The sequence below is a fragment of the Pseudomonas sp. RA_15y_Pfl1_P11 genome (genome assembly GCF_963970975.1).
Lineage (GTDB): Bacteria > Pseudomonadota > Gammaproteobacteria > Pseudomonadales > Pseudomonadaceae > Aquipseudomonas > Aquipseudomonas tritici.
The window spans coordinates 113,976-170,880 of record NZ_CAXAOY010000007.1 but is presented as its reverse complement, the minus strand read 5'-3'; the positions used below and the strand labels follow the sequence as shown (position 1 = coordinate 170,880).

The 56,905-nt window shown below is 60.6% G+C and carries 51 protein-coding genes (2 of these 51 only partly in view); 27 read left to right on the top strand and 24 right to left on the bottom strand.

From position 1 onward, the window contains the following. Together betB and betI are read right to left on the bottom strand one after the other, a co-directional pair. On the bottom strand, positions 1-1,079 hold the 5' portion of the coding sequence (gene betB / locus AACY44_RS11505; protein ID WP_339415323.1) for a betaine-aldehyde dehydrogenase. 394 nt of this gene lie to the left of the window's left edge; the window shows 1,079 of its 1,473 coding nt (coding positions 1-1,079); the start codon lies at positions 1,077-1,079; its stop codon lies beyond the left edge, outside the window. A gap of 110 nt (positions 1,080-1,189) precedes the next feature. After that, positions 1,190-1,783 carry a transcriptional regulator BetI gene (gene betI / locus AACY44_RS11500; RefSeq protein WP_339415324.1) on the bottom strand — a complete coding sequence of 198 codons (594 nt, stop codon included), beginning with the start codon at positions 1,781-1,783 and terminating at the stop codon, positions 1,190-1,192. A 389-nt stretch (positions 1,784-2,172) separates the two neighbouring features. On the opposite strand from betI, the gene AACY44_RS11495 reads away from it, so the two are divergent. Further along, positions 2,173-4,107 (top strand): BCCT family transporter, encoded by a 1,935-nt coding sequence (locus tag AACY44_RS11495; protein ID WP_339415459.1) that lies wholly within the window; start codon positions 2,173-2,175, stop codon positions 4,105-4,107. 73 nt (positions 4,108-4,180) lie between these two features. Here AACY44_RS11495 and choV read toward each other — a convergent pair whose 3' ends face one another. The 3 genes from choV to AACY44_RS11480 all read right to left on the bottom strand — a co-directional run bounded on the left by choV (position 4,181) and on the right by AACY44_RS11480 (position 7,219). Continuing rightward, entirely contained in the window at positions 4,181-5,359 is a 1,179-nt protein-coding gene (gene choV / locus AACY44_RS11490; RefSeq protein ID WP_339415325.1) for a choline ABC transporter ATP-binding protein, read from the bottom strand. Beyond that, positions 5,356-6,201: a choline ABC transporter permease subunit gene (gene choW / locus AACY44_RS11485; RefSeq protein WP_339415326.1), complete on the bottom strand. Its 846-nt coding sequence runs from the start codon at positions 6,199-6,201 to the stop codon at positions 5,356-5,358. The genes choV and choW overlap by 4 nt, the downstream gene beginning before the upstream one ends. A gap of 70 nt (positions 6,202-6,271) precedes the next feature. Continuing rightward, positions 6,272-7,219 carry a choline ABC transporter substrate-binding protein gene (locus AACY44_RS11480; RefSeq protein ID WP_339530302.1) on the bottom strand — a complete coding sequence of 316 codons (948 nt, stop codon included), beginning with the start codon at positions 7,217-7,219 and terminating at the stop codon, positions 6,272-6,274. Between the two features lie 415 nt (positions 7,220-7,634). Here AACY44_RS11480 and AACY44_RS11475 point away from each other — a divergent pair, with 415 nt between their 5' ends. Together AACY44_RS11475 and AACY44_RS11470 are read left to right on the top strand one after the other, a co-directional pair. Beyond that, positions 7,635-9,011, top strand: a complete 1,377-nt coding sequence (locus AACY44_RS11475; protein ID WP_339530300.1) for an L-serine ammonia-lyase — start codon at positions 7,635-7,637, stop codon at positions 9,009-9,011. A gap of 515 nt (positions 9,012-9,526) precedes the next feature. Beyond that, positions 9,527-10,630 (top strand): GlxA family transcriptional regulator, encoded by a 1,104-nt coding sequence (locus AACY44_RS11470; RefSeq protein WP_339530298.1) that lies wholly within the window; start codon positions 9,527-9,529, stop codon positions 10,628-10,630. A 95-nt stretch (positions 10,631-10,725) separates the two neighbouring features. Here AACY44_RS11470 and AACY44_RS11465 read toward each other — a convergent pair whose 3' ends face one another. From AACY44_RS11465 to AACY44_RS11445, 5 genes are all read right to left on the bottom strand, one after another. Further along, on the bottom strand, positions 10,726-10,989 hold the full coding sequence (locus tag AACY44_RS11465; RefSeq protein WP_065871872.1) for a hypothetical protein: 264 nt from the start codon (positions 10,987-10,989) through the stop codon (positions 10,726-10,728). Between the two features lie 256 nt (positions 10,990-11,245). Continuing rightward, on the bottom strand, positions 11,246-11,722 hold the full coding sequence (locus AACY44_RS11460; RefSeq protein WP_339415330.1) for a thioesterase family protein: 477 nt from the start codon (positions 11,720-11,722) through the stop codon (positions 11,246-11,248). A gap of 39 nt (positions 11,723-11,761) precedes the next feature. Continuing rightward, positions 11,762-12,727 carry an L-carnitine dehydrogenase gene (locus AACY44_RS11455; protein WP_339415331.1) on the bottom strand — a complete coding sequence of 322 codons (966 nt, stop codon included), beginning with the start codon at positions 12,725-12,727 and terminating at the stop codon, positions 11,762-11,764. A 145-nt stretch (positions 12,728-12,872) separates the two neighbouring features. Then, the gene (locus tag AACY44_RS11450; RefSeq protein ID WP_339530296.1) at positions 12,873-13,760 is read right to left on the bottom strand and encodes a 3-keto-5-aminohexanoate cleavage protein; all 888 of its coding nucleotides are present in this window, start codon (positions 13,758-13,760) and stop codon (positions 12,873-12,875) included. Positions 13,761-13,833: 73 nt separating this feature from the next. Further along, on the bottom strand, positions 13,834-14,778 hold the full coding sequence (locus tag AACY44_RS11445; RefSeq protein ID WP_339427667.1) for a choline ABC transporter substrate-binding protein: 945 nt from the start codon (positions 14,776-14,778) through the stop codon (positions 13,834-13,836). Positions 14,779-14,987: 209 nt separating this feature from the next. On the opposite strand from AACY44_RS11445, the gene AACY44_RS11440 reads away from it, so the two are divergent. Both AACY44_RS11440 and AACY44_RS11435 read left to right on the top strand, forming a co-directional pair. Then, positions 14,988-15,932 carry a GlxA family transcriptional regulator gene (locus tag AACY44_RS11440; RefSeq protein WP_339415334.1) on the top strand — a complete coding sequence of 315 codons (945 nt, stop codon included), beginning with the start codon at positions 14,988-14,990 and terminating at the stop codon, positions 15,930-15,932. Between the two features lie 68 nt (positions 15,933-16,000). Next, complete coding sequence (locus AACY44_RS11435) at positions 16,001-17,179, top strand: hypothetical protein (RefSeq protein ID WP_339427668.1); 1,179 nt, start codon at positions 16,001-16,003, stop codon at positions 17,177-17,179. 62 nt (positions 17,180-17,241) lie between these two features. Here the strand turns inward: AACY44_RS11435 and AACY44_RS11430 are convergent, their stop codons facing one another. Next, positions 17,242-17,658, bottom strand: a complete 417-nt coding sequence (locus AACY44_RS11430) for a DUF3010 family protein (RefSeq protein ID WP_339415336.1) — start codon at positions 17,656-17,658, stop codon at positions 17,242-17,244. 41 nt (positions 17,659-17,699) lie between these two features. Beyond that, the gene (locus AACY44_RS11425; RefSeq protein WP_339415337.1) at positions 17,700-18,101 is read right to left on the bottom strand and encodes a lysozyme inhibitor LprI family protein; all 402 of its coding nucleotides are present in this window, start codon (positions 18,099-18,101) and stop codon (positions 17,700-17,702) included. A 219-nt stretch (positions 18,102-18,320) separates the two neighbouring features. Here AACY44_RS11425 and AACY44_RS11420 point away from each other — a divergent pair, with 219 nt between their 5' ends. From AACY44_RS11420 to AACY44_RS11390, 7 genes are all read left to right on the top strand, one after another. Beyond that, positions 18,321-19,298, top strand: coding sequence for a dipeptidase (locus AACY44_RS11420; protein ID WP_015886257.1), 978 nt, complete (start codon positions 18,321-18,323; stop codon positions 19,296-19,298). Between the two features lie 55 nt (positions 19,299-19,353). Next, on the top strand, positions 19,354-19,884 hold the full coding sequence (locus AACY44_RS11415; RefSeq protein WP_128874052.1) for a DUF5943 domain-containing protein: 531 nt from the start codon (positions 19,354-19,356) through the stop codon (positions 19,882-19,884). 15 nt (positions 19,885-19,899) lie between these two features. Beyond that, positions 19,900-21,960 (top strand): dimethylglycine demethylation protein DgcA, encoded by a 2,061-nt coding sequence (dgcA, locus tag AACY44_RS11410; RefSeq protein WP_339436931.1) that lies wholly within the window; start codon positions 19,900-19,902, stop codon positions 21,958-21,960. A 103-nt stretch (positions 21,961-22,063) separates the two neighbouring features. Then, positions 22,064-24,019, top strand: a complete 1,956-nt coding sequence (gene dgcB, locus AACY44_RS11405) for a dimethylglycine demethylation protein DgcB (protein WP_339415339.1) — start codon at positions 22,064-22,066, stop codon at positions 24,017-24,019. Next, on the top strand, positions 24,019-25,239 hold the full coding sequence (etfA, locus tag AACY44_RS11400; protein WP_339415340.1) for an electron transfer flavoprotein subunit alpha: 1,221 nt from the start codon (positions 24,019-24,021) through the stop codon (positions 25,237-25,239). Before dgcB ends, etfA begins: the two co-directional genes overlap by 1 nt. Before the next feature lie 10 nt (positions 25,240-25,249). Then, positions 25,250-26,020 carry an electron transfer flavoprotein subunit beta gene (gene etfB / locus AACY44_RS11395; protein WP_339415341.1) on the top strand — a complete coding sequence of 257 codons (771 nt, stop codon included), beginning with the start codon at positions 25,250-25,252 and terminating at the stop codon, positions 26,018-26,020. A gap of 151 nt (positions 26,021-26,171) precedes the next feature. Further along, positions 26,172-26,453, top strand: coding sequence for a hypothetical protein (locus tag AACY44_RS11390; RefSeq protein ID WP_339427671.1), 282 nt, complete (start codon positions 26,172-26,174; stop codon positions 26,451-26,453). Between the two features lie 373 nt (positions 26,454-26,826). On the opposite strand, the gene gbcA is transcribed toward AACY44_RS11390, so the two are convergent. Then, positions 26,827-28,122 (bottom strand): glycine-betaine demethylase subunit GbcA, encoded by a 1,296-nt coding sequence (gene gbcA, locus AACY44_RS11385; RefSeq protein WP_339415342.1) that lies wholly within the window; start codon positions 28,120-28,122, stop codon positions 26,827-26,829. A gap of 285 nt (positions 28,123-28,407) precedes the next feature. On the opposite strand from gbcA, the gene gbcB reads away from it, so the two are divergent. Continuing rightward, entirely contained in the window at positions 28,408-29,508 is a 1,101-nt protein-coding gene (gbcB, locus tag AACY44_RS11380; RefSeq protein WP_339415343.1) for a glycine-betaine demethylase subunit GbcB, read from the top strand. Here the strand turns inward: gbcB and AACY44_RS11375 are convergent. Both AACY44_RS11375 and AACY44_RS11370 read right to left on the bottom strand, forming a co-directional pair. After that, positions 29,454-30,326, bottom strand: coding sequence for a nitrilase family protein (locus AACY44_RS11375; protein ID WP_339530294.1), 873 nt, complete (start codon positions 30,324-30,326; stop codon positions 29,454-29,456). The two genes, gbcB and AACY44_RS11375, sit on opposite strands and share 55 nt — an antisense overlap. Beyond that, positions 30,323-31,762 carry a purine-cytosine permease family protein gene (locus AACY44_RS11370; protein WP_339415460.1) on the bottom strand — a complete coding sequence of 480 codons (1,440 nt, stop codon included), beginning with the start codon at positions 31,760-31,762 and terminating at the stop codon, positions 30,323-30,325. Before AACY44_RS11370 ends, AACY44_RS11375 begins: the two co-directional genes overlap by 4 nt. A gap of 283 nt (positions 31,763-32,045) precedes the next feature. On the opposite strand from AACY44_RS11370, the gene AACY44_RS11365 reads away from it, so the two are divergent. Then, positions 32,046-33,863, top strand: coding sequence for a flavin monoamine oxidase family protein (locus tag AACY44_RS11365; protein ID WP_339415345.1), 1,818 nt, complete (start codon positions 32,046-32,048; stop codon positions 33,861-33,863). 58 nt (positions 33,864-33,921) lie between these two features. On the opposite strand, the gene AACY44_RS11360 is transcribed toward AACY44_RS11365, so the two are convergent. Both AACY44_RS11360 and AACY44_RS11355 read right to left on the bottom strand, forming a co-directional pair. Then, a complete protein-coding gene (locus tag AACY44_RS11360) occupies positions 33,922-34,119 on the bottom strand; it encodes a hypothetical protein (RefSeq protein ID WP_339415346.1) in 198 nt (65 codons plus the stop codon). Positions 34,120-34,295: 176 nt separating this feature from the next. After that, entirely contained in the window at positions 34,296-35,336 is a 1,041-nt protein-coding gene (locus tag AACY44_RS11355; protein WP_339427672.1) for a threonine aldolase family protein, read from the bottom strand. Positions 35,337-35,426: 90 nt separating this feature from the next. On the opposite strand from AACY44_RS11355, the gene AACY44_RS11350 reads away from it, so the two are divergent. The 8 genes from AACY44_RS11350 to fdhA all read left to right on the top strand — a co-directional run bounded on the left by AACY44_RS11350 (position 35,427) and on the right by fdhA (position 45,216). Beyond that, positions 35,427-36,155 carry a TraX family protein gene (locus AACY44_RS11350; protein ID WP_339415348.1) on the top strand — a complete coding sequence of 243 codons (729 nt, stop codon included), beginning with the start codon at positions 35,427-35,429 and terminating at the stop codon, positions 36,153-36,155. Between the two features lie 265 nt (positions 36,156-36,420). After that, complete coding sequence (gene glyA, locus AACY44_RS11345) at positions 36,421-37,674, top strand: serine hydroxymethyltransferase (RefSeq protein WP_339415349.1); 1,254 nt, start codon at positions 36,421-36,423, stop codon at positions 37,672-37,674. Between the two features lie 22 nt (positions 37,675-37,696). Beyond that, positions 37,697-38,947, top strand: coding sequence for a sarcosine oxidase subunit beta (locus AACY44_RS11340; RefSeq protein WP_339415350.1), 1,251 nt, complete (start codon positions 37,697-37,699; stop codon positions 38,945-38,947). A gap of 15 nt (positions 38,948-38,962) precedes the next feature. Next, complete coding sequence (locus AACY44_RS11335) at positions 38,963-39,265, top strand: sarcosine oxidase subunit delta (RefSeq protein WP_015886243.1); 303 nt, start codon at positions 38,963-38,965, stop codon at positions 39,263-39,265. Beyond that, positions 39,262-42,279, top strand: a complete 3,018-nt coding sequence (locus tag AACY44_RS11330) for a sarcosine oxidase subunit alpha (RefSeq protein ID WP_339415351.1) — start codon at positions 39,262-39,264, stop codon at positions 42,277-42,279. Before AACY44_RS11335 ends, AACY44_RS11330 begins: the two co-directional genes overlap by 4 nt. A gap of 102 nt (positions 42,280-42,381) precedes the next feature. Beyond that, entirely contained in the window at positions 42,382-43,014 is a 633-nt protein-coding gene (locus AACY44_RS11325; protein WP_339438181.1) for a sarcosine oxidase subunit gamma, read from the top strand. Between the two features lie 10 nt (positions 43,015-43,024). After that, the gene (purU, locus tag AACY44_RS11320) at positions 43,025-43,882 is read left to right on the top strand and encodes a formyltetrahydrofolate deformylase (RefSeq protein ID WP_339415353.1); all 858 of its coding nucleotides are present in this window, start codon (positions 43,025-43,027) and stop codon (positions 43,880-43,882) included. Between the two features lie 134 nt (positions 43,883-44,016). Then, positions 44,017-45,216 carry a formaldehyde dehydrogenase, glutathione-independent gene (gene fdhA / locus AACY44_RS11315; RefSeq protein ID WP_339415354.1) on the top strand — a complete coding sequence of 400 codons (1,200 nt, stop codon included), beginning with the start codon at positions 44,017-44,019 and terminating at the stop codon, positions 45,214-45,216. 126 nt (positions 45,217-45,342) lie between these two features. On the opposite strand, the gene AACY44_RS11310 is transcribed toward fdhA, so the two are convergent. Continuing rightward, the gene (locus AACY44_RS11310; RefSeq protein ID WP_339415355.1) at positions 45,343-45,801 is read right to left on the bottom strand and encodes an anti-sigma factor domain-containing protein; all 459 of its coding nucleotides are present in this window, start codon (positions 45,799-45,801) and stop codon (positions 45,343-45,345) included. Positions 45,802-45,938: 137 nt separating this feature from the next. Between AACY44_RS11310 and AACY44_RS11305 the strand changes: the two genes are divergently transcribed. Beyond that, complete coding sequence (locus tag AACY44_RS11305) at positions 45,939-46,511, top strand: DUF2780 domain-containing protein (protein ID WP_339415356.1); 573 nt, start codon at positions 45,939-45,941, stop codon at positions 46,509-46,511. Here the strand turns inward: AACY44_RS11305 and AACY44_RS11300 are convergent. After that, positions 46,508-47,395 carry an acyltransferase gene (locus AACY44_RS11300; RefSeq protein ID WP_339415357.1) on the bottom strand — a complete coding sequence of 296 codons (888 nt, stop codon included), beginning with the start codon at positions 47,393-47,395 and terminating at the stop codon, positions 46,508-46,510. The genes AACY44_RS11305 and AACY44_RS11300 overlap by 4 nt on opposite strands. Positions 47,396-47,568: 173 nt before the next feature. On the opposite strand from AACY44_RS11300, the gene rloA2 reads away from it, so the two are divergent. From rloA2 to creD, 4 genes are read left to right on the top strand one after another with little or no spacing between them, the layout of a single operon-like run. After that, positions 47,569-48,069 (top strand): retropepsin-like aspartic peptidase RloA2, encoded by a 501-nt coding sequence (gene rloA2 / locus AACY44_RS11295; RefSeq protein ID WP_339415358.1) that lies wholly within the window; start codon positions 47,569-47,571, stop codon positions 48,067-48,069. Positions 48,070-48,078: 9 nt separating this feature from the next. Next, entirely contained in the window at positions 48,079-48,747 is a 669-nt protein-coding gene (gene creB, locus AACY44_RS11290) for a two-component system response regulator CreB (RefSeq protein ID WP_339415359.1), read from the top strand. Continuing rightward, positions 48,747-50,186, top strand: coding sequence for a two-component system sensor histidine kinase CreC (creC, locus tag AACY44_RS11285; protein ID WP_339415360.1), 1,440 nt, complete (start codon positions 48,747-48,749; stop codon positions 50,184-50,186). The genes creB and creC overlap by 1 nt, the downstream gene beginning before the upstream one ends. 51 nt (positions 50,187-50,237) lie before the next feature. Continuing rightward, on the top strand, positions 50,238-51,611 hold the full coding sequence (gene creD, locus AACY44_RS11280; protein ID WP_339415361.1) for a cell envelope integrity protein CreD: 1,374 nt from the start codon (positions 50,238-50,240) through the stop codon (positions 51,609-51,611). A 240-nt stretch (positions 51,612-51,851) separates the two neighbouring features. On the opposite strand, the gene AACY44_RS11275 is transcribed toward creD, so the two are convergent. The 5 genes from AACY44_RS11275 to AACY44_RS11255 form a co-directional block, all read right to left on the bottom strand. After that, entirely contained in the window at positions 51,852-52,481 is a 630-nt protein-coding gene (locus AACY44_RS11275) for a glutathione S-transferase (protein ID WP_339436928.1), read from the bottom strand. A 61-nt stretch (positions 52,482-52,542) separates the two neighbouring features. Continuing rightward, entirely contained in the window at positions 52,543-52,725 is a 183-nt protein-coding gene (locus AACY44_RS11270) for a hypothetical protein (protein ID WP_339415363.1), read from the bottom strand. Further along, positions 52,722-53,825, bottom strand: coding sequence for a PepSY-associated TM helix domain-containing protein (locus AACY44_RS11265; protein ID WP_339415364.1), 1,104 nt, complete (start codon positions 53,823-53,825; stop codon positions 52,722-52,724). Before AACY44_RS11265 ends, AACY44_RS11270 begins: the two co-directional genes overlap by 4 nt. Positions 53,826-53,887: 62 nt before the next feature. Then, positions 53,888-56,320, bottom strand: coding sequence for a TonB-dependent siderophore receptor (locus AACY44_RS11260; RefSeq protein WP_339438178.1), 2,433 nt, complete (start codon positions 56,318-56,320; stop codon positions 53,888-53,890). A 197-nt stretch (positions 56,321-56,517) separates the two neighbouring features. Next, positions 56,518-56,905, bottom strand: the final stretch of a protein-coding gene (locus AACY44_RS11255) for a FecR family protein (RefSeq protein ID WP_339415366.1). The gene runs 575 nt beyond the window's last position; 388 of the gene's 963 nt are visible here — the last part of the coding sequence; the start codon falls outside the window, past its right edge — the gene reads right to left on this strand; its stop codon occupies positions 56,518-56,520.

Genomic DNA, 56,905 nt, shown 5'->3' with positions numbered 1-56,905 from the left:
TCGGTCAGGCGGTCGCCGCCGCACAGCAGGCGGGCGCCTTGCTCTTTACCCTTGGCGATGTAGCCCAGCACGCTTTCCATGTGGGCAAAGCTGACCAGCGGGCCGAAGTTGGTGTTGTCGTCTTCCGGGTTGCCAACGCGGATGCGCGCAACACGTTCAACGATCTTGGCTTCGAACGCCGCTTGCAGGTGTTTGGGCACAAACACGCGAGTGCCGTTGGTGCAGACCTGACCGGAGCTGTAGAAGTTGGCCATCATCGCGATGTCGGCTGCACGATCCAGGTCGGCGTCTTCGAACACGATCAATGGCGACTTGCCGCCCAGTTCCATGGTCACTTCTTTGAGCGACGAGCTCGAAGCGCTGGCCATGACTTTCTTGCCGGTGTCGGTGCCGCCGGTGAACGAGACTTTCTCGATGCGCGGGTGCTCGGTCAGCCAGGTGCCGACTTCACGGCCGCTGCCGGTCAGTACGTTGAACACGCCAGCCGGAACGCCAGCTTCGGTGTAGATCTCGGCCAGTTTCAGGGTGGTCAACGAGGTGACTTCGCTTGGCTTGAAGATCATCGCGTTACCGGCGGCCAGGGCCGGTGCGGATTTCCACAGGGCGATCTGGATCGGGTAGTTCCATGCACCGATACCCGCGACCACGCCCAACGGCTCGCGGCGGGTGTAGACGAACGACGTGTCGCGCAGTGGGATCTGCTCGCCTTCGATGGCCGGCACCAGGCCTGCGTAGTACTCCAGTACATCAGCGCCGGTGACGATGTCGACGTACTTGGTTTCGGAGAAGGATTTGCCGGTGTCCAGGGTTTCCAGGGCGGCCAGTTCATCGTTGCGCTCGCGCAGGATGTCGACGGCACGGCGCAGGATGCGCGAACGCTCCATGGCGGTCATCGCCGCCCAGATTTTCTGGCCTTTCTCGGCGCTGACCACGGCACGCTCAACGTCTTCTTTCGTTGCGCGTTGCACTTGGGCGAGAACTTCACCGTTAGCCGGGTTGATGGCTTCGAAAGTGGCATCGCTGCCAGCGTCGCTGTAGCCGCCGTCAATGTAGAGTTTTTGCAGTTCGAAACGGGCCATAAAGTCCTCGCAAGTGCATAAGTGGTTGGCGTTAACCGCCGAAAAGTGAGCCATAAGGGTGTGGCAACACTGAGCGGCAACAGTTCAGGGGTTGAGCGGTTACGTATGCTCTAACTCACCTGCTTGGCCAATTGGAAATCCATGTATTCGTAAGCGATCCGTTGCGCCTGCTCCGTGTCGAAAGCGTCTCCCGACAGGGCGCCGCGCAACCACAAACCGTCGATCAGGGCTGCCAGGCCTCTGGCTGCTTTGCGTGCGTGCGGCAGCGGCAGCACTCGGCGGAACTGGCAGCACAGGTTGGAATACAGACGTTGATCGTTGATCCGCTGCAACCTGTGCAATGACGGGTGATGCATGCTGGTGGCCCAGAAGGCCAGCCAGGTTTTCATTGCCGGTCCGTTGACCTGGCTGGCGTCGAAGTTGCCCTCGATAATCACCCGAAGGTGCGCCCGTGGACTGTCGTCCTTCAGCGCAAGCCTGCGTTCGTGGACGTTCTCGATCAGCGCGTTCATCAAATAGCGCATCGTCGCTGCAATAAGGCCGTTCTTGTCCTTGAAGTAGTGACTGATGATGCCGTTCGAGACGCCGGCCAAACGGGCGATCAGCGCAATGCTGGCATCTCCCATTCCGACCTGATCGATCGCCGCCAGCGTGGCTTCGATCAACTGCTGGCGGCGTATGGGTTGCATACCGACCTTGGGCATGTAGAACCTCTCCTTAGGCCTGCGACGGGCGATGAACGTTCGTCGACTTGGTGGCCAGTCTATTTTGTTTTGATTGAACGTTCAATCAACAAAGAATAAGCTCTGCGACAAATGGTCGCTGCCTATAGGCATTCCCTACAAATGGGCGGCGACATCTGACACCTGCGAAAACCCCTGAAACGGGCCATATAGGGGCCTGGCACCGCCTCGGCGGGGCACAAGGATTTTCGGGGTGTCTTTATAACACCCGTCCGTCGACTGCCGAAAAATCGATGTTCCGGGATAACCGTTGCCTTGTGTTTCTCTCTCGCACTGCCCGGAGCATCTGCGCCATGAGTTCTGCCTCTCTTATAAAGACCCCGCCGGAAAAGGTCAGGGTCAACGGTTGGGTGTTCTACACCTCCACCGCGCTGATTCTGTTGTTGACTGCCATCCTGATCATCGCCCCGCAAGAGGCCGGGCGCATGCTTGGCATCGCCCAAGCCTGGCTGTCGAAAAGCTTCGGCTGGTATTACATGGTGGTCATCGCCGCCTACCTGGTGTTTGTGGTCGGCCTGGCGTTTTCGTCCTTTGGCAAGTTGAAACTGGGCAGCAAGGACGACACTCCGGACTTCAGCTACGGCGCCTGGGCCGGCATGTTGTTCTCGTCGGGTATCGGCATCTCGCTGCTGTATTTCGGCGCTTCGGAGCCGCTCGACCACTACTTCAACCCGCCTGAAGGCGCAGCAGCGAGCAATGGCGCCGCTCGCCAGGCGTTGCAATTGACCTTCTTGCATTGGGGCCTGCATGGCTGGGCAATCTATGCCCTGGTCGGCCTGGCCGTGGCGTACTTTGCCTACCGTCACAACCAGCCGCTGGCCTTGCGCTCGGCGCTGTACCCGCTGGTGGGCGAGCGTTGGGTGAAAGGCGCGGCCGGCCACGCGGTGGACGGTTTCGGTATGTTCGTGACCCTGCTCGGCCTGGTGACCAACCTGGGGATCGGCGCGATGCAGGTGTCGTCCGGGTTGGAAAACCTGTTCGGCATGCAGCACAGCAACACCAACTTGCTGATCGTGATCGTCGTGATGAGCACCGTGGCAACCATTGCTGCTGTGTCGGGTGTGGAGAACGGCATTCGCCGCCTGTCCAACCTCAACATCGTGCTGTTCAGCGGGTTGCTGATCTTCGTGCTGCTGTTCGGTCCGACCCTGCATTTGCTCAACGGCCTGGTGCAGAACACCGGTGATTATCTCAACGGCATCATCCTGAAAACCTTCGACCTCTACGTGTACCAAGGCGACGCCGACAAGACCGAGCGCTGGATGGGCCTGTGGACCCTGTTCTACTGGGCCTGGTGGATTTCCTGGGCGCCATTCGTGGGCATGTTCATCGCGCGTATTTCCCGTGGTCGCACGGTACGTGAACTGGTCGCCGGCGTGTTGCTGATCCCGCTGGGCTTCACCCTGGCGTGGCTGTCGATCTTCGGCAACTCGGCGCTGGACCTGGTGCTGAACCACGGTGCGGTAGAACTGGGCAAGACGGCGCTGGAACAGCCGTCGATGGCTATCTACCAACTGCTTGAGCATTACCCTGCGTCGAAAATCGTCATCGGAGTGTCGATCTTTGTGGGCTTTGTGCTGTTCCTGACCCCGGCGGATTCTGGCGCGGTGATGATGGCCAACCTTTCCTGCAAAGGCGGCAATGTGGACGAAGACGCGCCGCACTGGTTGCGGGTCTTCTGGTCGGCGGTGATCACCCTGGTGACCATCGGCCTGCTGTTTGCCGGCAACTTTGAAGCCATGCAGACCATGGTGGTGCTGGCGGGGCTGCCGTTCTCGGTGGTGCTGATCCTGTTTATGTTCGGTCTGCACAAAGCCATGCGCCAGGACGTGGCGATGGAACAGGAGCAGGCGCAATTGGCCGAGCGTGGCCGCCATGGTTTCAGCGCGCGTTTGACCGCGCTGGACCTGCAACCGAGCCAGGGCACCGTGCAACGTTTTATGGACAAGCGCGTCACGCCTGCGCTGGAAGAAGCGGCGCTTACGTTGCGTAACCAAGGGCTGCAAGTGCAGACCTTGCTTGGCAAGTCCAAACGCTGCATTGGTGTGCGTGTAGAGATGGAAGAAGACAACCCGTTTGTCTATGAGGTGAGCCTGGATGCTTACTCGTCGGCACCCAATGACCTGCCCGAGGAAGAGCGTACCCGTTACTACCGCGCCGAGGTTTACCTGTACAACGGGCCTCAGGAATACGACCTGATGGGCTTCGCCCCAGAACAGATTACCCGGGACGTGCTCGATCAGTTTAAAAGCCATCGGCAGCTCCTTGGCCGGGTCTATAGCTGATGATTGAGCAGGCGGCGCCCTCGATGGCGCCGCTTGGTTAATGCCTAAATACCTCCATTTGGTTACGCCGTGGTTAGCCCAGGTTCTTGCCTAGCAAGGCATGGTAAAGCTCGGTGTCTCCGAGTATTCCCACCACTTGGTTGTTGTCATGCAGCACCAATTTATTGCCGGTGTGATACCGAATGTGCAACGCATCGCGCATGCCGATATTGGAGTCCACCAGTGTCGGCAGCCGGCCCAGACCTTCCAATGTCTGCCCAGGTGCCCAGTTCTGCAGGTTCATCCCCACGCCATTCTGGCGCGCGCCCTTGATGGTGTTACCTTCGGCCAGGTCCAGCCACGAGTCGTCGCCTGGGTCGAGACACACCGATCCGTTCACGCGCGTGCAGTTGTCCAGGGTGCGCATCAGGCTGCGGCCGCACAGCACGTTGAGCGGGTTGGTATGCGCGACGAAGGTGCGCACGTAGTCATCGGCCGGGTTCAGCACGATCTCTTCCGGCACGCTGTACTGGACGATCTTGCCGTCTTTCATGATCGCGATCCGGCTGCCCAGTTTGAGCGCCTCATCGAGGTCGTGGCTCACGAACACAATGGTCTTGTTCAGTTTGCGTTGCAGCTCCAGCAATTCATCTTGCAGGCCTTGACGGATCAGCGGGTCGAGGGCGGAGAAGGGTTCGTCCATCAACAAAATGTCGGCGTCCATCGCCAGCGCGCGGGCCAGGCCGACGCGCTGCTGCATGCCGCCGGACAGCTCGTCGGGCTTCTTGTTGCGCCATTGGCTCAGGCCCACCAGCTCCAGTTTTTCATCCACCAGCTTGCGCCGGTCTTTTTCCGGGCGGCCCTGCATTTCAAGGCCAAAGCTGATGTTCTCGCGCACGGTCAGCCAGGGCATCAGGGCAAACTTCTGGAACACCATGGCGATGCGTTTGGTGCGCATCATCTTCAGTTCGGCGGGTGTGCAGGATGCGATGTCGATCTGGTGACCCTCATGCTCCACGAACAACTGGCCACGGCTCACGGTATTGAGGCCGTTGATGCAACGCAGCAAGCTCGACTTGCCGGAGCCTGACAGGCCCATCAGCACGCAGATTTCGCCTTTCTCTACATCCAGGCTGGCGTTCTCGACGCCAACAATTTGCCCGGTCTTTTTCAGGATCTCGTTACGGCTCATGCCCTGGTCCAGCAGCTTGAGCGCTTCGCGTGGGTCTTTGGAGAAAATCACGTCGACATTGTCGAATCGGATAATGCTCATGCATCACCCCCTACTTTAGCGTCGGGTTGTTTGCAGATACGGTCGAGCATGATCGCCAGCAATACGATTGCCAGGCCGGCTTCAAAGCCCAGGGCAATGTCCGCGGTGTTGAGTGCGTTGACCACCGGTTTGCCGAGGCCGTCGGCGCCCACCAGGGCCGCGATCACCACCATCGACAACGACAGCATGATGCATTGGGTAATGCCGGCGGCAATGCTCGGCATGGCATGGGGCAGTTCAATGCGCGAGAGCAACTGACGGCGCGAGCAGCCAAAGGCCTTGCCGGCGTCCATCAACTCTTGCGGTACGTCTCGGATACCCAGGTAGGTCAGGCGGATCGGCGCGGCAATCGCGAACACCACCGTGGAAATAAGCCCAGGCACCACACCCAGCCCGAAGAGGGTCAGGGTAGGGATGAGGTAGACGAAGGTCGGTACGGTCTGCATCAGATCGAGCACCGGCCGCATCAGGGTGTAGAACAGCGGTTTGTGCGCGGCAACAATGCCCAGCGGCACACCGATGACCACGCAGACCAGGGTGGCGAACAGCACTTGCGCCAGGGTCTCCATGGTTTCCTGCCAGTACCCGAGGTTCAGGATCAGCAGGAAGGAGGCAATGACAAATACCGTCAGGCCCCATTTGCGTTGAATAAAGTGAGCGAGTAGCGCAACCAGACCGATCAATGCCAGCGGATTGAACCAGGTCAGCGCAAACGTCACGCCTTGGATCATCGTTTCCAGGGTCGATGCGATTGCGTCGAAGTAGTTGGCACCGTGTTGGGTCAACCAATCGACGAAGGCAGCGATGTACTGGCCTAGTGGGATTTTATGTTCAGTCAGCATGGTAGTGAATGTCCACATGCGAAGAGGGAAAACATCCCGGGGCAGCGCACCGCCCCGGGGTCAGCGGTTGCTATTTGGCGAGGTAGGCTTTCACGGCGTCGAGCCCAGGTTTGCCATCAACGGTGGTGACACCGGCGAGCCAGGTGTCGAGTACTTGAGGGTTTTTCTTCAGCCAGGCTTTCGCGGCGGCGTCGGGTTTCATCTTGTCGTCCAGGACATTACCCATCAGGGTGCTTTCCATGTTCAGGGTGAACGACAGGTTTTTCAGCAACTGGCCAACGTTGCTGCATTCCTGCGTGTAACCCTTGCGCACGTTGGTGTAGATGGTGGCCTGGCCGTAGTTGGGGCCGAACGAATCGTCACCGCCAGTCAGGTACTTCATCTTGAAGCGGGTGTTCATCGGGTGCGGTTCCCAGCCAAGGAACACGATGGCCTGGTTCCGCCTGGTGGCGCGTTCCACTTGCGAGAGCATCCCGGCTTCACTGGACTCAACCACTTTGAAACCGGCGGTTTTCAGGCCGAAGGCGTCTTTGTCGATCAGCGTCTTGATGGTGCGGTTACCGTCGTTGCCCGGCTCGATACCGTAGATCTTGCCGCCCAGTTCATCCTTGAATTTGACGATGTCGGCGAAGTCTTTAAGGCCCTTGTTGTACAGCGTTTCCGGGACCGCGAGGGTGTATTTGGCGTTCTCCAGGTTGGCGCGCACGGTTTCCACGGTGCCGGCATCACGGTACTGCTTGATGTCGTTTTCCATGGTCGGCATCCAGTTGCCGAGGAAGATGTCCATGTTCTTGCCGTCGGCCAGCGACTTGTAAGTCACCGGTACCGAAATCATCGTGGTGCGCGGCGTGTAGCCCAAGCCCTTGAGGATTTCGCTGGTGGTCGCGGTAGTGACGGTAATGTCGGTCCAGCCGACATCGGAGAAGTTAACGGTATGGCACTGTTCCGGTTCTGCAGCGTTCGCCAAGACTGGCAGACTCAGCATGGCGGCCAACAACAACGAGGGTGAACCTTTCATCGGGGTAGACTCCTGTGTCTTTTTTCTGGCGGCATTCGCCGCGCTTTATAAGTGTTGCGGTTGGGGCGTGCGATGAAGCGCAGGCACGGTGCCTTGCAAACGAGTCGGGACTGATCATGTACCAGTGAAAATCTGACGCCTACAGGGGGCGTCGTATCCAGTACAGGGATGGTCGCATCCAGTGTCGGTAACGTCGCTTACAGATTTTTCCAGTGGCAAAACCGCAGTTTTTACCGATCTGCACCGCTAAAAACGGCCAAAACGCCTGATCGCACGAGGGCGGCGTTGGTGAGCATGGTTACGTCGGTGTGAGACGCCGTGAGGGCGGATAAAAGCTTGATGATGCCGCCATCTGGGCGATCTGAGCGTAGCAGCTTGTTCATGCCTAGCCTGCTCACCGAGGAGTTTCACGGCAATGGCTATCAGCGTTTTCGACCTGTTCAAGATCGGCATCGGGCCTTCGAGTTCTCACACCGTCGGCCCCATGCGCGCCGCGGCGTTGTTCGTCCAAGCATTGCGTGAACGTGATCTGTTGGAACAAGTCAGGCGCGTCAAAGTTCAGTTGTATGGCTCATTGTCCGCCACTGGCATCGGCCACGGCAGCGATACCGCGACCATCATGGGCCTGATGGGCGAGTGGCCGGACGCAATTGACCCGTCGCAAATCGGTAGCCGTATTCACACCCTGCGCGAGACCGACACCCTGTTGCTGGACGGGCGTTTGCCGGTGCCGTTTGTATGGGCGCGGGACATGCGCCTGCTCGACGAAAACCTGCCGTTCCATCCCAACGCCATGACCCTGGTGGTGCACGGCGATAACGGCGAACTGCACCGTGATACCTACTATTCAGTAGGTGGCGGTTTTGTCGTGGATGAAGCCCAGGCGCACAGCGGCGTGGCCGATATGGATCGTACCGAGTTGCCTTACGAGTTTTCCAGCGCGGTGGAGCTGCTGCAGTTGTGCAAGACCCACAATCTGCGCGTCGCCGAGTTGATGCTGGCTAACGAAAAAGTCTGGCGCTCTGAAGAAGAAATCCGCAGCGGCCTGATGAAACTCTGGCGCGCCATGCAGGATTGCGTGGAGCAGGGCCTCAAGCACGAAGGCATCCTGCCTGGCGGCCTGAACGTGCGCCGACGTGCCGCCAAGTTGCATCGCAGCCTGCAAGAGTTGGGTAAGCCGAACGTTATCGGCTCGACCTTGAGCGCCATGGAGTGGGTGAACCTGTTCGCCCTGGCGGTGAACGAGGAGAACGCCGCTGGTGGGCGCATGGTCACCGCACCCACCAACGGCGCGGCGGGGATCATCCCGGCGGTGCTGCACTACTTTATGAAGTTCAGCGAGGCAGTCACCGAGGCCAACGTGGTCGACTACCTGCTCGGCGCGGCGGCGGTGGGGATCCTGTGCAAGAAGAACGCCTCGATTTCCGGTGCCGAAGTGGGCTGCCAGGGCGAAGTGGGCTCGGCCTGCGCGATGGCCGCCGCCGGGTTGGCCGAGATCCTCGGCGCCACGCCGGAGCAACTGTGCAATGCGGCCGAAATCGGCCTGGAACATAACCTCGGCCTCACCTGCGACCCGGTGGGCGGGCTGGTACAAGTGCCGTGCATCGAGCGCAATGCGATTGCCGCGGTGAAGGCGATCAACGCCGCGCAGATGGCTTTGCGCGGTGATGGGCAGCACTTTATCTCGCTGGACCGGGTGATCCGCACCATGCGCGACACCGGGGCGGATATGCATGACAAGTACAAAGAGACGTCGCGGGGTGGGTTGGCGGTGAGTGCTGTGGAATGTTGAGTCAGTGACACTGCTATCGCAGGCAAGCCAGCTCCCACCTTTGGAATGCGTTCCCCTGTGGGAGCCGGGCTTGCCCGCGATAGCGGTAGTTCAAGCAATACTGCGCATAAAGTGAACACCCCGAACCAAAAGCGCCACCTTTTAGCGCGTCGCAAACAGATAAGTGGCCGCCAAACGATTCCGCGCCTGACCACCCGTCACCCGTGCTTGTGGTGACAGACGTTTCCCACACCCGCAAAGCGCCTTCCCACAAGTGCTACCGAACTGCTCACAGCCCTTGAGCAGGCTCGCTCCTACGACTAATTCCGGCTATATCCGTACGTGCTGCGTGGGCTTATTTAGACACATCATGAGGTCGTTTTTAGGAGTTATTGGACGGTCATTCAATTTTAGGCATGGCATTTGCTCTATCTATTCAAAGCCTCTCGCTCCGTTTTTTACAGGCAGGGATGAAGAGCGCGATAACAAGAGCCTCGCCTGAGGCCATCACCCGCTTTGTGTGAGGAGATACCGCGATGACGTCGTTCAACTCAGGGGCCCAACCCCAGAACCGTGCGCCTCAATCCATCGGCTTTTTGCTGCTGGACAATTTCACGCTGATTTCCCTGGCGTCCGCAGTCGAACCCCTGCGCATGGCCAACCAGCTCTCCGGCCGCGAGCTGTATCGCTGGACGACCCTGAGTGTCGACGGAAACCAGGTGTGGGCCAGCGACGGTCTGCAAATCACGCCCGACGCCTCCATGCATAAAGCCCCGGCCCTGGACACGGTGATCGTGTGCGGCGGCGTGGGTATCCAGCGCACCGTTACCCGTGAACATGTGTCGTGGCTGCAAAGCCAGGCGCGCCAGTCCCGTCGCCTGGGCGCGGTGTGCACTGGCAGTTGGGCCCTGGCCTGCGCCGGTTTGCTCGACGGCTTTGATTGCAGCGTGCACTGGGAATGCCTGGCCTCGATGCAGGAAGCCTTCCCACGCGTGGGCATGAGCACACGCCTGTTCACCCTCGACCGCAACCGTTTCACCAGCTCCGGCGGCACCGCCCCGCTGGACATGATGCTGCACCTGATCAGCCGCGATCACGGCCGTGAACTGTCGGCCGCGATCTCTGAGATGTTTGTGTACGAACGCATCCGCAATGAGCAGGATCACCAGCGTGTGCCACTCAAGCACATGCTCGGCACCAACCAGCCGAAGCTGCAGGAAATTGTCGCGCTGATGGAAGCCAACCTGGAAGAGCCGATCGACCTGGATGAACTGGCGGTATACGTCGCCGTGTCCCGTCGCCAGTTGGAGCGGTTGTTCCAGAAGTACCTGCACTGCTCACCGTCGCGCTACTACCTCAAGCTGCGCCTGATCCGCGCACGGCAGTTGCTCAAGCAAACGCCGATGTCGATCATCGAAGTGGCGTCGGTGTGCGGGTTTGTGTCGACGCCGCACTTTTCCAAGTGCTACCGCGAATACTTCGGCATTCCGCCACGGGATGAGCGCGTTGGTTCCAACACCGCCCAACAGGTGGCGATGATGCCGATTCCGCAGGCGCTGGTGCTGTCACCGTTGTCGGGGACGATGTCGGCGTTGAGCCAGGCGCGTAACGAGTCGACTTTCGCCAGCGTAACGCTCTAGAACGCGTTGCCTCTATCGCAGGCAAGCCCGCTCCAACATTTTGATCTGTGAACAAGGTCAAATGTGGGAGCGGGCTTGCTCGCAAATGCGGGCTATCAGGTGCCCGAGTTCTGCTTGAACTGAACCAAAGCCGGCAACAACTGCTTGTCGATCGCCTGCCTCACCGCCGGCAAGATCGTCGCGCTACCGGTGTACATCTGCTCAACCATGCCCTTGAGTGCCTTGGCCCGCGCCGGGCTCAAGCCACGCACCGCGCACTCGCAGGCCTGCTCGGCGGTGGCACCGCTGGACACTTCAAAGCCCAATGAGCGCAGTTGGCCCAGCAGGTCATCCTGGTCAATCAAGTCCGCGTGCATCATGACGTTTATCCTGGTGTAGGGAGCGGGATCTGACGTGGATTCTGGTAGGCCATCAGCCGGTCGGCAAGGGCAGAATCAACGAATGCCTCAGATGGCTATGAACAGGTCGTTTTCGAGCCGTTTACCGACAGCAGTAATGGGTACATTGACTGCCAGGCAAGCGACTTGAAGGTTTGGTCACCCTCGGGATGTAAGGCCCACACAAAGCACTCTGCCCCGATCTTGTCACGGCTTGATCGGGGCTTTTTTTGGCTGTTCATTTTGGCGTGGGTAACCCTATGAGGCGGCCGAGGAGGGCGGGGCGGGCCAGGTCGGTCTGCTCGGCGTGGATGGCCGCAAGTTTCCCCCGCGTGGCCTCGGTGAATGGCGCCGAATGCGGGCCGGCGAGGTCCACGTGCAGCAGCATTTGCTCGTTGCCCGCCAGTTCCTTCGCATCACCCACCAAGTGCAGGCTGTGATAAAGATGCAGGCGCTTGGCGTCATGGGCGATCAGTTGGGTATGCACCTCGACCTCGGCCCCCAGTTTCACCTCGTGCAGGTAGTTCAGGTGCAACTCCAGGGTGAACAGTGAGTGACCGCTGGCTTCGCGGCTTTCACGGGTAAGGCCCAGTGTGTCCATCAGCGCGTCGGTGGCGTAGCTGAAGATCAGCAGGTAGAACGCGTCGCGCAGGTGGCCGTTGTAATCCACCCAGTCGGGGAGGATGTTTGTGGTGTAGGTGGTCAGGGCAGGCATCACATAAATTCCGAATTTGTACGCGGTCAAAATTGTGGTTTATTCAGTGAAGCTCATACCGTGCTTGGCCTTGGTGGTTTTCACGGCTTCCAGCACCGCCAGCAGGCAATCATCACGATAGCGCTCCAGCGCAGATATGCTGTGTTTTCCCAGCTGATCGCTGGTGCCGTCCACCACATCGTCAATCAGCTTGTCGGTCAGTTCCGGCGCCGGCAGGTAAGTCCACGGCAGTTGCAACGCCGGGCCGAACTGCGCCATGAAGTGCCGCATGCCGGCATCGCCACCCGCCAGGGTGTAGGTCAGGAAGGTACCCATGAACGACCATCGTAGCCCCGCGCCAAAGCGGATGGCGTCATCGATTTCGCCCGTGGTGGCCACGCCGTCATTGACCAGGTGCAGCGCCTCACGCCACAGCGCTTCCAGCAGACGGTCAGCGATAAACCCAGGCACTTCCTTGCGCACATGCAAGGGCCGCATGCCGAGGGATTCATACACCTTGATTGCCGCCTGAATGGCCTCTGGCGCAGTGTTCTTGCCGCCGACGACTTCCACCAGCGGCAACAGGTAAACCGGGTTGAACGGGTGGCCGACCACGCAACGCTCAGGGTGAGTCGAGCGCTCGTAGAACTCGCTTGGCAACAGGCCGGAGGTGCTTGAGCCAATCAGCGCATTTGGCTTGGCTGCCGCGCTGATCTTGCTGTGTAACTCCAGCTTCAGCGCCAGGCGTTCCGGGGCGCTTTCCTGGATGAAGTCGGCGTCTTTCACGCACGCTTCGATAGTGTCGACAAAGCGCAGGCGGTCCTGGGACGCGCCCGATGCCAGGCCTTGTTTCTCAAGGGCGTCCCAGGCGTTGGCGACGCGCTTGCGCAGGGCGGCTTCGGCACCGGGCGCCGGGTCCCAGGCGATTACATCCAGGCCGTGGGCCAGGGCGCGGGACACCCAGCCGCTGCCGATAACACCGCTGCCGAGGGCGGCGAAGGTTTTGATTTCGGTGATAAAGCGCATTGGCAAATTCCTGAAAAATTCGATGATCCCCTGTGGGAGCGGGCTTGCTCGCGAAGGCGGTGTGTCCGTTGATGCATTGGGTACTGACCCACCGCTTTCGCGAGCAAGCCCGCTCCCACATTTTTGATCCGGTTTCGGCAGGGAGTCAGCCGCGTTTGGTCAGGCCCATCTTGATTCGGCCTTCCGTCGGGGTCATGACCCGAGCACCCAACCGGCTGAGAATTTCACTCGCGCGCTCCACCAGTTGCCCGTTGGTGGCGAGCACGCCTTTGTCCAGCCACAGGTTGTCCTCCAGGCCTACCCTCACGTTGCCGCCCAGCAGCACCGCTTGCGCGGCCATTGGCATTTGCATGCGACCGATGCCGAAACCGGCCCATACCGCGTCGGCGGGCAGGTTGTCGACCATGGCTTTCATGGTGGTGGTGTCGGCCGGCGCGCCCCAGGGAATGCCCAGGCACAGTTGGAACAGCGGATTATCGAGCAGGCCTTCCTTGATCATCTGCTTGGCAAACCACAGGTGACCGGTGTCGAAAATTTCCAGTTCGGGCTTAACGCCCAGCGCTTGGATGCGCTTGGCACCAGCCCTTAGTTGCGCCGGGGTGGACACGTAAATGGTGTCGCCATCGCCGAAGTTCAGGGTGCCGCAGTCCAGGGTGCAGATCTCCGGCAGCAGCTCTTCCACATGGGCCAGGCGGGTCAGCGGGCCGACCAGGTCGGTGTTAGGGCCGAACGCCATCGGGTGCTCGCCGCCACCGATCTCCAGGTCGCCGCCCATGCCGGCGGTGAGGTTGACGATGATGTCGATGTCGGCCTCACGGATGCGTTCCATCAATTCGCGGTACAGGGCCACGTCACGGCTGAACTTGCCGGTCTCGGGGTCGCGCACGTGGCAGTGCACCACGGTGGCGCCGGCCTTGGCGGCTTCCACCGCTGCGGCGGCGATTTGCTTGGGGGTGACCGGCACGTGCGGGCTTCTGCTGGTCGTGTCGCCAGCACCGGTGAGTGCGCAGGTGATGATGACGTCGTGGTTCATGGGGCGGTTCCTTACAGGCGTAGTGATGCCGTTCGCAGCCGCTTGTGGCTGCGAAACGGTGATTGAAAAGGGGTTACTTGCTGGTCAATTGCAGGTTGGCCGCAGCCGGTTTGCCATCGAAGGTGGTCACACCTTCCAGCCAACGAGCCTGGTCTTGCGGGTGATCCTTGAGCCACTGTTTGGCGGACTCGAGGGCGTCCTTGTGATCCAGCAACGGCTGCATCATCCGGCTCTCGTCGGCGGCGGTGAAGGTCAGGTTGGTCAGCAGTTTGTGCACATTGGGGCACTGCTCGGCGTAGGTTGGCGCGGTCACGGTCCACACGGTCGCCATGCCTTCGTTCGGGCCCAGGGCGTCGTCGCTGCCGGTGAGGTAAGTCATGGCGACGTTGACGTTCATCGGGTGCGGCGCCCAGCCAAAGAACACCACCGCCTCCTTGCGGCGAACCGCCCGGTCCACGGCGGCGAGCATGCCGGCTTCACTCGATTCCACCAGTTGGAACTTGCCCAGGCCGAACTGGTTCTTGGCGATCATCGCCTTGATCTGCGTGTTGGCGCCCGAGCCGGGCTCGATGCCGTAGATCTTGCCGCCCAGTTCTTTTTCGAATGTGGCGATGTCGGCGAAGGTTTTCAGGCCCTTGTCCGCCAGGTAGGTCGGCACGGCGAGGGTGGCGCGCGCGTCTTCCAGGCTTGGTTTGTCGAGGACCTTGACTTGCTTGGCGTCGATGAATGGGGTGATGGTCTGGGTCATCAGTGGGTTCCAGTAGCCCAGGAACATATCCAGGCGTTGGTCGCGGATGCCGGCGAAGATGATTTGCTGCGATGCACTGGTCTGTTTGGTCTTGTAGCCGAGGCCGTCGAGCAACACTTGGGTCATGGCGCTGGTGGCGATTACATCGGTCCAGTTCACCACACCCATGCGCACGTTCTGGCAGGACGCCGCATCGGCGGCCATTACGTGGGTGCTCAAGATGGCGCTGGCGCTGACTGCGAGCACGCAGCGGCTGATCAGTCGGTTCATGGTGGATCCCTCGGCAGGTCGTTATTGTGGGGGCCGGCGTCTTTGTGCGCCGTGAGGCTGATGGTGCGGGTTTTACGTTACGTCGCTTTGGGGGCGACAAAACGCACGGCGGCGACCCGCTCTTGCACTGCAGCGACCTGCCCCCCTTGAATCCGCCCGTGAACGGGAGTATCACAGTGCCACGCTGCCCGTCCGACGAGAGCGCCACCATGTCCCAGGATTTCTACTTTCTGCTGATGCCGGGCTTTTCGGCCATTGGCTTTATCTCCGCGCTGGAGCCGCTGCGGGTGGCCAACCGCTTTCGTGGCGAGCTGTACCGCTGGCACGTGTTGAGTGCCGATGGCGGCGCGGTGCTGGCGAGCAATGGCATGTCGGTCAACGCCGACGCCGCGTTGGAACCGCTGAAAAAAGGCGCGACATTGTTGGTGGTGGCGGGCTTTGAACCCTTGCAGTTCGCCACTCCCGCGCTGGAACACTGGCTGCGCCGCCTCGACCATGACGGCGTGACCCTCGGCGCCATCGACACCGGCGCCTGCGTGCTGGCTGAAGCAGGCCTGCTCGATGGCCACCGGCTGACCCTGCACTGGGAAGCCATCGACGCTTTCAAGGAATCCTACCCGCAGCTCACAGTGACCCAGGAACTCTTCGAAATCGACCGCCGTCGCATCACCTGCGCGGGCGGCACCGCTTCCATCGACCTGATGCTCGACCTGATCGCCCAGGCTCATGGCTCGGAGCTGGCGATCCAGGTTTCCGAACAATTCGTGCTCGGCCGTATCCGCCCACGCAAAGACCACCAGCGCATGCAGATCGCCACGCGCTACGGCATCAACAACAAAAAACTGGTGCAAGTGATCGGCGAGATGGAGCAACACACCGAGCCGCCCCTGAGCACATTGGCGCTGGCCGACGCGATCAACGTAACGCGGCGTCAGCTGGAGCGCCTGTTTCGCCTGCATTTGAACGACACCCCGAGCAACTTCTACCTCGGCCTGCGCTTGGAAAAAGCCCGGCAATTACTGCGCCAGAGCGATCTGAGTGTGCTGGAAGTGAGCATCGCCTGCGGGTTTGAATCACCGTCGTATTTCACGCGGAGTTATCGGGCACGGTTTGCGAAATGCCCAAGGGAGGACCGGCGACGGGAGGTGGTTTGACGGCTGATTATAGTCAATTATACTCGTGACTATAATTTATAGTCCTTTCCATAATTGAGTATAAAAGCATGTCCAAGAACAGCGGCTTTGTGTTCCGCCGCCCCGACCTGGCAAGCAGCATTGCCGATGGCCTTGTGGGGGCCGGTATTCAGGATTTCACCTCCGGCCTGTTTCTCGCGGCGCCGCGTCGCACGGGCAAAAGCACTTTTTTACGTGAGGACCTTGTTCCTGAATGCCTGGCGCGTGGTTGGCTGGCGGTGTATGTCGACCTGTGGGCCGACAAGGAAAAAGACCCCGCCGACCTGATCTCCAGTGCCATCGCCGGTGCCCTGGTGCCCTTTGAAAAGGGCATCCGCAAACTGGCCAAAAATATCGGCATCGAAAAGCTCAGCTTCCTGCGCACCTTGTCCTGGGATTTCACCAAGCCGCAATTGCCTGCAGGCGCGACACTGACGCAAGCGCTGGAGTTGCTTCACAGCGCTGCCGAGAAAACCGTCGTGCTGGTGATCGACGAAGCCCAGCACGCGCTCACCACCGAAGCCGGTGTTAACGCGATGTTTGCCCTCAAGGCCGCCCGGGACCAGCTCAACCAAGGTCGTGAAGGCGAGGGCAGCGGGTTGCGCCTGGTGTTCACGGGGTCCAATCGCGACAAGCTTGCCCATCTGGTATTAGGTAAAAGCCAGCCGTTTTTCGGGTCCAGCATCACCCCATTTCCACTGCTGGGCAAAGCATTCACACAGGCCTACACCGTGTACCTCAACGGCCTTCTGGCCAAGACCAACCAGTTCAATGCTGCCGACATCGATGAAGCGTTTGAGCTAGTGGGCCGTCGCCCGGAAATGTTGCGCACCATCATTGGTGAAGTGGCATTGGAACTGGGGGAGGCGAGCAATCTCGGCCAACTGCTGCACAGTCGCGCCGAACTGCTGCGCGCCGGCGTTTGGACCGAATTCGAAAGTGCCTGGAACGCCCTCACCATTCCCCAGCGTGCGGTGCTGGACGTGATGGTGGAGCGCTCACAGAACAACGAACCGTTCGCGCCGTTTACCGACAGCACCCTCACGGCCGTCAGCAAGGCGTTGGAAGGCATGGGCAGCGACGTAGTGCCGGGCACCCAGACCATTCAGGCCTGTATCGATGCCTTGCGCGATAAAGAGCTGGTATGGAAGTCGAGCCGGGGCGGTTATGCGCTGGAAGACAAATCCTTCGGGGATTGGCTGCAGCACCGGCGCCGAGCTCTTAACTGAATCAAACGCTGATCACATGTGGGAGCAGGCAAGCCAGCTCCCACATTGATATAGGGTGTGGCTTATTTCTTGACCAGTGCCGAGCACGCCGCCTTGTACGCCTCATGCTGATACTTGTTCAGTGTCGCCGGCAGATCAAAGGTGTGCTTCTTGTTCTGCGCATTGAGGGTCTGCGGCGACAACAGCGTCACCTCAACACCCTCCAGCAACTGAAGCACCCCTTCAATCTTGAACGTGGTCGGGCCACCGGCGAATTCGCCTTTCTTGCTGCGCTTCTTGATCGCGATACGTTCGATAGCGTTTGCCTGCACAAACGCCTTCACCTGAGCGGCGAAGGCTTTGACGTTGGCCGCTTCATCGTCGTCTTCCAGGGCGATTTTTTTCGTGGCCAGGGCGACGTGAGTCAGCGCTTGGTTGTCCAGGGAGGCGACGGCGATGATGGCTTCGCTGCCTTTGATTTCGATGCCGCAAGTCTTCATGAATAGCCTTGTTTCAGAAGGAAAGTGACGGGGATTGTTGCTTATTCCTGCCCGATCGACTCCAGAAACTCCGACCGCTCATCACTCATCCGCGCCAGGCAGTCATTCTGTGCAATGGCGTACGCCTTCGTGCCGTTCACCGCCGGGAAGGTGTCCACGGCGCAATCGGCGTCGCGTAACTTTTCCCACTTCTGCTGGGCATCCTTCAGACGAGCGGTAATGTCCGCCAGCGTGGTCTTGTCGCTGCCATAGGTCGAAGCCATGCGTTCCAACAGGCTCTGATAGTTATCCTTGAGCAACTGAACGGCGGTGGTTTTATTGTACGTGGCGCATTCCAGGGTTTGCGTGTCGTTTTCGATGCCGTCGCACGGCGTGCTGTCGGTGTCTTCGGCCGCGTGGACGCCGGTTGCGATGAGTGCCAAAGCCAGGAAAATCGATTTCATTGCGCCGTCTCATATCAGGTGATGCGGGAATTCTGGCTCAAGCGTGAGACAAATAACAGCCGCCAGTCAGACCTCTCTTAACAGCCTTTGTCGCGGATTGACGCTTTCGGCAATTCCCCTGTCGTTTTTGCACCCAGCTCTGTCGGCCCCTGGGCATATGCTGGCCCAAAGCGCCGGCAGACGATTCGGCGCATGAATCGCCAAATAAGGGGACGCCTGATGAGCCCAGCCGAATTGCACGCCGACAGCATCGTTATCGACGGGCTTATTATTGCCAAGTGGAACCGCGACCTGTTCGAGGACATGCGCAAAGGTGGCCTCACCGCTGCCAACTGCACGGTGTCGGTATGGGAAGGCTTCCAGGCCACCATTAACAACATCGTGGCCAGCCAGACCCTGATCCGTGAGAACAGCGACCTGGTGATCCCGGTGAAAACCACCGCCGATATCCGCAAAGCCAAGGAGCAGGGCAAGACCGGCATCATTTTCGGCTTCCAGAACGCCCATGCCTTCGAAGACCAGCTTGGCTACGTCGAGATCTTCAAGCAGCTGGGCGTTGGGGTGGTGCAGATGTGCTACAACACCCAGAACCTCGTCGGCACCGGCTGCTACGAGCGTGATGGCGGCCTGTCGGGCTTTGGTCGTGAGGTCGTCGGTGAGATGAACCGCGTCGGCATCATGTGCGACCTGTCCCACGTGGGCTCCAAAACCTCCGAAGAAGTTATCCTCGAATCGAAAAAGCCGGTGTGCTACTCCCACTGCCTGCCGTCCGGCCTTAAAGAGCACCCGCGCAACAAGTCCGATGAAGAGCTCAAGTTCATCGCCGACCACGGCGGTTTTGTCGGCGTGACCATGTTCGCGCCGTTCCTGGCCAAGGGCATCGATTCGACCATCGACGACTACGCCGAAGCCATCGAATACACCATGAACATCGTCGGCGAAGACGCTATCGGCATCGGCACCGACTTCACCCAGGGCCATGGCCAGGATTTCTTCGAAATGCTGACCCATGACAAGGGCTACGCCCGCCGCCTGACCAGCTTCGGCAAGATCATCAACCCGCTGGGCATCCGCACCGTGGGCGAGTTCCCCAACCTCACCGAAACCCTGCTCAAGCGCGGTCACCCTGAGCGTGTGGTGCGCAAGATCATGGGTGAGAACTGGGTCAACGTCCTCAAGGACGTCTGGGGCGAATAAGCCACCGCACTGTCGCGGAACATCAACACAACGAATTTTCTGGAGTTAAGTTTCCATGGCCAAGATCGCCCCGCAATTGCCTATCGAAGTCGACAGCGAAACCGGTGTCTGGACCTCCGACGCCCTGCCGATGCTGTACGTGCCGCGCCATTTCTTCGTCAACAACCACATGGGTATCGAAGAAGTCCTCGGCGCTGACGCCTACGCCGACATCCTTTACAAAGCCGGCTACAAGTCCGCCTGGCACTGGTGTGAAAAAGAAGCCGAATGCCACGGCCTGGAAGGCGTCGCAGTGTTCGAACACTACATGAAGCGCCTGTCGCAGCGCGGCTGGGGCCTGTTCAAGATCCAGGACATCGACCTCGACAAAGGCACAGCCAGCGTCAAGCTTGAGCACTCGGCGTTTGTCTACGTGTACGGCAAGGTCGGACGCAAGGTCGACTACATGTTCACCGGCTGGTTTGCCGGTGCCATGGACCAGATTCTGCAGGCGCGTGGCAGCCAAATCCGCACCGTCGCCGAACAAGTCTACGGAGGCTCCGAAGAGGGCCACGATGACGGCCTGTTCACCGTCAAGCCGTTGTAAACCGAGGACCGTGCCATGGCTTTCGAAGCAATGTTTGCGCCGATCCAGATCGGCAAACTGACCATCCGCAACCGCGTGCTCAGTACCGCCCACGCCGAGGTGTATGCCACCGACGGCGGGATGACGACTGACCGCTATGTGAAGTATTACGAAGAGAAAGCCAAGGGCGGCATCGGCCTGGCGATCTGCGGCGGCTCCTCAGTGGTGGCCATCGACAGCCCGCAGGAGTGGTGGAGCTCGGTAAACCTGTCCACCGACCGCATCATCCCGCACTTCCAGAACCTGGCTGATGCCATGCACAAGCATGGCGCCAAGATCATGATCCAGATTACCCACATGGGCCGTCGCTCGCGTTGGGACGGCTTCAACTGGCCGACCCTGATGTCGCCGTCCGGCGTGCGGGAGCCGGTGCACCGCGCTACCTGCAAGACCATCGAACCGGAAGAAATCTGGCGCGTGATCGGCAACTACGCCCAGGCCGCGCGTCGTGCCAAGGCCGGTGGCCTAGACGGCGTGGAACTGTCCGCCGTGCACCAGCACATGATCGACCAGTTCTGGAGCCCACGGGTCAACAAACGTTCCGACGAATGGGGTGGCACCTTTGAAGGCCGCATGAAGTTCGGCCTGGAAGTCCTGAAAGCCGTGCGTGCCGAGGTCGGTGACGACTTCTGCGTGGGCATGCGCCTGTGCGGTGACGAATTCCACCCGGACGGCTTGTCCCATGAGGACATGAAGCAGATCGCCAAGTATTACGACGACACCGGCATGCTCGATTTCATCGGCGTGGTGGGGTCGGGGTGCGACACCCACAACACCCTGGCCAACGTTATCCCCAACATGAGTTATCCACCGGAGCCGTTCCTGCACTTGGCCGCCGGGATCAAGGAAGTGGTCAAGGTCCCGGTGCTGCACGCGCAGAACATCAAGGACCCGAACCAGGCCACGCGCATCCTCGAAGGCGGTTATGTGGACATGGTCGGCATGACCCGTGCGCACATCGCCGACCCGCACCTGATCGCCAAGATCAAGATGGGCCAGATCGACCAGATCAAGCAGTGCGTCGGCGCCAACTACTGCATCGACCGCCAGTACCAGGGCCTGGATGTACTGTGCATCCAGAACGCCGCGACCTCCCGTGAATACATGGGCGTGCCGCACATCATCGAGAAGTCCATCGGGCCCAAGCGCAAAGTCGTGGTAGTGGGTGCCGGCCCGGCGGGGATGGAAGCCGCGCGCGTTGCCGCTGAACGTGGCCACGACGTGACCCTGTTGGAAAAGAAAGAATTTATCGGCGGGCAGATCACCACCGCCTCGAAAGCGCCGCAACGTGACCAGATCGCTGGCATCACCCGCTGGTTCCAGCTGGAATTGGCACGTTTGAAAGTCGATTTGCGCCTGGGCGTGGCCGCTGATGCCGAGACCATCCTCGACCTGCGTCCGGACGTGGTGGTGCTGGCGGTGGGCGGGCATCCGTTTATCGAACAGAACGAACACTGGGGCGCGGCCGAAGGCCTGGTAGTGAGCAGCTGGGACGTGCTCGACGGCAAGGTGGCACCGGGCAAGAACGTGCTGGTGTACGACACCATCTGCGAATTCACCGGCATGTCGGTGGCCGATTTCCTGGCGGACAAAGGCTGCCAGGTCGAGATCGTCACTGACGACATCAAGCCCGGCGTGGCCATCGGCGGTACGTCATTCCCGACCTACTACCGCAGCATGTACCCCAAGGAAGTGATCATGACCGGCGACATGATGCTGGAAAAGGTCTACCGCGAAGGCGACAAGCTGGTAGCGGTGCTAGAGAACGAGTACACCGGCGCCAAAGAGGAACGGGTGGTGGACCAGGTGGTGGTGGAAAACGGCGTGCGTCCGGATGAAGCCCTTTACTACGGGCTCAAGGAAGGATCGCGTAACAAAGGCCAGATCGATGTTGAAGCCTTGTTCGCGATCCAGCCGCAGCCGTGCCTGAGCGAGGCGGGCGAGGGCTACTTGCTGTTCCGCATTGGTGATTGTGTGGCGCAGCGAAATACTCACGCTGCGATCTACGACGCCCTGCGCCTGTGCAAGGATTTTTAAGAACAGTCGCAAGCCATAAGCTTCAAGCAGCAAGAAAGAGCAGTGGTTGACCGGCTTTGACTTGCCGCTTGTAGCTTGAAACTTGCCGCTTGAGGTCACCTCAATGTTGAACACCTTGCTTCCTATTCTCTTGTTTGCCGCCCTGGGCCTTGCCGTCCTCGGCGCCCTGCGCCGGGTGAACATGTGGCGCCGTGGCCGCGCCTCCAAAGTCGACCTGCTCGGTGGCCTGCTGGCCATGCCCAAGCGCTACATGGTCGACCTGCACCACGTGGTTGCCCGCGACAAATACATCGCCAACACCCACGTCGCCACGGCGTTGGGCTTTGTGCTGTCAGCGCTGTTGGCGATTCTGGTGCACGGTTTCGGCCTGCATAACCGCATCCTCGGCTATGCCCTGCTGTTGGCCTCGGTGCTGATGTTTGTCGGCGCCACGTTTGTCTATCTGCGCCGCCGTAACCCGCCATCACGCCTGTCGAAAGGCCCGTGGATGCGCCTGCCGAAAAGCCTGATGGCGTTTTCGGTGAGCTTTTTCCTGGTGACGCTGCCGGTGGCCGGGATCCTGCCGGCCGACTTCGGCGGCTGGCTGTTGGCTGCGCTGCTCAGCGTGGGCGTGCTGTGGGGCGTGTCGGAAATGTTTTTCGGCATGACTTGGGGCGGCCCGATGAAGCACGCCTTCGCCGGTGCCCTGCACCTGGCCTGGCACCGCCGCGCCGAGCGCTTTGGCGGTGGCCGTTCCACCGGGTTGAAGCCGCTGGACCTCGGCGATAAAACCGCGCCTCTGGGCGTGGAAAAACCCAAGGATTTCACCTGGAACCAACTGCTCGGGTTTGACGCCTGCGTGCAGTGCGGCAAGTGCGAAGCCGCGTGCCCGGCCTTCGCCGCCGGCCAGCCGCTGAACCCGAAAAAGCTGATCCAGGACATGGTGGTCGGCCTGGCTGGCGGCACTGATGCCAAGTTCGCCGGCAGCCCCTATCCAGGCAAACCGGTAGGCGAGCACAGCGGCAACCCGCACCAGCCAATCGTCAACGGCCTGGTGGACGCCGAAACCCTGTGGTCCTGCACCACCTGCCGCGCCTGCGTGGAAGAGTGCCCGATGATGATCGAGCACGTGGATGCCATCGTCGACATGCGCCGCTACCTCACCCTGGAAAAAGGCGCGACCCCGAACAAGGGCGCCGAAGTCCTCGAGAACCTGATCGCCACCGACAACCCGGGCGGCTTTGCACCGGGCGGTCGACTGAACTGGGCGGCGGATCTGAACCTGCCGCTGCTCAGCGAAAAAAGCAGCGCCGACGTACTGTTCTGGGTTGGCGACGGCGCCTTCGACATGCGCAACCAGCGCACCCTGCGAGCGTTCGTCAAAGTACTCAAAGCGGCCAACGTCGACTTTGCCGTGCTTGGCCTGGAAGAACGCGACAGCGGCGACGTGGCGCGGCGCCTGGGTGATGAAGCGACCTTCCAACTGCTGGCCACGCGCAATATCCAGACCCTGGCCAAGTACAGCTTCAAGCGCATCGTTACCTGCGACCCGCACAGTTTCCATGTGCTGAAAAACGAGTACGGCGCCTTTAACGGCAACTACCTCGTGCAACACCACAGTACCTTCATGGCCGAGTTGATCGGCGAGGGCGCGTTGAACCTGGGCCAACACAAAGGCAACAGCGTGACCTACCACGACCCATGCTACCTGGGCCGCTACAACGGCGAGTATGAGGCGCCGCGCCAAGTGCTGCGGGCGTTGGGCATCGAGGTCAAAGAGATGCAACGTTCGGGCTTCCGTTCACGCTGCTGCGGCGGCGGCGGTGGTGCGCCGATCACCGACATACCCGGCAAGCAACGGATTCCGGACATGCGCATGGAAGACATCCGCGAAACCGGCGCCGAGCTGGTAGCTGTGGGCTGCCCGCAGTGCACGGCAATGCTCGAAGGTGTGGTCGAGCCGCGCCCATTGATCAAGGACATCGCCGAACTGGTGGCCGACGCTTTATTGGAAGACGCCGCGCCCGCCAGTTCGCCGACCAAACGCCCTGTCCAACAAAAGCCTGCGGAGGTGCATTGATGAGCGACATTATCCGCCGCGACCCACGAGCCGAATGGATCGCCCGCAACCGTCTGCACCCGCTGCATGCGGCGATGCAGCCGGTGCAACACAGCTGGATGGGGCCTAACGGCGTGATCCGCAAAAACGTGCATGGTGTTGGTTTTATTGGCCCTAACGGCGTCAAGCGTATCGACCGCAGCGGCGCCCAGCAGGGGGGGGCGGCCAAGCGTTCGGCAGCGGTGGAAGTGCAGTTGCCACTGCACCAGGTGCCGGCCCCGGCGTTTTACATCAACGTGGTGCCGGACATGGTCGGCGGTCGCCTGAGCAGCCACGACCGCGACCTGCTGGGCCTGGCGCGGCAACTCGCTGGCAGCGATGGCGCGGTGTTGGCGGTGGTGTTTGGCGAGCACAAGGAGCATGCGTTTGCCACGGCGGGCGTCGACCGTCTGCTGGTGCTGGAAGGCCACGCATTCGACGGTTATTCACCGGAGCAACGGGTGCAAGGTTTGCGCGCTGTGGATAACCAGTTCAACCCGCGCCACTGGTTGCTGCCGGACAGCCGCAGCGGTGGCGGCGAGCTGGGCCGACGCTTTGCCGCCAGCCTCAAGGAACGCCCGGCCACGCGGGTCTGGCAGATCAAGGGCGACGAGTGCATCGGCCGCGCCGGGGCTGGCCAGGAAGACTTGGCCCGGCCTTTGGCGCGCCTGATCCTGGCGGCCGTGGAGTGCGCTGAGCCGGTCAGCGAAACCCGGCATGAAGTGTTGCCCGTGGAGTTATCCACAGCCCTGGCGCGCAGCTTGCCGCGCATTGAAGATCTTGGCGCGGTGGCCGTCGACCCGGCGGCAATTCCCATGGCCGAGGCGGAATTCATTTTCTCCGGCGGCAATGGCGTGAAGGACTGGACGCTCTTCCACCAGACCGCCGCCGCACTGGGTGCCACCGAGGGCGCCTCGCGGGTGGCCGTGGACGACGGCTTTATGGCGCGTGATCGCCAGGTCGGCGCCAGCGGCACCTGGGTCACGGCGCGGGTGTATGTGGCCGTGGGTATTTCCGGTGCCATCCAGCACCTGCAGGGCATCGGTGCCTGCGACAAGGTGGTGGCGATCAACCTTGACCCTGGCTGCGACATGATCAAGCGTGCCGACCTCTCGGTCATCGGCGAAAGTAACGCGATACTGCAAGCCTTGATCGATGCGGTCGAGGCCTACCGCAGCGGCGCCAAGCGCGATGCGGCTTAAGGATATGGCCATGACCACGAATGTAATCAGTTTGGTTTCCATCGGCGCCCACCCTACCTCCGGGCGCCCGCGCCGTGCGGAGCAGGACGCCCGCGCTGTCGAACTGGGGTTGCAGATGGCTGGGGATAAGTTGCAGGTGCTGCATGCCGGCAACATCGCCGAACCGACCCTGCGCAGTTACCTGGGCATGGGCTTGCCAGCGTTACATGTACTGGAGCAACCGGCTGGCAGCGATGCGTTGCCGGTACTCAGTGAGTACTTGCGCGATGCCGGTGCCCAGGTGGTGCTCACCGGCAGCCAGGCCGAAACCGGTGAAGGCTCGGGCATGTTGCCGTTCTTGCTCGCCGAGCAATTGGGCTGGCCGCTGATTGTCGGGCTGGCGCAGGTTGAATCGATCGAGGCGGGCGTGGCCCATGTGCTGCAAGCCTTGCCACGCGGCCAGCGGCGCCGGTTGAAGGTGCGTTTGCCGTTTCTGGCGACCGTGGATAACGCCGCGCCCAAGCCTCGGCAAAGCGCCTACGGCCCGGCGCAGCGCGGTGAACTGGCGGCTCACGACGTTGAAGTCGAGCAGGACGAGTTATACACAGGGGCCGTGCTGCAACCGGCCAAGCCTCGACCCAAGCGGCTCAAGGTGATCAAGGCCAAGAGCGGCGCCGATCGTATGAAAGCCGCCACGGCCAAGGCCAGCGGCGGCGGTGGGCAAGTGCTCAAGGGCCTCAGCCCGGAAGCGGGTGCCGAGGCTATTCTCAAGCTGTTGGTTGAGGAGGGCGTCGTACGCTGATTCCCTGTGGGCGCTGGCGTATCTGTACCTGTAGTGAGCGGGGCAAGCCCGCTCACTACAAGGATGTGTAGATTCCAAGGGCTATAGCAGGAAGCCAGCGCCCACGTATTAACGTCCCTTGGGCTTACCCACAATCCCTGTTGATCCGTCTGTGGATAACCTGTTCGCGGTTGTCCACAGCCCCTGTGAATCAAGCCCTGCAGCCCTCTGTACGAAAAACAACCAAGCTAACTGGCGGTTTTTCCTTGGTTTTTTCCCTGCACTCAGCCATTTAACAAATCAGACTTGCCCCCATACTCTGTTGGCGCTTCTGTGGATAAGGTGTTCGCTCTCGGCCACAGCCCTTATGGTTAAAGGCTTTTATGTGATTGATCAAAATCTGATCGATTTGAGCTTTTACTTGATTAAAATCCCTGAAAACCGCGATTTATGAAGGTTTGAGACGGTTTTCCACAGCGCTGCCAAAGTTGCCCCCAAAGTCTGTTGGTGCTTCTGTGGATAAGGTGTTCGCGTACCGCTACAGGGCACGTGGTTCGTGGCTTTCAGTGAGTTGATCAATAAGTGATCAGATGCGGGTGAAAACCGCTGGCTTGAATAAGTCACGGATTTTCTTCATTTAATTTTAGGAGGGAGGCGTACTTGCCCACATTTGCTGTGGGTGGCTCTGTGGATAAGTTGTTGGGTAAAGGCTGGAGGGCTGGTATCTAGAGGCGTTAGAGAGGCTTGCTCAAATTTTGAACAGTTAAGGAGTTCAACCTGTGGGAGCGTCTCACCGCCGCTCCCACAGTTTGATCTGTGGGTGTCACTTACTCGTGGACGGCGACGCCTTTGAGGTAAGGCGCCGGCGCCGCGCCCAGGTTGCTCAACATGCGCTCGCTGTACCAGTCAACGAAGTTCACCACACCGAACTCGTAGGTTTTGGAGTACGGGCCGGGCTGGTAGGCGGTGGAGTTGATCCCGCGCTGGTTCTCTTCGGCCAGGCGACGGTCCTGGTCGTTGGTGGCGTCCCACACCTGGCGCATGCGGTCCACGTCGTAGTCCACACCTTCCACGGCGTCCTTGTGCACGATCCACTTGGTGGTGACCATGGTTTCCTGGGCGCTGATCGGCCACACGGTGAACACGATGATGTGGTCGCCCATGCAGTGGTTCCACGAATGCGGCAGGTGCAGGATGCGCATCGAGCCCAGGTCCGGGTTCTTGATGCGGCCCATGAGTTTCGCGCAGCCCTGTTTGCCATCCAGGGTCATCGATACGGTGCCCTTGAGCAGCGGCATGCGCACGATGCGGTTGCGCAGGCCAAAGCTGGCGTGGGCGTAAGGGATTTTCTCGGCATCCCAGGCGGCAGCGGAGGCGGCCACGTGGTCCTTGAAGGTCTGGTCGGCGCGCGGGTCGGTGACGTCGTCCCATTCCAGCAGGGTTTTCAGCAGTTCCGGGTGCGACGCGTTGCAGTGGTAGCACTCGCGGTTGTTTTCCAGCACCAGTTTCCAGTTGGCTTTTTCGAACAAGGTGGTCTGAATGGCCACCTTGGTGTTTTCCATGTCGTAGGGTTCCATGTAATGGCTCAGCGTCGACAGGAAGTCATCGATGGCCGGCGGGTTCTCGGCCAGGCTGATGAAGATGTAGCCGCCGGCGGTCTTTACGTTCACCGGCTTGAGGCCGTATTGCTTCATGTCGAAGTCGGCGCCCATCTCGGTGCCGGCGAACAGCAGGCGGCCGTCCAGTTCGTAGGTCCACTGGTGGTAATGACAGACGAGTTTGGCAACCTTGCCCTTGTCGCTGGTGCACAAGCGTGAGCCACGGTGGCGACACACGTTGTGGAACGCATGCACCACGCCGTTGGCGCCACGGATCACGATGATCGGGTTCTTGCCCACTTGCAGGGTCAGGTAGTTGCCCTTGGTGGGGATCTCGCAGGTCATGCCGGCAATCAACCACTCTTTCTGGAAGATCTCCTGCATGTCGATATCAAACAGCCGTTCATCAGAGTAGAACGGCTGTGGCAGCGAAAAGGTGCGCTCGCGCTCTTGCAGCATCTGCGCGGTGGCCTTGCGTGCGGGTTCCAGCGGATCGCCCAAGCTTAAAGTTGCGGTGACGTCCATCGTGTGTGTCCTCAGGGCCATTCTGTGTGGCCGGCGAATAGTGGCTACGGTTGGTACTTTGCAAGGCCTAAAGAAAGCGTCTTTGTTGGAAGCGAGTGTGGGCCCGGCAAAGGCCAGAACCTTGTCCATTAACGACATGGCCCACTCTGATCCCGACGCGCAACACCCATGGTATGGGGGCTGGTCGCGATAAGTATGTGAATGTCGCAGATAGGTAAATGGGTGGTTCTCGCGTTACGCAGAATCGCCACCATAAGGCCGACGTCGGCGGTGGAGAACAACAACATGTCCAGTAATTTCCTGAATCCGGTAACCACCCAGACCTGGGCCAATGGTCGGCACATCGTCCGTTGCGTCAAAGTCATCCAGGAAACCTGGGACGTGCGCACCTTCTGCTTCATGGCCGACCAGCCGATCCTGTTCTTTTTCAAGCCAGGGCAATTCGTCACCCTGGAGCTGGAAATCGACGGCCAGCCGATCATGCGCTCCTACACCATTTCCAGCTCACCGTCGGTGCCCTACAGCTTTTCGGTGACGATCAAGCGTGTGCCGGGCGGCAAGGTCTCCAACTGGCTGCACGACACGCTGCATGAAGGGCAGGAGTTGGCCGTGCACGGGCCGGTGGGGCTGTTTAATGCGATCGACTTCAGCAATACCAAAGTGCTTTACCTCAGTGGCGGTGTCGGCATCACGCCGGTCATGTCCATGGCGCGTTGGTATTACGATACCAACGCCAATGTCGACATGACGTTTATCCACAGCGCCCGCTCGCCCAAAGACATCATTTATCACCGCGAGCTGGAACACATGGCATCGCGGATCGACAACTTCAGCCTGCACCTGATCTGCGAGAAACATGGATTGGGTGAGCCTTGGGCGGGTTATCGCGGTTACCTGAACCACAAGATGCTCGAACTAATGGTGCCGGACTTCCTCGAGCGTGAAGTGTTCTGCTGCGGCCCCACGCCGTACATGAACGCGGTTAAGCGTCTGCTGGAGGTCGCCGGTTTTGACATGACGCGTTACCACGAGGAATCCTTCGGTGCAACGCCACCGGAAGCCCGTGCGGACGCGGTGGAACAAGCCGAACAAGCCGCCGACGCACCGGAAGTCGATCTGGCGGATCTGCACCAAGTGGAGTTCATCGCGTCGGGCAAGAGCATTCGCGTGGCACCGGGCGAAACCGTGCACGCGGCTGCGGCCAAGCTTGGGCTATTGATCCCGAAAGCCTGCGGCATGGGCATCTGCGGAACGTGCAAGGTGATGAAGCTGGGTGGCGAGGTCGAGATGGACCACAACGGCGGGATCACCGAAGAAGACGAAGCCGAAGGCTACATCCTGTCGTGCTGCAGTGTGCCGAAGGGGGATGTGCGCATCGAGTTCTGATGCTCATACAGCCTTGGCCGACGGTCCTGATGAACGTGATTGTGACCGCTGATTGATTTGTCCCGGGCCTGCGCCAGGGGCAGGTCAGCGACCAACTGTTGTTCCTCCGGGCGGGAGGCTGCGCCGGCCAGTGGGTAGCCGTCAGCGTCGACGATCACCGAACCGCCCACCCAGTTTACCCCACGCTCCTCGCCATAGCGGTCGCACGCGGCGATGAACATGCGGTTGACTGCCGCATTGGCCTGGACCCGCACGATCTCTGCCGGCCTTTCACCGGCGGGGCGTGGGCCGTCAGGCCAGTTCACCGGGACGCAGAGCAAGTCGGCTTGCGCCAGCGCAGGCAGGCGCACCCACTCGGGCAACTCCAGGTCGTAGCAGATCATTACGGCGATCCGCCCGACGGCGGTGTCGACCACCGGAGGTGGTGCATCACCGGGGGTAAAGATCAGTTTCTCGCGGTCCCACAGGTGTGCCTTGCGATACACCGTCAGGCGCCCGGTGGGTTCGACCAGCGCTGCACTGTTGGCGACGTGTGGCGCGTTCAGGCGCTCGCAGAACCCCGCTACGATGACGATTCCCAGCTCGTGCGCCAGGTTTTTCCACAGTCTCAAGGTCGGGCCGTCGAGCGTCTCCGAGACACGGTAGGCTTCGTCTTGGTCGAAGAACGCGTAGCCGCTCTGGATCAGCTCCGGCAGAACGACCACCTGGGCGTCGAGGCTGGCTGCACTGCGAATCGCGCGCTCGGTCAGTGCTCGGTTGTAGTCGGCATCGCCGATATGCGGCGCCAGTTGATGGCAAACGACGCGTAGCGGTTTCACGTCAAGTCTCCTTCCAATGCGCGCTCGCTGGCGTGCATAGCGCGCGATTCGGCGGCGTGGTCGAGTTGGCGGCTCATCACGCAGTAAACCACTGCCGAGACCGCCAGGCCGATGACGAACGCAATATCGGCACCGTCCAGCATCAGGCTGATCGGGCCTTGATAAAAACCCAGCGACATGAACGGAATCATAGCCGCCAGGCCGAGGAAATACGCGACCAACCCGGCCCTCGACCAGCGACCATAGATGCCAGCGGGATTGAAAATATCGCGGATGGCGTAGCGCCCTTTTCGTACGACATAGAAGTCTGCGAGGTTGACGGCCGTCCAGGGCACCAGGAAATACAGCATCAAGAGCACGAAGGTATTGAAGCTGCTCAGGTAGCTCTCAGGGATGCTCAAGGCAATCACGAAAATGATTGCGGCCACCAGGCTGATCCCGACGATGCGGCTCTTGATCCTGGGTTTGATCGGGACAAAACCGTCAATGGCGCTGATCCCGGTGAGCATCGCGCCATAACAGTTGACGGCCATGATGCCGACCAGCGCCGGTACGGCAATCAGCACGGTAAAGGTGCCAAACCCAGGCAGCAGTTGGTTGCCCACGGCCTGCACACTGCCAATGGCGTCGGGTGAGGGCAGCGCCGAGGCCAGGAATGCCCCCAACGACATCAACCACAGCGCCGAGCCGGCAGCCCCCAGGTAGGTCCAGAGGATGACACTGCGCGACGGCGTGTTGTGGGGCAGGTAGCGCGAGTAATCCGAGACATACACGGCGTAGCTGATCTGATAGCCCGCAGCGGCTGACAATTGGATCAGGAAGGCCGACCAGGAAAAATGTGCGTCGGCCACGGCTGAATCGGCCTGCAGGTGCAGCAAGGCTGCGACGGTCAGGACCGCGAAGACACTGATCATCACGTAGGTCAGCCAGCGTTGCACGGTGTGCAGGAGGTCGTGACCGATGACGGCGATCACCACCGCGAGGATGATCATCAAGGCATACCAGGGCGCGCGGTGGCCGGGCAGCACGGTATTGATGGCATCGGTCGCCAGAATCACATTGAACACGTTAAAGCCGATGTACACGAAGACCACCGCGATAAACGGCACGATGGCGCCACGCAGGCCGAATTGGGCGCGCGACTGGATCATCTGCGGCAAACCCATGCGCGGTCCCTGGTTGGCGTGGAACGCCATGGCGAACGTGCCCAGGCACACGCCGATCACGATCGCCAGGATCGCGTACACCAGGCTCAGTCCCAAGGCCGCCCCGGTAAACCCGGTGACCATGGTGGTCAGCACGAAGTTGCCGGTGAACCAGAACGGCGCCTGATGCCACACCTTGCCGTGGCGTTCATTGCGCGGCACGTAGTCGATGGAGCGGGTTTCGATTTTCAGCGTGCTGGAGGGGGGAGCGGCCGATCGGTCGGAGGGCATGTTCATAGGTATCACGGTCTGTTTTTTATTGAGTGAGTTGCGCAGCGTCTTGTAAGCAAAAAAACAATTGAATCGGCATTTTCAAATAATCACTTTATGAATGTCTGAACTGAGTGCGCAAAACCCTCTGGAATAAGGTTTGCATTACTGATCCACTTTTTATTTCCAACGGATATAGAGACATTTCCTACGAATCACTACGCTGAAGATCACACTCGTCGTAGTCGCCCTTCGCAGTGAAGCAGTAGGTGGACGTCCTGTTTGCACGCCAAGGATAATTGCCATGTCTGCTATTCCCTCCCGAAGTAAAGGCGCTGCGCGCTTGCTTGCCAACGATGTCACTGCACTGATTCCTGACTTTCCTTTTCATTACCGCCGGTTCCTTGATACCGCCGTCATTAACGGCACTCCGTTGGCGCAGGTTTCCAGCCTAGCGTATGGCAGCAAAGTGTTGATCGTCGGCGCAGGCGTTGCGGGAATGGTGACGGCCTATGAAGCCATGCGCATGGGTTTACACCCTGTGGTGGTAGAGGCCAGTGATCGTATCGGTGGCCGGCTGTATTCCTACGTGGCGGGTGATCCGCAAGATCCCGCTAACAGTGTGATCTGTGAAATGGGGGCGATGCGTTTTCCTGTTTCAGGCAAGGCGTTGATGCACTATTTCGAGAAGGTCGGCATGACGGCCAACTCGGCGGACTTTCCCAACCCTGGTTCGGCGGCAACCTCCAGTACGGTAGTTGACTACCAGCAAAAACAGACCTATTACGAAGGCAATAACCTGCCGCCGGAATACGCCGAAATTGAGCGGTTGTTGTTCGAGGTGTTCCTTGAGCAGGACCCGATCAAGTTCACCGAAATGGAAGCGGCAATGTCCGAGGACAGCATTGATCAGGCCAAGATAAAGACCTTGTGGAACGCAATCCTGGATGCGGGTTGGGACAACCTCAGTTTTTTTGCCGCGATGGTCGAGCAGGCGGGGTGGAGTCGCGAAGACATTGATCTGTTCGGCCAGATCGGCTTCGGCACCGGCGGTTGGAACACCGACTATCCCAATTGTTTCCTAGAGGTGCTGCGGGTGCTGTATACCGGGCTGGATACCAACCATAAGTTGATGTTCGACGGTTCCAGCGAGCTGCCAACGCGGTTATGGAGCCGCGCCCCGGAGACCTTTGGCGACGCCATGGCGCATTGGTCTGTGGGCACCACTGTCCAAGGCCTGACGACCCAAGTCATTGATCAGCCTTTAAAGCAGGAAGTGCGGCAGATCATGCGTCGCCCGGATGGCGAGTTCGACGTATGGGTGTATGACCATAATCTGGGAAACGACCGTCAATACACTTTTCCTGCCGTGGTCTACACCCCTCACAAGCGGATCCTCGACAAATTCCGCTACATGGATGGTGCCGCCCGCTTCAACCAAATGAATGACCTGTTATCCCCAAAGGAATGGGAAGCGGTGATGTACACACACTACATGCAATCCGCCAAAATCTTCGCGCAAACCCAGCGGCCTTTCTGGACCGATGTGGAAGCAGATTTTCAACACAAGATGAGCGTGACCCTGTCGGATCGCATCACCCGTGGCACCTACCTGCTGGACTACAGTCAAGGCCTCGGATCTTACAGGGGGAGCGGTATGTTTTTGTCTTATACCTGGAATGACGACAGCCTCAAATTCCTGGGGGATCGCAGTGCGCCGCAGCCGTCCCACGTGCAGGTGTGCACAAGCTTGCTGGACAGCGTGTACGCCCCTCATCAGTTGAACCTGGCGGCTGAGTTCGGCATGACCAACCCCTTTGTCGAAATCAACTGGGAGGAGCAGCCGTTTTTCCTGTGCGCGTTCAAAATGAATCTGCCGGGCCAGTACGAGTACCAGCGCTTGCTGTTTTCTCAGTTCATGAACGGTGTGCAGGGGCCGAAACCCGATGGATTCATTCTGGCGGGTGACGACGTTTCGTTCACGGGAGGCTGGGCAGAAGGAGCGGTGACGACGGCCTTGAATGCCGTGAATAAGCTGGCGTTGAAATTCAACGGTGGGACCTTTCTCACAAACCGCGGCCCTATTGATGATTGGCAAGCGCTTCAACCGAAGGCCTTGTGAGCGAAATCACATCAGTCCCGCGTCGCAGGTCATGAGTCTGCGGCGCGGGCCTTAGTGGTTAGCGGACGAAAAGGTTGATGAGGTATCCGCCGGATGCTGTCATTTCGAACTCTTTTCCAGTCACGGTAAAGGTTTTGGACGGCTCGATGATGGTGTCGCCGACGTTGGCCAGCTTCCTGAGGTCGTCCAGGCTGACGAGTGTGGCGTCGACGTCGGCGCGCAGCTGAGAGTCAGTGGTGTAGCATTGAATTTCCATGATGTTGCCCTCTATAGGATTTCCATTTCCAGCCGAGTGTTCGGCAGGCAGTCAGCCCCGGAAAAACGCGTCCGTCTGTTCGGGGTGACAAGATCCTACTCAAGGCAGGGGGTAGATAGATACTGTCAGAAATACGTACAAACAGTCTCTGAAACGCTGCTCAAAGCCCCGTGGTTTCAGGCCTCCATCACTTTCCGAATATCCGCCGCCAATTCTCTTACACGTTCTTCCTCGGTATCCCACGCACACATGAAGCGTGCACCGCCTTTGCCGATAAAGGTGTAGAAGCGCCAGCCCTTTGCGGTCAATGCGGCAATCGCCGGTTCCGAGAGTTGCAGGAACACACCATTGGCCTGCACCGGGAACATCAGCTCAACGCCAGGAATATCCGCCACCAGGCGGCTCAGCAGTTGTGCGCAGTGGTTGGCGTGACGGGCGTGTTTGAGCCAGGCGTCGTTTTCCAGCAGGCCTACCCAAGGGGCGGAGAGGAAGCGCATTTTCGAGGCCAACTGGCCCGCTTGTTTGCAGCGATAGTCGAAGTCTTCCGCCAGTTTGTGGTTGAAGAACAGGATCGCTTCGCCTACCGCCATGCCGTTTTTGGTACCGCCAAAGCACAGCACATCCACGCCAGCCTTCCAGGTCAGGTCCGCTGGCGAGCAGCCGAGGAAGGCGCAGGCGTTGGAGAAGCGCGCGCCGTCCATGTGCAGGTTCAGCCCCAGTTCCTTGCAGGTCACACTGATAGCGCGAATTTCTTCCGGGGTGTACACGCTGCCGACTTCAGTGGCCTGGGTAAGGGTGACCACGCGCGGCTTGGGGTAGTGGATGTCCTGGCGCTTGAGGGCGATCTCGCGGATCGACTCCGGGGTCAGCTTGCCGTTTTCGGTGCGTGCGGTGAGCAGCTTGGAGCCGTTGGAGAAAAACTCCGGCGCGCCGCATTCGTCGGTCTCGACGTGGGCCGTTTCCGAGCAAATCACGCTATGGTAGCTCTGGCACAGCGAGGACAGCGCCAGGGAGTTGGCCGCTGTACCGTTGAAGGCGAAGAACACTTCGCAGTCGGTTTCGAATAAGTTGCGGAAACCGTCGGCGGCGCGATGGGTCCATTCATCATCGCCGTAGGCGCGCTGATGGCCTTGGTTGGCTTGTTCCATGGCGGCCCAGGCTTCCGGGCAGATGCCGGAATAGTTGTCACTGGCGAATTGTTGGCTCTTGTCGGTCATGGCCCATTCCTGTGGTCGATGTTGGGGCGCACTGTAACCAAGATTGTCGCGGGTGCGCACGTACTGTAAATGCAAAGTCACTGGGGAATTATGCACGGTACTGAAACGATTTCTGTCGGACCCGTCCGTGATGGCGCTTTGGATTTGCTCAAGTGGCTGGCGCTGTTGAGCATGGTGCTGGACCACCTGCGTTATGTCGGTTTGAGCCTGGATGGCCTGTATGTGCCGGGACGCCTGGCATTCCCGTGGTTTTGCCTGGCGATTGCGGCGAACCTGCATCGGGCGAGAAACGCACCGGTCATAAGCCAGTGGCGGTATTTGGGATGGTTGTTGCTGTTCAGTGTGATCAGTGAGGTGCCGTATCGGATGTTCATCGACGATGCCGATACGTTGAATGTGTTGCCGACGTTGGCGCTGGGGTTGCTGATTGCCCGAGGATGGCAGCAAAAGGCGCTTTTTGATCGAGGATTGGCGTTGATTGCTGTCGTAATCGGCGCTGTATTTTCCACGCACCTGATGTTCGGTTTTTTCGGTGTGTTGCTGCCGCTGGCGATGCTGTTGGTGTTTCGCCGGCCCTGGTATTTCAGCGTGTTGCCGGGGTTGGTGTGTGTGGCCGCCAATCAATGGCAGATTCTGCTTAATAGCGGCACGCCTGTCGCGTTGATGGGGTTGGCCGCCTGCTTGATCGCGCCATTGGCGGGATTAGTTCTTTTACGACACGCCAAACACGTTTCACCCCCGGCCATGCGCCGTTGGGCTTACGCCCTCTACCCCCTGCATTTCCTTCTGCTGCTGCTCGTTCGCAAGATCATCGCGTAACCCTTGTGGGAGCTGGCTTGTCGAATCGTCGAACCGCTGCGATGGCATCACCTCGGTTCTGCTTAGAGACCGAGGTGTCTGCATCGCAGGCAAGCCAGCTCCCACACAAGCCCATTCCCACATTTGTTTCGGTGTTGTTCACGCCATGTCGTAAACGCACCTTTGCGTGGCGTCCGTAGGCATTTGGTCCAGAGGCGTCAGCCCTACCATCGCATCAAAGGGCTCTGCACGGGCCTCAACAATACGAAAGGCTGGGAGAGACGCGATGTTCAGCAAACAAGACCAGATCCAGGGATATGACGACGCACTGCTGGCGGCGATGAATGCCGAGGAGCAGCGTCAGGAAGATCATATCGAGCTGATCGCGTCGGAGAACTACACCAGCAAACGCGTCATGGAAGCCCAGGGCAGCGGCCTCACCAACAAATACGCCGAAGGTTACCCGGGCAAGCGCTATTACGGCGGTTGCGAGCATGTGGATAAAGTCGAAACCCTGGCCATCGAGCGCGCCAAGCAGCTGTTCGGTGCCGATTACGCCAACGTGCAGCCGCACTCCGGTTCCTCCGCCAACAGCGCGGTGTACCTGGCCCTGCTGAACGCCGGCGACACCATCCTCGGCATGAGCCTGGCCCACGGCGGCCACCTGACCCACGGCGCCAAAGTGTCGTCCTCGGGCAAGCTGTACAACGCGGTGCAATACGGCATCAACACCGACACCGGTTTGATCGACTACGACGAAGTCGAGCGTCTGGCCGTGGAACACCAGCCGAAAATGGTGGTGGCCGGTTTCTCCGCCTACTCCAAGACCTTGGATTTCCCACGCTTTCGCGCGATTGCCGACAAGGTCGGCGCGCTGCTGTTCGTCGACATGGCCCACGTCGCAGGCCTGGTTGCCGCAGGCCTGTACCCTAACCCGCTGCCGTACGCCGATGTGGTCACCACCACCACCCACAAGACCCTGCGTGGTCCGCGTGGCGGCCTGATCCTGGCCAAGGCCAACGAAGCCATTGAAAAGAAGCTCAACGCCGCTGTATTCCCCGGTGCCCAGGGCGGCCCGCTGATGCACGTCATCGCTGGCAAGGCCGTGTGCTTCAAGGAAGCCCAGGAGCCTGGCTTCAAGGTCTATCAGCAACAAGTGATCGATAACGCCCAGGCCATGGCGCAGGTGTTCATCAAACGCGGCTACGACGTAGTGTCCGGCGGCACCGATAACCACCTGTTCCTGGTCAGCCTGATCCGTCAGGGCCTCACCGGCAAAGACGCGGACGCCGCCCTCGGTCGCGCCCACATCACCGTCAACAAGAACGCCGTGCCGAATGACCCGCAGTCGCCGTTCGTGACCTCGGGCCTGCGCATCGGCACCCCGGCGGTGACCACGCGTGGTTTCAAAGTGCCGCAGTGCATCGAACTGGCCGGCTGGATCTGCGACATCCTCGACAACCTCGGCGACGCCGATGTCGAGGCCAACGTGGCCAAGCACGTGTCTGCCCTGTGCGCTGATTTCCCGGTTTATCGCTGAGCGCGGTTTTGGAGTAATGACTATGCAACGCTACTCAGGCTTCGGCCTCTTCAAGCACTCACTCAGCCACCACGAAAACTGGCAGAAGATGTGGCGCACGCCGACCCCTAAAAAGGTCTACGACGTGGTCATCGTCGGCGGCGGCGGGCATGGTCTGGCGACCGCTTACTACCTGGCCAAGGAGCACGGCATCACCAACGTGGCCGTGGTCGAGAAAGGCTGGCTGGGCGGCGGTAACACCGCACGCAACACCACCATCGTGCGTTCCAACTATCTGTGGGACGAGTCGGCGCATTTGTATGAACACGCGATGAAGCTGTGGGAAGGCCTGTCCCAGGACCTGAACTACAACGTGATGTTCTCGCAGCGCGGCGTGTATAACCTGTGCCACACCCTGCAAGACATTCGTGATTCCGAGCGCCGCGTCAGCGCCAACCGCCTCAACGGCGTGGACGGCGAACTGCTCAACGCCAAACAGGTAGCGGACGAGATCCCGTACCTCGACTGCTCGAAAAACACCCGCTACCCGGTTCTCGGCGCCACCGTGCAACGTCGCGGCGGCGTGGCCCGCCATGATGCCGTGGCCTGGGGCTTCGCTCGCGCGGCTGACGCACTCGGTGTGGACTTGATCCAGCAGACCGAAGTGATCGGCTTCCGCAAGGAAAACGGCGTGTGCATCGGCGTGGAAACCAACAAGGGCTTCATCGGCGCCAAGCGCGTCGGTGTGGTCACGGCCGGTAACTCCGGGCACATGGCCTCGCTGGCCGGTTTCCGCCTGCCGATCGAATCCCACCCGCTGCAAGCGTTGGTGTCGGAGCCGATCAAGCCGATTATCGACAGCGTGATCATGTCCAACGCCGTGCACGGTTATATCAGCCAGTCCGACAAGGGCGATCTGGTGATCGGCGCCGGTATCGACGGCTACAACGGCTACGGCCAGCGCGGTTCGTACCCGGTGATCGAGCACACCGTCCAGGCCATCGTCGAGATGTTCCCGGTGCTGTCGCGGGTGCGCATGAACCGCCAGTGGGGCGGCATCGTCGACACCACGCCGGATGCGTGCCCGATCATCTCCAAGACGCCGGTTCCGAACATGTTCTTCAACTGCGGTTGGGGCACCGGTGGTTTTAAAGCGACTCCGGGCTCAGGCAACGTGTTTGCCGCCAGCCTCGCCAAGGGTGAAATGCACCCGTTGGCTGCCCCTTTTTCCATCGACCGTTTCCACAACGGTGCGTTGATCGATGAGCATGGCGCTGCGGCCGTCGCCCACTAACAGGAGAAATTCCCTATGTTGCATATCTTCTGTCCTCACTGTGGCGAACTGCGCTCCGAAGAGGAATTCCATGCGTCCGGCCAAGCGCATATCCCGCGCCCGCTGGACCCGAACGCCTGCACCGATGAAGAGTGGGGCGACTACATGTTCTTTCGCGATAACCCGCGTGGCCTGCATCACGAACTGTGGATTCACGCCGCCGGTTGCCGCCAGTATTTCAACGCAACCCGCGACACCCTGACCTACGAAATTCTTGAAACTTACAAGATCGGCACCAAGCCGCAATTCACCGCCAAGGCTGCTGGAGAGAAGGTATGAGCCAGACCAATCGCCTGTCCAACGGTGGCCGGATCGACCGCAATAAAGTCCTCACGTTTACCTTCAACGGCCAGAGCTACAAAGGCTTTGAAGGCGACACACTGGCCGCCGCCTTGCTCGCCAACGGCGTCGACATCATCGGCCGCAGCTTCAAGTATTCGCGCCCACGCGGCATCTTTGCTGCGGGCGCCGAAGAGCCGAACGCGGTGCTGCAGATCGGCGCCACCGAAGCCACCCAGATTCCCAACGTGCGCGCCACGCAACAAGCGCTGTACCAAGGTTTGGTCGCCACCAGCACCAACGGCTGGCCAAACGTGAACACCGACGTGATGGGCATTCTCGGCAAGGTCGGCGGCAAGCTGATGCCACCGGGTTTCTACTACAAAACCTTCATGTACCCGCAATCGTTCTGGATGACGTACGAGAAGTACATCCGTAAGGCGGCTGGCCTTGGCCGCTCGCCGACCGAGAACGACCCGGACACCTACGACAACTTCAACCGTCACTGCGACGTGCTGGTGGTCGGCGCAGGCCCTTCGGGTTTGGCCGCTGCACTGGCTGCTGCGCGCAGCGGTGCACGTGTGATCATCGCCGATGAGCAGGAAGAGTTCGGTGGTTCGCTGCTCGACTCGCGCGAAAGCCTCGATGGCAAACCCGCTACTGATTGGGTTGCCAGCGTGATCGCTGAACTCAAAGCCCTGCCGGACGTGGTGCTGCTGCCCCGCGCTACCGTCAACGGTTATCACGACCATAACTTCCTGACCATCCACGAACGTCTCACCGACCACCTCGGTGACCGTGCGCCGATTGGCGTGGTGCGTCAGCGTATTCACCGTGTGCGTGCCAAGCGTGTCGTCCTCGCGACCGGTGCGTGCGAGCGTCCATTGGTGTACGGCAACAACGACGTGCCGGGCAATATGCTGGCCGGCGCAGTTTCCACCTACGTGCGCCGCTACGGCGTGGCGCCGGGCAAGAAACTGGTGCTGTCGACCAACAACGACCACGCCTATCGCGTTGCGCTGGACTGGCTCGACGCCGGCCTGCAAGTGGTGGCCGTGGCCGATGTGCGCCACAACCCACGCGGCGCGCTGGTTGAAGAAGCCCGTGCCAAAGGCATTCGCATCCTCACCGGCAGCGCCGTGATCGAAGCCCGTGGCAGCAAGCATGTGACCGCTGCCCGCGTGGCGGCGATTGATCTGAAAGCACACAAAGTCACCAGCCCAGGCGAATGGCTTGACTGCGACCTGGTGGCCAGCTCCGGCGGTTACAGCCCGGTGGTCCACCTGGCCTCGCACCTGGGCGGCAAGCCGACCTGGCGTGAAGATATCCTCGGTTTTGTACCGGGCGAAGCACCGCAGAAACGCGTGTGCGTCGGTGGTATCAACGGCGTCTACGGCCTTGGCGATTCCCTGGCGGATGGTTTTGAAGGCGGCGTGCGCGCGGCCAGCGAAGCCGGTTTTGCGCCGGTGGAAGGCGCACTGCCAAAAGCGCTGAACCGCCTGGAAGAACCGACGCTAGCTGTTTACCAAGTGCCGCACGACAAACCCACCGCACGGGCGCCAAAGCAATTTGTCGACCTGCAAAACGACGTGACTGCCGCCGCCATCGAACTGGCGACCCGTGAAGGTTTCGAGTCGGTTGAGCACGTCAAACGCTACACAGCCCTGGGCTTCGGCACCGACCAGGGCAAGCTGGGTAACGTCAACGGCCTGGCGATTGCCGCGCGTTCGCTGAACGTGACCATCCCGCAGATGGGCACCACCATGTTCCGTCCGAACTACACGCCGGTGACGTTCGGCGCGGTGGCGGGCCGTCACTGTGGGCACATCTTCGAGCCGGTGCGCTACACCGCGCTGCAAGCCTGGCACGTGAAAAACGGCGCCGAGTTCGAAGACGTCGGCCAGTGGAAACGCCCCTGGTATTTCCCGCGCAATGGTGAAGACCTGCACGCCGCGGTAAAACGTGAATGCCTGGCCGTGCGCGACAGCGTTGGTCTGCTCGATGCGTCGACCCTCGGCAAGATCGATATCCAGGGCCCGGATGCCCGAGAGTTCCTCAACCGCATCTACTCCAACGCCTGGACCAAGCTCGATGTGGGCAAGGCGCGCTATGGCCTGATGTGCAAGGAAGACGGCATGGTCTTCGACGACGGCGTCACTGCTTGCCTCGCCGACAACCACTTCCTGATGACCACCACCACTGGCGGCGCCGCCCGTGTGCTGCAGTGGCTGGAAATCTACCAACAGACCGAGTGGCCAGACCTCAAGGTGTACTTCACTTCGGTCACCGACCACTGGGCGACCATGACCCTGTCCGGGCCCAACAGCCGCAAGCTGCTGGCCGAAGTGACCGACATCGACCTGGACAAGGACGGCTTCCCGTTCATGACCTGGAAGGAAGGCCTGGTCGGTGGCGTACCGGCTCGCGTGTTCCGGATTTCGTTTACCGGTGAGCTGTCGTACGAAGTCAACGTGCAGGCCGACTACGCCATGGGCGTGCTGGAAAAAATCGTCGAGGCCGGCAAGCAGTACAACCTGACCCCGTATGGCACTGAAACCATGCACGTACTGCGGGCGGAGAAGGGCTTCATCATCGTCGGGCAAGACACCGACGGCTCGATGACCCCGGACGACCTGAACATGGGCTGGTGCGTAGGTCGTACCAAACCGTTCTCGTGGATCGGCTGGCGCGGCATGAACCGTGAAGACTGCGTGCGTGAAGAGCGTAAGCAGCTGGTTGGGCTCAAACCGATCGATCCAACCGTGTGGCTGCCGGAAGGCGCGCAGCTGGTGTTCGATCCGAAGCAGTCGATTCCGATGAAGATGGTGGGTCACGTCACATCAAGTTATGCGCACAACTCCCTGGGTTATTCGTTTGCCATGGGCGTGGTGAAGGGCGGCTTGAAGCGCATCGGCGAACGGGTGTTCTCACCGCAGGCGGATGGCAGTGTGATCGAGGCAGAGATTGTGTCTTCGGTGTTCTTTGACCCGAAAGGCGAACGCCAGAACATCTGATAGACCGAGTCGCGGCCTTCGCGAGCAAGCCCGCTCCCACGGGAGCGGGCTTGCTCGCGAAGACGCCAGTAGCCGCACAACAGAATTCAGGAAAGGTGCTTTATGACAGCAGCCAATGTGTACCAACAACGCCCAACCACCGGGGCCAAGGCCGAGTCGTCGCTGCACCATGCCGACCTCGCCAGCCTGGTCGGCAAGGGGCGCAAGAACGCCGGTGTGACCGTGCGTGAGAAGAAACTCCTGGGCCACCTGACTCTGCGCGGCGACGGCCATGACCCTGCCTTTGCCGCCGGCGTGCACAAGGCCCTTGGTATTGAGCTGCCAGCTGCTTTGACGGTGATCATCAAAGGCGAAACCAGCCTGCAATGGCTCGGTCCGGATGAGTGGCTTTTGATCGTGCCAAGCGGTGAAGAATTCGCCGCCGAGCAAAACCTGCGTGCCGCCCTAGGCGACCTGCATATTCAGATCGTCAACGTCAGCGGCGGCCAACAGATCCTCGAACTCAGCGGCCCGAATGTGCGTGACGTGCTGATGAAGTCCACCAGCTATGACGTGCACCCCAACAACTTCCCGGTGGGCAAGGCGGTGGGCACGGTGTTCGCCAAGTCGCAACTGGTGATCCGTCACACCGCTGAAGACACCTGGGAGCTGCTGATTCGTCGCAGCTTCTCGGATTACTGGTGGTTGTGGTTGCAGGATGCCTCGGCTGAGTTCGGTTTGAGCGTCCAAGCCTGAGGAGTGACCCATGAGCCGCGCACCTGATACATGGATTTTGACCGCCGACTGCCCCAGCGTGCTCGGCACGGTGGATGCGGTCACCCGCTACCTGTTCGAGCAGGGCTGCTACGTTACCGAGCACCACTCGTTCGATGATCGGCTTTCCGGGCGATTTTTTATTCGCGTCGAATTTCGCCAGCCCGACGGTTTCGACGAGCAAGGTTTCCGCGATGGCCTGGCCTCTCGCGGTGAAGCCTTTGGCATGATCTTCGAGCTGACAGCGCCGAACTACCGGCCAAAAGTGGTGATCATGGTCTCAAAGGCCGATCACTGCCTGAACGATCTGCTGTACCGCCAGCGCATCGGCCAACTGTCGATGGACGTGGTTGCGGTGGTGTCCAACCACCCTGATCTCAAACCTTTGTCCGACTGGCACCAGATTCCCTACTACCATTTCCCCCTCGACCCCAACGACAAACCGTCCCAGGAGCGCCAGGTGTGGCAGGTGGTGGAAGACACCGGCGCCGAATTGGTGATTCTTGCGCGCTACATGCAAGTGCTGTCGCCGGAGCTGTGCCGCAAGCTGGATGGCAAGGCCATCAATATCCATCACTCGTTGTTGCCGGGGTTCAAGGGCGCCAAGCCGTATCACCAGGCGTACAACAAGGGCGTGAAATTGGTTGGCGCCACGGCGCATTACATCAACAACGACCTGGATGAAGGCCCGATCATCGCCCAGGGCGTGGAGGTGGTGGACCACAGCCACTACCCCGAGGACTTGATTGCCAAGGGGCGCGATATTGAAGGGCTGACACTGGCCCGGGCGGTGGGGTATCACATTGAGCGGCGGGTGTTTCTCAACGCCAATAGAACTGTGGTGCTCTGACTGACGCCTTCGCGAGCAAGCCCGCGAAGAGGCCCCAACTAACAACGCAAAAACAGCATCTGTACCCGAGCACTTAACGCGCTGCCCACCCAACGGGCAACGCGGTTCCATAAAAACAACAGCGAGGTGAAAGCATGTCTGGTAATCGTGGTGTCGTGTATCTCGGCAACGGCAAGGTCGAAGTACAGAAAATCGACTATCCCAAAATGCAGGACCCCCGTGGCAGGAAGATTGAGCACGGCGTCATTCTGCGCGTGGTCTCCACCAATATCTGCGGCTCCGACCAACACATGGTGCGCGGCCGTACCACTGCTCAGACCGGCCTGGTGCTGGGTCATGAAATTACCGGTGAAGTGATCGAAATGGGCACCGGCGTCGAAAACCTGAAAATCGGCGACCTGGTCTCGGTGCCGTTCAACGTCGCCTGCGGCCTCTGCCGCTCCTGCAAAGAACAACACACCGGCGTGTGCCTGAGCGTCAACCCGGCGCGCCCGGGCGGTGCTTACGGCTACGTCGACATGGGCGACTGGACCGGCGGCCAGGCCGAATACGTACTGGTGCCATACGCCGACTTCAACCTGCTGAAACTGCCGGACCGCGACAAGGCCATGGAGAAAATCCGCGACCTGACGTGCCTCTCCGACATCCTGCCGACGGGCTACCACGGCGCCGTCACTGCCGGTGTTGGCCCTGGTAGCACCGTCTACATCGCCGGCGCTGGCCCGGTCGGCCTGGCCGCTGCCGCTTCTGCGCGCCTGTTGGGCGCTGCGGTGGTGATCATCGGCGACGTCAACCCCATCCGCCTGGCCCACGCCAAGGCGCAAGGGTTCGAGATTGCCGACCTGTCCACGGACACCCCGCTGCACGAACAAATCGCCGCGCTGCTGGGTGAGCCGGAAGTGGATTGCGCCGTCGACGCCGTAGGCTTCGAAGCGCGCGGCCACGGCCATGAAGGCGTCAAGGCGGAAGCCCCGGCCACCGTACTCAACTCGCTGATGGGCGTGGTGCGCGTGGCGGGCAAGATCGGTATCCCAGGCCTCTACGTGACTGAAGACCCGGGCGCCGTGGATGCCGCCGCGAAAATGGGCAGCCTGAGCATTCGCTTTGGTCTGGGCTGGGCCAAATCCCACAGCTTCCACACCGGCCAGACCCCGGTGATGAAGTACAACCGCCAACTGATGCAGGCGATCATGTGGGACCGCATCAACATTGCTGACATCGTGGGTGTGCAGGTGATCAGCCTGGATGACGCGCCACGCGGGTATGGCGAGTTCGATGCGGGTGTGCCGAAGAAGTTTGTGATTGACCCGCATAAGATGTTCAGCGCGGCGTAAATCCCAGACACACAGCGATCCAAATGTGGGAGCGGGCGTGCGCGCGAAGGCGGTGGTTAAGTCAGAGCCTCTTTGACTGACCCAATGCCTTCGCGAGCAAGCCCACTCCCACAGGGTTTTGGCGTATCAGCGGTAGGCCAGTGCGCCCTGATACACCGTCGGGCCGGTTGGCTGCTTGCTCAACGACCCCCCCTTGGTCTCCGAGCTCACCAGCAACTCCACTGGCTTGCGAATGCTGGCCTGCTGGCGTGGGTTCAATCCAATGATGCCCTTGCCATCTTCCGGCAACAGCCCCAACGAAACAGGTTTGCCACCCTCGGGCATGGCCCACAGCTCCAGGCTGCGGTCGGGCTCAGGTGCCGCCGTGGCGATCGGTTCAACTTCGAGGTAATCCTTGTGCGCCATGACCTGCGCTGCCGGCTGTTGGGTGGTGGTCACCAGCGTAGCGGCGGATTTGACGGTGTCCTGAGTGTAGAGCGCGCCGCCGAGGCCGGCGACGATGGCCACGCACACGCCGATAAACACGCGAGGACGGCTCCAGAACGGGGGTTTTTGCTCGATCACTTGGGGGCGGGTCGCGCTCATACGGCTGTTCCTGGCATTTTTTTGAATTCATTCCATGGACTGCCACCCTGCGATTGGGTTCCTTGGACTGCCCGGAACAATGGGCCGGATGCCCAGTCAAACGCCTGCTTTCACCCCTACACCCAGAGGTTGTTTCGATGAAGATTTCACGCGGTTTCGCCCTTTCCTGCCTGATGACCCTGGCAGCCGGCCCGGTGTTCGCCGCAGGCTTCAGCCTTGGCGACGCGGCCAATGCCATTTCCGGTATGCAGGGTGGCAACAACAAGGCTGCCGCTGCCGCACCGTCTTCCGAGACGGCCGGTTTGCTGAGCGCACTGACCTCTGAACTCAACATCACCCCCGAACAAGCGGTCGGCGGCACTGGCGCCATGCTGGGCCTGGCCAAGAACAAGCTGAGCGGGAACGAGTACTCGCAATTGGGCAACAGCGTGCCGGGCCTCGACCAGTTGTCGGGCAACAACGCATTGGGCAGCCTCGGGGCCTTGAGCGGGATGCTCGGCCAGGCCGGTGGCAGCAAGACCAGTGGCCTCGACGGCCTGCTGGGCAACGTGAAGAACACCAATGACCTGAACACCGCGTTCAGCGCACTGGGCATGGACAGTGGAATGGTTAGCCAGTTTGCGCCGGTGATCCTGCAATATTTGGGCGGCCAGGGTGCCAACAGCGCCTTGCTGGGCAAGTTGGCCCAGGCCTGGGGCACTGGCCGCTAACGACTTTGCGCGCGCAGTTGCTCGATGCGCGCATCCTTCTCCTTCCAGAGCTGGTTCACCCAGTTCTGGACGGTCTGGCGAAAGGCCGGATCGTTCTCGTAATTCCCCTGCCACAATGCCGGATCCAGCTCACGGGTACGGATATCGATGATCACCTTTGGCACTGCGCCACTGATCAAATCCCAGAACCCCGGACTCTTTTGCTGCGGATAGACAACCGTCACGTCGAGTACCGCATCCAGCTGTTCCCCCAGCGCCGCCAGCACAAACGCCACGCCACCCGCCTTGGGTTTGAGTAGCCGGGTAAACGGCGAATCCTGTTGCCTGCGCTTGGCTTCGGTGAACCGCGTGCCTTCCAGATAATTGACCACCGTCACCGGCTGGCGCTTGAACAGCTCGCAGGCCTCTTTGGTGATCTTTAAATCCTGCCCGGCCAGTTCCGGGTGCTTGGCGAGGAATGCCTTGGTGTAGCGCTTCATGAACGGATAATCCAGCGCCCACCAGGCCAGGCCGAGGAAAGGAACCCAGATCAGCTCTTTCTTCAGGAAGAATTTGAAGAACGGCGTGCGACGGTTGAGGGCCTGGATCAGCGCTGGAATATCCACCCAGGATTGGTGGTTGCTGATGACCAGGTAGGAGGTATCACCGCGTAGGTCTGCGCCACCGCGAATGTCCCATTGGGTCGGGATGCACAGCGCGAAGATCAGCTTGTCGATCTCGGCCCAGGTCTCGGCGATCCACATCACCGCCCACGACATGGCGTCACGAGCGCGACCGGGGGCCGCCACCTTGAGCAGGGCAAACACCATCAGCGGGCCGATCAGGACCAGGGTGTTGAGCAATAACAACAGTGAGACAAAACAGCCGGTGAGCAGGCGGCACATAAGCAACTCTTGCAATCCTGTGGGCGGGTCATGATAAGCAGCTTGAGTCTAGAGGCCAAATCGCAAATTACCGGACGAATGTTTCACAATGTGCCGGGTATGCTGGGGCGAGCTAACTAAGTGCTGCCTTTGCGGTCTAGAATCCGCCTACTTCTTTCCGAGGAAATCACTTCGTGAAACTGCTCCTTGCCTCGCTCGCCCTGGTTGCCCTGCCTGTCATGGCTGGCGAACCGACCCTTTACGGTCGCTACGAATACATCCAATTGCCGGAGATCGGCGAAACCTTCAAGGCCAAGATGGACACCGGCGCGTTGACCGCCTCGCTGTCGGCGCGTGATATCCAAACCTTCACCCGTGATGGCGACGACTGGGTGCGCTTCCGCCTCGGCGGCAAGGATGCCTCCAACAAAGTCTACGAACACAAAGTCTCGCGCATCAGCAAGATCAAGAGCCGCGCCGACGAAGACGATGACAAAGACGAAGCGACAGTGGCCAAGCGCCCGGTAATCGATCTGGAAATGTGCCTGGGCAACGTCAAGCGCACCGTCGAGGTTAACCTCACCGACCGCAGCAGCTTCAACTACCCGTTGCTGATCGGTGCCAAGGCCCTGCGTGAATTCGGCGCTGCGGTAAACCCGGCCCGTCGTTACACTGCTGACAAACCGGACTGCTGACGGAACACCATGGCGCATATCCTGATTGTCGAAGACGAAGCGGCGATAGCCGACACGCTGATATTCGCCCTGCAAGGCGAGGGGTTTACCACCACCTGGCTGAGCCTTGGCCAGGAGGCGCTGGCCCACCAGCGCCAGACGCCGGCTGACCTGATCATCCTCGACATCGGCCTGCCCGACATCACGGGGTTTGAAACCTGCAAGCAACTGCGCCGCTTCAGTGAAGTACCGGTGATGTTCCTCAGCGCGCGGGATGGCGAGATCGACCGTGTGGTGGGGTTGGAGATCGGTGCCGACGATTATGTGGTCAAGCCCTTCAGCCCGCGGGAGGTGACCGCACGAGTCAGGGCGATCCTCAAGCGAATCGGCCCAGGGGCTGCGCCCACAGTGTTCCAGGTTGATCTGGAACGTATGCAGATCGCTTATCGCGGCCAGCCCTTGAGCCTGACGCGCCATGAATTTCGCCTGCTGCAAAGCCTGCTGGAACAACCCGAGCGTGTCTTCAGCCGTGAGCAATTATTGGACGCTGTCGGCGTGGCGGCAGATGCCGGCTACGAGCGCAATATCGACAGCCATATCAAAAGCCTGCGTAGCAAATTACGCAGCGTGGCTGCCGATGCCGAGCCGATCCAGACCCATCGCGGCCTCGGCTACAGCTACAGCCCGAGCAATAGCTGATGCGCCTGGGGCTGCGGATTTTCCTGGTGTATGCGCTGTTTATCGGCCTCACCGGCTACTTCGTGCTCAGCACTGTCATGAAGGAAATCCGCCCCGGTGTGCGCCAGTCCACCGAAGAAACCCTGGTGGACACCGCCAATCTGCTGGCCGAGATCCTGCGCGATGACGTCAAGAACGGCACCCTCGGCCAAAGCCACTGGCCGGCATTGCTCAAGGCCTACGGCAATCGCCAGCCGGGCGCGACCATCTGGGGCCTGCCGAAAAACCAGGTCAACCATCGCATTTATGTGACCGACGCCAAGGGCACCGTGTTGCTCGACTCCACGGGCGAAGCGGTGGGCCAGGACTATTCCAAGTGGAACGACGTGTACCTGACCCTGCGCGGTGAATACGGCGCCCGGTCCACTCGCAGCGCAGCGGATGACGCCACCTCGTCGGTGATGCACGTGGGCGCGCCGATCCGTGACAATGGCCAGATCATCGGGGTGGTCACCGTGGCCAAACCGAACAGCTCATTGCAGCCCTATGTCGACCGCACCGAGCGGCGCCTGCTGTGGTACGGCGCGGGCCTGGTGATTCTGGGTCTGCTGCTGGGCGCACTGCTGTCGTGGTGGCTGAGCGCCGCGCTGCGCCGGTTGACGGCTTATGCCGAAGCGGTCAGCGAAGGCCGGCGTGCCGAGTTGCCGCATTATAGGGGCGGCGAACTCAAGCAGTTATCCACCGCCGTGGAACACATGCGTACGCAGTTGGAAGGTAAGGCCTATGTCGAACATTACGTGCATACCCTGACCCACGAATTGAAAAGCCCGTTGGCGGCGATACGCGGCGCGGCGGAGTTGTTGCAGGGCGATATGACCCGCGAACAACAGCAGCGTTTTGTCGGCAACATCGACAGCGAAAGTGCGCGCCTGCAGCAGTTGATCGAGCGCTTGCTGAACCTGGCGCAGGTCGAGCAACGCCAAGGCCTGGAAGAGCAGGCGAGTATCCCGTTGGCCGCGATGGTCGATGAGGTCATCAAGGCCCAGTGCGCGCGCATTGAAGGCGCCGGATTGTGCGTTGAACAGACGATTGCGGCGGATGTGCAGGTGTATGGCGAGCCCTTCCTGCTGCGTCAGGCGCTGGGCAATCTGCTGGACAACGCCCTGGATTTCACACCGCCCGGTGGCCAGTTGAAATTCAGCGCGCAGGCGCGTTACAACGAGGTGCAGGTGAGCCTGTTCAACCAGGCCGCGCCGATTCCCGACTACGCTCTGCCACGCCTGAGCGAGCGTTTCTATTCATTGCCACGCCCGGCCAGCGGGCGCAAAAGCACCGGGCTGGGCCTCAACTTTGTTGAGGAAGTGATGAAGCTGCACGGCGGTGCGTTGCAGATCGGTAACGTGCAAGGCGGCGTGCAAGTGGTACTGCATCTCCACACAGTCTCCACATTGCCCACATAAATCCCCCACACAGTCTGCTCAGACTCTCCCCATCAAAACAGGGAGAGACCCATGAACCGCAGCCTGCTTTTCAAACTTGGCGCGATTGCGCTGCTGATCCTGCTGTTGCTGATTCCGTTGCTGATGATCAACGGCATCATCAGTGACCGCCAGCAACTGCGCGATGGCGTACTGATGGACATCGCCCGCAGCTCCAGCTATGCCCAGCGTCTCACCGGCCCGGTGATGGTGGTGCCGTATCGCAAGACCGTGCGCGAGTGGAAGCTCAATGAAAAGCTCAACAAACGCTACGAAGTCACCCGCGAAGAGCGTGGCCGTCTGTATTTCCTGCCGGATCGTTTTGAGCTCGACGGCAAAGTGCAGACCGAACTGCGTGCGCGGGGCATCTACCAGGCGCGGCTGTTCCATGCCGATAACCGCATCAGCGGGCGTTTCGAGCTGCCTGCGCAGTTGGGCATCACCGAGAATTTTGCCGATTACCGTTTTGAGCGGGCATTTCTGGCGGTGGGTATCAGCGATATTCGCGGCATTGAAAACGCATTGAAGCTTGAGCTGGGCAGCCAGCCGCTGGAGTTCGAACCGGGCTCCCAGGTCGACTGGCTCGGTGAGGGGGTGCACGTGGCGCTGCCGGAGCAGGACACTAAAAAGCCCTACGTGGTGGATTTCGCCTTTGACCTACGCCTGCAAGGCACCGAGCAACTGCAAGTGGTGCCGGTGGGCAAGACCAGCCAAGTGTCACTCGCGTCCAACTGGCCGCACCCAAGCTTTATCGGCAACTTCCTGCCGGCGCAACGCGAGATCACCGACAAAGGCTTTAGCGCCAACTGGCAGACTTCATTCTTCTCCACCAACCTTGAGCAAGCCCTGCAGACCTGCCTGGACGGGCAAGGCTGTGACGACTTCAACAACCGCAGCTTCGGCGTCAACTTCATCGACCCGGTGGACCAATACCTCAAGAGCGACCGCGCGATCAAATACGCGTTGCTGTTTATCGCCCTGACCTTTGCCGGTTTCTTCCTGTTCGAAGTGCTCAAGAGCCTGGCGGTGCACCCGATCCAGTACGCCTTGGTGGGCGTGGCGCTGGCGTTTTTCTACCTGCTGCTGTTGTCGTTGTCCGAGCATATAGGCTTCGCCATGGCCTACCTTATCTCCGCCAGTGCCTGCGTGTTGTTGATTGGTTTCTACGTGTGCCATGTGCTGCGCAGCGTGGCCCATGGGTTGGGCTTCTCGGCGGGGTTGGCGGCGTTGTATGGCTTGTTGTACGGGCTGTTGAGTGCCGAGGATTATGCGTTGCTGATGGGGTCGTTGCTGCTGTTCGGCTTGTTGGGCACGGTGATGGTGTTGACGCGCAAACTGGACTGGTATGGCGTGGGCAAGCGCAAAGCGGCCGAGCCACTGCAGTTTGATTTGGAGGCGGTGCAATGATCGGGTTGCGCGAGGATCAGCAGATGAAGGCGCAGTTGGTGGCCAGGATAAATACGCTATTTCCTGATCTACGCGGCCCCAGTGTAGTGAGCGGGCTTGCCCCGCGCTGGGCTGCGCAGCAGCCCCAAAACCAGCCGCTGAGGAGTGCCTGATACACCCTTGGTTGCTTGATAGCCCCACGCGGGGCAAGCCCGCTCACTACAGAAAGGCTGTCGGCCCGGCGTGGGGGGAGTCTTGAGGTCACGCGGGCGGTTGCGTGTCCAGCATCGAAGGCCGCTGGCTGACCTCGGCATACCATGCGGCAAGCTGCGGGTTATCCGAGCGCCATTGCATATCCGGATGACGGAAATCCAGGTAACCCAAGGCGCAGGCCACGCTGATGGCGGCGATGTCGAAGTGGCTGGTCAGTTCGGCGATTGCATCCGCTTCTAACTCAGCGAGGCTGCGACGGATCTTGTTGCGCTGCTCGTCGAGCCATTGGTCCCAGTGTTTTTCCGCCGGTCGCAGGGCGGTCTCGTAACGCACCAGCACGGCGGCATCCATGATGCCGTCGGCCATCGAGGCCAGGGTCAGGCGGCGCCAGCGCGCCGAGCCGTCGCGAGGGATCAGCGGGTTGCCGACGTGCTGGTGGTCGAAGTAATCAAGGATCACCCGGCTGTCGTGCAGCACCGTGCCGTCCGCCAGGCGCAGGGCCGGGATCTTGCCCACCGGGTTGCCTTGCACCAGTTGGGCGTCCGGGTTGACCGGGGTCGGCATGCACCCGTGCAGGGCCACGCGATCTTGCTGGCCGGTTTCGGCCAGCAGCACACGGACCTTGCGCACGAAGGGTGAAGCGGGGTTGTGGAACAGGGTCATGCTGGGAGCGGACATGGGCATTCCTCAAGATAGGCAGTGGCTAGCCTAGAGGGTTGCATGACGGCTGGCGAGGCCCTTAGCCGCGCCGTTTGAACAATGCGTACACGCCTATAACTGCTGGCAGCCCTAAACCCACCCAACTGAGCGAATCCCACAGCCCATCCCCGAGCAACGCCGCAAACAACCCGGCGGCGCTGAGCAGGCCAATCCCCAGGGGAATGGCAAACACCTTCCAGAAATTCGACCGGCGCGGCTTCATGCCTTGCCCGCCTTGCGCCGCACGATCCACAAGTAAATCCCGCTCACCAGCACGATGATGGTCAGCACATCCAAGGCGGCCCAGAGGATTTTCATCGGCATGCCGCCGTAGTCGCCAAAGTGCAGCGGTTGGGACATGCCCATGGCGTCCATGTACCACGGCCGTTCGGCGATGGCGGTGACGGCCAGGGTACTGGCGTCGATCAACACCGGCGTGAGCAAGTGCGACGTCAGGTGGGTGCTGCCCTTCATGAACACCGCGTAGTGGTGCTCACTGGAAAAGCGCGTGCCGGGGAAGGCGATGAAGTCCGGCTGCATGCCCGGCGCGGCTTTGGCGGCGATGGTCAGCAACTCGGTGGCCGGGGCGCGTTGGGTCAGGGGGGGCGTGCTTTTATAGGGCTCGATCATCGCGCTGAGGCTGTCCTGGCGCCAGGCGGCGATGATCAGGTCGGCGCAGGCGCTGATTACACCGGTCACGCCCACCACCAGCGCCCAGGTCAACGTGACCACACCGATCAGGTTATGCAGGTCGAGCCAACGCAGGCGGGTGGATTTGTCCTGACGCACGGTGGCGAATGTCAGGCGGCGCATGAACGGCAGGTACAGCAGCGTGCCGGAGATAATCGCCAGTACAAACAGAATGCCCATGAACGCCAGCAACAACTTGCCTGGCAGACCGGCGAACATATCCACGTGCAACCGCAGCAGGAACAGGGTGAACCCACCGTTGGCCGCCGGGGTTTCCAGCGCTTCACCGGTGCGTGCATCCAGCATGAAAGTGTGCGACGCGTTGGGTTCGGTGCCGGCGGTGGCGGCCATGATTGCGATCACGCCGTTCTGGTCGTCTTCGTCCCAGGCCAAGTACTGCATGGCTTCGCCGGGGCGATGAGCCTGAGCTTTAGCCACAAGCTGCTCGAGGTTGAGCCGCGGCGTATCGGCGGGCATCTGCGCCAGTTCAGGCTCATTGCCCAGCAGGTGATCAATCTCGTGGTGAAACACCAGCGGCAGGCCAGTCAGGGCGAGCAGTAACAGGAATACCGTGCAGATCAGGCTGGTCCAGGTGTGGATGAAGGACCAGCGGCGGATGGTTTTGCTTTTCATTTTCTAACCTTCAGACACACGCAAGCCGCTCAAGGGAGCGGCCTGGTTGTTGGCTCAGCCGATTACCACTGATAGGTGGCGCTGGCGACTACGCTGCGTTGGTCGCCGAAGTAGCAGTAGGAACCGTCACAGGTGGAGATGTAGTCCTTGTTGAATAGGTTGGTGGCGTTGAGTTTGACCGATGCACCTTTGAGGCTGTTGTCGAGGCGGCCCAAGTCGTAATGCACCGCACCGTCGAACACGGTGTAGGCGTTGGCCTTACCCAGCCAGGTATTGCCCTGGTCGCCATAGGTGTTGCCGGTGTAGCGGGCGCCGAAGCCGATACCGAAGCCGTCGAGTACGCCGGTGTGCCAGGTGTAGTCGGTCCACAGCGAAGCTTGCTGGTTGGGCATCAGTTGCAGGCGGTTGCCCTTGAAGTCGCCTTTTTGCACTTCGGATTTGGCCAGGGTGTACGCCGCGATCACCTTGAGGTTCTCGGTCACGTCAGAAACGGCTTCCAGTTCCAGGCCTTTGACTTTCACTTCGCCGGTCTGGTCGGTGATCGGGGTACCGCTCGTTCCGGTGCTGGTGACCAGTACGTTTTTCTGCGTGAGGTTATAGACCGCCGCACTCAGCAAGGTATTGGAGCCAGGTGGCTGATACTTGATTCCCAGTTCCCATTGCTTACCTTCGGTGGGCTTATACGACTTGACCGGGTCGGCGCTGGCGTTGCTTGCTGGCTGGAAGGATTCGGCGTAGGACAGGTATGGCACGAAGCCCGAATCGAACACATAGCTGACTGCCGCGTTGCCGCTGAAGTTTTTGTTGCGGTCGGTGTTGGTCGCGTCTTGTTTGTTGAAGTACGTGGTGCCTTGGTGCACCCAATCTTCACGACCACCGAGGGTCAGGCGCCAGTTGTTGAGGGCCATCTGGTCTTGCACGTAGAGGCCGGTCTGCACGGTTTTCTGGTTGTAGTCGTAGAACGCATCGGAGCGCGCCGGGCGCACTACCGGCGTGGTATTGACCGGGTTGAAGATATTGACACGCCCGGCACCCCCGAAGATCGACAGGTACGAGGTGTCGGTCCGCTGGTGGTCCAGACCCAGCAACAGGGTGTGGGTGACATCACCGGTGGCGAAGTCGGCCTGGAAGTTGTTATCCACTGCGAACTGTCCGATGTTCTCATCGACGTTGGTCGAGAGGCGATCCATGTTGCCCGCTGCATCCACTGGAGCGAAGGCATAGGAACCCACGGTCAGTTGCTGGAACGACAACTCCGACTTGGTGTATCGCAGGTTCTGCTTGAACTGCCAGGTATCGTTGAAGCGATGCTCGAAGGCATAGCCCAGCGCGTAGTAAGTGCGGTCGTAGAACTCGTAATCTGGATCGCCCAGATTCTTGTGATGTGATACGTCGCCCGATGGCGATTTGATCTTGGTGCCCACGATCGGCAGGAACTGACTGGTGGTACCCGTATCGTCACGCGTGAACTGCGACAGCAGCGTCAGCTTGGTGTCGGTGTCGATGTTCCAGGTCAGGCTCGGCGCAATGTTGTAGCGCTTGTTGTCGATGTGGTCGACTTGGGTACCCGCATCGCGTACCACACCGCTGACGCCATATAGAAACTGGCCTTCATCATCGATCTTGCCGGTGCTGGCGAAGTTGATCTGGCGGTAGTTGTCACTGCCATATTGCACTTGGATGGCATGACTGGACTCTTCGCTGGGACGCCGGCTGACCATGTCCAGCAGGCCGCCCGGTGGCGTCTGGCCGTACACCGATGAGGCCGGACCGCGCAGCAGGGCAAGGCGGTCGAGGTTCCAGGTTTCGGCTTTCGGGTTGGCGTACACCCCGCGTGGTAGCGGCAGGCCGTCGAGGAACTGGGTCGGTTCGAAGCCGCGCACGCGCATCCAGTCGTAGCGGGTGTCGCTGCCGTAGCTGGCGGACACGATGCCGGGCATGTATTTGACGGCGTCGTCCAGGTTCTGCACGTTGCGGTCCTGCATCTGCTCGCGGGTGGCGACAGAGATCGACCGCGGCGCTTCAACCAGCGCAGTGTCGGTTTTGGTGCCGGCGGCAGTGCGCGTGGCCAGGTAGCCTTGCACCGGGCCCCAGGCACTTTCCTGGCCGCTGTCTTGGCCAGTGATGTTGGTGACCGGCAGCGCCATTACGCCCTCTTGAAGCGCCACCAAGGTGTAAGTCCCCGCGCTGCTCTGCTCCAGTTGCAACCCCGTCCCACGCAACGCTTCACGCAGCGCACCCGGCGCATCGAACTGGCCCTGGACCGGTGCCGAGGTCTTTCCGGCGGCGAGCGCCGGGCTGAGGGTCAGCGCCAAGCCGCCCTGGCTGGCGATCTGGTTCAGGGTGCTGGCCAGTGGCGCCGCCGGCAGGTTGTACGCACGCACGCTGGACGCCTGCTCGGCGGCGATCAGCACAGGGCTGGTCAGCGGGGCGCTGAGGGCGATGGCCACGGCTAACAGGCTGGGGCGCAACAAGGTGTCTAGGGTGCGGGACATACGGCGGCTCCTGAATGGAAACATTTCTCAATTGCCTAGGAGCCGAACGAGAATCGAAAAGTGATAGGGCGGGGTGAAAATATTTTTCCAGGGTGTTCTTGAGGGCCTCATCGCAGGCAAGCCAGCTCCCACGTTGGAATGCATTTCAACGGTGGAGCTGGCGTGCCTGCGATAGCGATAGCACGGGCATCGCGAACCTAAGGCTTGCCCTTCACCGTCACCCACCACGGTGCACGCTGCTCAATCTGCACCGGCAACGTCGGCAGCAGCGCATTCAGCGCCAGCGTGGTGTCGTGCAACGGGAAACTGCCGGTGATACGCAAGTCGGCCACATCTTTATCCACACCCAGGTAACCGGTGCGGTAGCGGCCGAGTTCCTCGACCACATCCCCCAGGCGGGCGTTGTCGACCACCAGCATGCCGCGCGTCCAGGCGTCGGTGGCGGGGGTGACAGTCAGCATCGGGCCGAGGCCGTCGCTGCGCATCAGCACTTGCTGGCCTTCCTTGAAGACCTGTTCCTGGTGCAGCGCCTCAGGCTGTGCGGCCACGGCGGACTGCAACACGCTCAAGCGCGTGGCGTCGTCT

What these genes read in the sequence shown, in the direction of transcription:
- betI (WP_339415324.1), bottom strand. Translation starts at nt 1,783, where the DNA reads ATGCCCAAGGTCGGTATGCAACCCATACGCCGCCAGCAGTTGATCGAA.
- choV (WP_339415325.1), bottom strand. Translation starts at nt 5,359, where the DNA reads ATGAGCATTATCCGATTCGACAATGTCGACGTGATTTTCTCCAAAGAC.
- choW (WP_339415326.1), bottom strand. Translation starts at nt 6,201, where the DNA reads ATGCTGACTGAACATAAAATCCCACTAGGCCAGTACATCGCTGCCTTC.
- AACY44_RS11480 (WP_339530302.1), bottom strand. Translation starts at nt 7,219, where the DNA reads ATGAAAGGTTCACCCTCGTTGTTGTTGGCCGCCATGCTGAGTCTGCCA.
- AACY44_RS11475 (WP_339530300.1), top strand. Translation starts at nt 7,635, where the DNA reads ATGGCTATCAGCGTTTTCGACCTGTTCAAGATCGGCATCGGGCCTTCG.
- AACY44_RS11470 (WP_339530298.1), top strand. Translation starts at nt 9,527, where the DNA reads ATGACGTCGTTCAACTCAGGGGCCCAACCCCAGAACCGTGCGCCTCAA.
- AACY44_RS11465 (WP_065871872.1), bottom strand. Translation starts at nt 10,989, where the DNA reads ATGATGCACGCGGACTTGATTGACCAGGATGACCTGCTGGGCCAACTG.
- AACY44_RS11460 (WP_339415330.1), bottom strand. Translation starts at nt 11,722, where the DNA reads ATGCCTGCCCTGACCACCTACACCACAAACATCCTCCCCGACTGGGTG.
- AACY44_RS11455 (WP_339415331.1), bottom strand. Translation starts at nt 12,727, where the DNA reads ATGCGCTTTATCACCGAAATCAAAACCTTCGCCGCCCTCGGCAGCGGT.
- AACY44_RS11450 (WP_339530296.1), bottom strand. Translation starts at nt 13,760, where the DNA reads ATGAACCACGACGTCATCATCACCTGCGCACTCACCGGTGCTGGCGAC.
- AACY44_RS11445 (WP_339427667.1), bottom strand. Translation starts at nt 14,778, where the DNA reads ATGAACCGACTGATCAGCCGCTGCGTGCTCGCAGTCAGCGCCAGCGCC.
- AACY44_RS11440 (WP_339415334.1), top strand. Translation starts at nt 14,988, where the DNA reads ATGTCCCAGGATTTCTACTTTCTGCTGATGCCGGGCTTTTCGGCCATT.
- AACY44_RS11435 (WP_339427668.1), top strand. Translation starts at nt 16,001, where the DNA reads ATGTCCAAGAACAGCGGCTTTGTGTTCCGCCGCCCCGACCTGGCAAGC.
- AACY44_RS11430 (WP_339415336.1), bottom strand. Translation starts at nt 17,658, where the DNA reads ATGAAGACTTGCGGCATCGAAATCAAAGGCAGCGAAGCCATCATCGCC.
- AACY44_RS11425 (WP_339415337.1), bottom strand. Translation starts at nt 18,101, where the DNA reads ATGAAATCGATTTTCCTGGCTTTGGCACTCATCGCAACCGGCGTCCAC.
- AACY44_RS11420 (WP_015886257.1), top strand. Translation starts at nt 18,321, where the DNA reads ATGAGCCCAGCCGAATTGCACGCCGACAGCATCGTTATCGACGGGCTT.
- AACY44_RS11415 (WP_128874052.1), top strand. Translation starts at nt 19,354, where the DNA reads ATGGCCAAGATCGCCCCGCAATTGCCTATCGAAGTCGACAGCGAAACC.
- dgcA (WP_339436931.1), top strand. Translation starts at nt 19,900, where the DNA reads ATGGCTTTCGAAGCAATGTTTGCGCCGATCCAGATCGGCAAACTGACC.
- dgcB (WP_339415339.1), top strand. Translation starts at nt 22,064, where the DNA reads ATGTTGAACACCTTGCTTCCTATTCTCTTGTTTGCCGCCCTGGGCCTT.
- etfA (WP_339415340.1), top strand. Translation starts at nt 24,019, where the DNA reads ATGAGCGACATTATCCGCCGCGACCCACGAGCCGAATGGATCGCCCGC.
- etfB (WP_339415341.1), top strand. Translation starts at nt 25,250, where the DNA reads ATGACCACGAATGTAATCAGTTTGGTTTCCATCGGCGCCCACCCTACC.
- gbcA (WP_339415342.1), bottom strand. Translation starts at nt 28,122, where the DNA reads ATGGACGTCACCGCAACTTTAAGCTTGGGCGATCCGCTGGAACCCGCA.
- gbcB (WP_339415343.1), top strand. Translation starts at nt 28,408, where the DNA reads ATGTCCAGTAATTTCCTGAATCCGGTAACCACCCAGACCTGGGCCAAT.
- AACY44_RS11370 (WP_339415460.1), bottom strand. Translation starts at nt 31,762, where the DNA reads ATGCCCTCCGACCGATCGGCCGCTCCCCCCTCCAGCACGCTGAAAATC.
- AACY44_RS11365 (WP_339415345.1), top strand. Translation starts at nt 32,046, where the DNA reads ATGTCTGCTATTCCCTCCCGAAGTAAAGGCGCTGCGCGCTTGCTTGCC.
- AACY44_RS11360 (WP_339415346.1), bottom strand. Translation starts at nt 34,119, where the DNA reads ATGGAAATTCAATGCTACACCACTGACTCTCAGCTGCGCGCCGACGTC.
- AACY44_RS11355 (WP_339427672.1), bottom strand. Translation starts at nt 35,336, where the DNA reads ATGACCGACAAGAGCCAACAATTCGCCAGTGACAACTATTCCGGCATC.
- AACY44_RS11350 (WP_339415348.1), top strand. Translation starts at nt 35,427, where the DNA reads ATGCACGGTACTGAAACGATTTCTGTCGGACCCGTCCGTGATGGCGCT.
- glyA (WP_339415349.1), top strand. Translation starts at nt 36,421, where the DNA reads ATGTTCAGCAAACAAGACCAGATCCAGGGATATGACGACGCACTGCTG.
- AACY44_RS11340 (WP_339415350.1), top strand. Translation starts at nt 37,697, where the DNA reads ATGCAACGCTACTCAGGCTTCGGCCTCTTCAAGCACTCACTCAGCCAC.
- AACY44_RS11335 (WP_015886243.1), top strand. Translation starts at nt 38,963, where the DNA reads ATGTTGCATATCTTCTGTCCTCACTGTGGCGAACTGCGCTCCGAAGAG.
- AACY44_RS11330 (WP_339415351.1), top strand. Translation starts at nt 39,262, where the DNA reads ATGAGCCAGACCAATCGCCTGTCCAACGGTGGCCGGATCGACCGCAAT.
- AACY44_RS11325 (WP_339438181.1), top strand. Translation starts at nt 42,382, where the DNA reads ATGACAGCAGCCAATGTGTACCAACAACGCCCAACCACCGGGGCCAAG.
- purU (WP_339415353.1), top strand. Translation starts at nt 43,025, where the DNA reads ATGAGCCGCGCACCTGATACATGGATTTTGACCGCCGACTGCCCCAGC.
- fdhA (WP_339415354.1), top strand. Translation starts at nt 44,017, where the DNA reads ATGTCTGGTAATCGTGGTGTCGTGTATCTCGGCAACGGCAAGGTCGAA.
- AACY44_RS11310 (WP_339415355.1), bottom strand. Translation starts at nt 45,801, where the DNA reads ATGAGCGCGACCCGCCCCCAAGTGATCGAGCAAAAACCCCCGTTCTGG.
- AACY44_RS11305 (WP_339415356.1), top strand. Translation starts at nt 45,939, where the DNA reads ATGAAGATTTCACGCGGTTTCGCCCTTTCCTGCCTGATGACCCTGGCA.
- AACY44_RS11300 (WP_339415357.1), bottom strand. Translation starts at nt 47,395, where the DNA reads ATGTGCCGCCTGCTCACCGGCTGTTTTGTCTCACTGTTGTTATTGCTC.
- creB (WP_339415359.1), top strand. Translation starts at nt 48,079, where the DNA reads ATGGCGCATATCCTGATTGTCGAAGACGAAGCGGCGATAGCCGACACG.
- creC (WP_339415360.1), top strand. Translation starts at nt 48,747, where the DNA reads ATGCGCCTGGGGCTGCGGATTTTCCTGGTGTATGCGCTGTTTATCGGC.
- creD (WP_339415361.1), top strand. Translation starts at nt 50,238, where the DNA reads ATGAACCGCAGCCTGCTTTTCAAACTTGGCGCGATTGCGCTGCTGATC.
- AACY44_RS11275 (WP_339436928.1), bottom strand. Translation starts at nt 52,481, where the DNA reads ATGTCCGCTCCCAGCATGACCCTGTTCCACAACCCCGCTTCACCCTTC.
- AACY44_RS11270 (WP_339415363.1), bottom strand. Translation starts at nt 52,725, where the DNA reads ATGAAGCCGCGCCGGTCGAATTTCTGGAAGGTGTTTGCCATTCCCCTG.
- AACY44_RS11265 (WP_339415364.1), bottom strand. Translation starts at nt 53,825, where the DNA reads ATGAAAAGCAAAACCATCCGCCGCTGGTCCTTCATCCACACCTGGACC.
- AACY44_RS11260 (WP_339438178.1), bottom strand. Translation starts at nt 56,320, where the DNA reads ATGTCCCGCACCCTAGACACCTTGTTGCGCCCCAGCCTGTTAGCCGTG.